Consider the following 43,973-nt stretch of genomic DNA (forward strand, 5'->3'; position numbering starts at 1 on the left):
TACCCTTAAACAAGGAACAACAGACAACAAACTTATCTTTGTTAACTATTACCTGTTTTATACAGGTTATCCAATAAAATTCAGGATCAGAAAATAATAAAGATGACCATCATATGAAAATTACCCGTAATGATTTACAGATTGACAGTCTCTACAAATAATTAGAAATTCATATAGTAAGAATTTTCCATTTTAAAATCTTTTCTTTGTATTCGTGTCAATAAATCACTTATTTTTGCACCCATATTTAATCTTAATATCGAATAGCATGAATAAAGGTGTATTTATTGTATTGTTCAGCTTACTGCTGCCCTTCGGAATCTTTGCCCAACCGAAAGGAAAAACTACCCATACCATACCGTCGGAAAAAGATATGGGAGCTTACCTGATGGTCTATTTTACGGACCCGACACATAGCCTTTTTATGGCTGTCAGCCGTGACGGTTATTCTTTTACGGCTGTTAATAACGGACAACCGGTTATCGCCGGCGATACGATAGCCGAACAGCGCGGCATACGTGATCCGCATATCTATCGCGGTCCGGACGGTGCTTTCTATATGGCCATGACCGACCTACATCTTTTTGCCAAAGAGAAAGGATACCGGACAACCGAATGGGAACGGGACGGGGAACTTTATGGCTGGGGAAACAACCGAGGACTGATACTGATGAAGTCTTTCGATCTGATAAACTGGACGCACACCTGTGTCCGTATCGACAAAGCATTTCCCGATGAATTCGGAGAGATCGGTTGTGCATGGGCTCCCGAAACGACTTACGACCCTGTGGAGAAGAAAATGATGATTTATTTCACGATCCGCAAGGAAGGAAAAGGAAAAACCAAACTTTATTATGCCTATACGGATGACGATTTTACCCGTTTGGTGACAAAACCCGCCATCCTCTTCGAATATCCCAATCCGGAAATCCAGGTATTGGATGCCGACATCACGCACTTGCCCGACGGACGTTTCTGTATGACATACGTAGCACAGGAAAAAACGGGCGGCATAAAGATGGCCATGTCCGATAAGATCAACAAAGACTACGTTTATCAGCCTCAATGGATAGACCTGGAACCGGGAGCTTGTGAAGCGCCCAACGTCTGGAAACGCATAGGAGAAGACAAATGGGTACTGATGTACGATATATTCAGTATCAAGCCTCATAATTTCGGTTTTGTCGAAACAACGGACTTCGTCACGTTTAAAGACCTCGGACATTTCAACGAAGGGGTGATGAAATGTACTAATTTCTCCTCCCCCAAACATGGAGCAGTGATACAAATCACAACAGAGGAAGCCGACCGGCTGGAACAATACTGGAAAAGCAAATATACGGCTATACCTTTGGATTCCATCCACCTGAGTGATCCATGTATCCTGGCTGACAAAAAGACTAATATGTATTATATGACCGGAACGGGAGGACGTCTGTGGAAAAGCAAGGACCTCGCTCTGTGGGAAGGTCCGTATCAGGTTACACAAACCGATCCGGACTCATGGATGGGTCCCAAGCCGGAGATCTGGGCGGCAGAGTTACACGAATACAAAGGCAAATATTATTATTTCGCAACTTTTACAAACAACGCGATCCGGATAGATTCCGTAAAAGGAAACGTAATCCCCCGCCGCGCCAGCCATATCCTGGTCAGCGATAAACCCGACGGACCTTACAAGCCGATGAAAGACCCGGTTTATCTTCCGGAAAACATGCCCACACTGGACGGCACTTTCTGGGTTGATGGCGATGGGAAACCTTATATGGTTTATTGCCACGAATGGCTACAGAATCTGAACGGGACGATCGAAAAGATCGAGTTGAAACCGGATCTAAGCGGTCCCGCCGGAAAGGGCAAAATACTGTTCCGTGCCAGCGATTCGCCCTGGAGTCGTGAAAAGATGGGAGAGAAAGTTCTGCCAAACCGGGTGACTGACGGCCCCTGGTTGTTCAGGACTGGTACGGGACGTTTAGGTATGATCTGGACAAGTTGGGTATTCCAGGATTACACACAGGGAGTAGCTTATTCGGAAAGCGGAACGTTGGACGGTCCCTGGATACAGGAGAAAGAACCTGTTACCCCGCCTAATTTCGGGCATGGCATGTTGTTTCAAACATTGGATGGAAAATGGTTGATGTCCGTCCATAGCCACAAAGATGTAAACGGGAAATACATCCGTGTCCCTCATCTTTTCGAAATCGATTTATCGGGAGATAAACTGACGGTAGGCAAACCTTATCTGCCATAACCGGAAATCAAGCTTTCCTCAAAATAAACAAAATCGGGTGCTACCTGTTGTTTTATAAAAGACGTCTTCAATTAAAACAACTTACAAAAACAGAATTTATGAAACGTGTATATTTAATGGTAGCACTCGTGATGGGAAGCGTTGCCGGATACGGTCAAACAGATGACAAAGGGTATGAAGAAGGGAAATGGGTGCTGAAAGGCATTACCGGTGTCAATATGTCGCAAACGGCAGTCAGCAACTGGTCGGCCGGTGGTGAAAACTCTTTTGCAGGCAATGCATACCTGAACGGGACGCTTACCCATAAGCGAGCGAATTGGCTATGGATCAGCAACATCGGACTGGATTACGGATTGACGAAAACGAAATCGCAAGGTGTGCAGAAAACATCCGATAAGATCGCATTCTCTACCCAGTTAGGCTATAAAGCAAGTGAGAAATGGTATTATACGGCAATGGCCGACCTCAACACCCAGTTCTATAAGGGATATAACTATCCGGACAAATCACATTACATTTCCAAATTCTTTGCTCCGGCCTATTCCAATATCTCATTCGGTATGGACTTCCGTCCGAAAAGCAACTATTCCCTTTATCTCTCCCCGATTGCTGGCAAACTGACATTTGTGGAAGACGACTACCTGTCAAATGAAGGAGCATTCGGTGTCGATCCCGGAGACCGTTTTAAAGCGGAACTCGGCGCCTTCATCAAAGCAAAAGCGGAACAAAAGATTATGGAGAACGTAAACCTGATCACAAGCGTCGATTTCTTCACCCCCTACGACAAGCAGTTCGGCAATGTAGACGTGAACTGGGATATGCTGATCAATATGAAGATTAACAAATACCTCAGCGCGACACTCAACACCACACTCAAATACGATAATAATGTGAAAACCTTTAACAAAGAAGGTGAAAAACATGGTGCAAAAGTGCAATTCAAGGAAGTATTGGGTATCGGCGTAGCTTACAATTTCTGATAAAAAGCGGGTAAATGCTTCTATTTTTTCAAAAAAACCAGCCACAATCGGTTGCAGTATCCAAAGAAAGGGCTAAATTTGCACGTTGAAAACAAAAATGATTAGAAATGATCAATAAGATTAACGCTCTGCTTAATGAAGTGGAGAACCTGAAAGCGGCTAACGCTGAAGAACTGGAAGCATTACGCATTAAATACCTCAGCAAAAAAGGTGAAATTTCTTTGTTGATGAACGATTTCCGCAACGTTGCGGCAGATCAGAAGCGTGAAGTAGGCCAGTACCTCAATAAACTGAAAGAGGCAACTCAAAATAAAATCAACGAACTGAAAGCAGGCTTTGATAATGTACAGACGGTAAACGATGACATCGACCTTACCCGTACAGCCTACCCGATCGAATTAGGGACCCGCCATCCGCTTTCACTCGTAAAGAAAGAAATCTGCGACATATTCGGACGCTTAGGATTCAGCATCGCTGAAGGACCGGAGATCGAAGACGATTGGCATGTGTTCTCTTCTCTGAACTTTGCAGAAGACCACCCGGCACGCGACATGCAGGATACTTTCTTTATCCAACATAATCCGGACGTATTACTTCGTACACATACATCTTCCGTACAGACCCGCGTAATGGAGAATCAGGAACCTCCTATCCGCATCATCTGTCCGGGACGTGTCTATCGTAACGAAGCAATCTCCTATCGCGCACACTGTTTCTTCCACCAGGTAGAAGCCTTGTATGTGGATAAGAATGTTTCTTTTGCCGACCTGAAACAGGCTTTACTGTTTTTCGCCAAGGAAATGTTCAGCGCGGATACGAAAATACGCTTACGCCCTTCTTACTTCCCGTTCACCGAACCTTCCGCCGAAATGGATATTTCTTGTAATATCTGCGGTGGCAAAGGCTGTCCGTTCTGTAAAGGAACCGGCTGGGTGGAAATCCTCGGTTGCGGTATGGTAGACCCGAATGTACTGGAAAACTGCGGTATCGACAGCAAAGTATATTCCGGCTATGCATTGGGAATGGGTATCGAACGTATAACAAACCTGAAATACCAAGTAAAAGACTTACGCATGTTCTCCGAAAACGATGTTCGTTTCCTGAGACAGTTTGAGTCAGCCAATTAAGTTGAGAACCTAAATCATTTACCATCTTCCCCGGGTCCTTAACCAACCCGGGGAAAAACACACTAAAAACGTAAATGGTATGATAAAGGTTCTACTACTTATAACAGGAGGGGCAATCGGTACTCTGTTCCGCTTCGGGGTTTCGACGTGGGTACAGCGTTCGATGCTACACTCCTTCCCTTTCGGGATACTTTCGGTCAATGTGATCGGATCTTTTTTGATCGGCTTTTGTTGGAGCATAGCCGAAACAACCAATCTCTCTGCTAACGCAAGAGTTTTTCTCTTCACCGGCCTGTTCGGCGGATTTACCACATTCTCTTCGTTTGCACTGGATACGATGTCGCTGATGAAAACCGGCGAATATAAACTGGCATTTCTGAATATACTGACCAGTAATCTGTTAGGATTGTTAGCCGTATTCCTGGGACTGCTTCTTGGTAAAAATACGATGTCACTCATTAAATAATGATATGCGAAAAGAGGAACGATATAAAGGGGTATTGAACTGGTTCAACGAGAATGTGCCGGTTGCCGAAACGGAGTTGCATTATGACAATCCGTATCAGTTGCTTATCGCCGTAATCCTATCCGCCCAATGCACGGACAAACGGGTGAATATGATCACTCCCGCCCTCTTTCAGGATTTCCCGACTCCCGAAGTAATGGCAGCCTCGACACCGGAAGTCATCTTCGAATATATCCGGAGCGTCTCCTATCCCAACAACAAGTCGAAACATCTGGTCGGCATGGCAAAGATGCTGATGTCGGATTTTGGTGGTGTCGTACCATCCGATATCGACGAACTGCAAAAGTTACCCGGCGTAGGTCGCAAGACGGCAAATGTCATAGCCTCGGTCGTCTACAACAAGCCGGCAATGGCTGTCGATACGCATGTCTTTCGCGTAGCCAACCGCATTGGCCTGACCAACAACAGCAAAACGCCGTTGGAGACAGAAAAGGAATTGGTGAAGCATATCCCGGAGGAACAGATTCCGATCGCCCACCATTGGCTGATCCTACACGGACGTTATACTTGCATCGCCCGCAAGCCTAAATGTGAGGAATGCGGACTCAAACCTTGGTGCAAATATTTCCTGGATCCCAAGAAAACGTAAGACAGAAATGAAAGCTGACAAGCGGGAAATAGTGACGTTTACAATAGCTGCTCTCGCTACGCTGGTGGCAGTCTGGTTCTTTTTAGGCAAAATGCAAAAAGAGAAGAAGGTTGTGCAAACTGATCTATATACGCTGGTGGCTCCGGCATCAGACGCAATCCTGAGTGTGAACCGTCCTGCCGCTTTCTCTAAATACATACTATCCCGGAAACCGGAATACGACGCTTTCGCTTCCCGGATACCGGAAATATACCTTTCCATTATCCAAAACAACCGGGATCTTTCCCCATTGCTACTCTCCTTCCATCCTCAAGGGGTCGTCCTATACACACAAGCAGGAAAGAATCTTATCAACCGGATAGAAAAGAATACGTTGCAAAAGGCTTTCGGCTCATTTGCCCCACAAAAACAGACCAGGAATGATATCGTATTCACCTATTATCCGGATAACGGCAACCGCTTCTTCGGTTACTACCAATACAACGGCATCTGGGTGGCAAGCTATAGCAAGAAGCTGTTGGAAGAAGTCGCCCAGATACAAAAGAACAAGCAAAACTATTTGCTCCCCGACCAGGACCGCCTGCGCCGGACATTTGACGCGAACGCTCCTTTGAACCTGATGATACAGTCGGACAGCCTCAACCTGTACGTCTCCCTGCCCGACTCGACCGAATGGCGAATCCGGAATTGGTGGCTGGGTGCCGACCTGTTCATGAACGAAAACCACCTCTGCTATTTCGGCAGCCTCCCCTATAACGCAACCGCCGACAGCCTGTACGCACCGTTAGGCGACACGCTGGCACTACGCCTCGAACAGACATTCCCCCAATTCCACATAACCAATCAAACCACACGGGAAAACAACCGGATGTTTTATACGGGATGCCTGGAGGCGCAAGATAAATAAGTTATAGTGATACATTTAGAATAGAAATGATTACCTTTGTTCCAAACCTATAAATATCAAACATGACACAACAGAACACAATCAAAATCTTTGAAGAAAGAAAGGTACGTACCTTATGGGATAGCGACAAGGAAGAATGGTATTTTTCCATTGTAGACGTAATAGCAGTATTAACAGATAGTCCTAATCCAAGAAAATATTGGAGTGTACTAAAAAATCGTCTAAAAAAAGAAGGAAGTGAGTTGACTACAAATTGTAGTCAACTGAAAATGCTATCATCAGACGGCAAATACTACAAAACCGACGTCGCCACCACCGAACAGCTATTCCGCCTGATACAATCCATTCCCTCCCCGAAGGCTGAACCTTTTAAACAATGGATGGCACAGATTGCAACAGAGCGTCTCGACCAGATGCAAGACCCGGAACTATCTATCGAGCAAGCGATGCTCGACTATAAACGGCTGGGATATTCCGATAGCTGGATCAACCAACGTTTAAAAAGCATCGAGATACGCAAGGACTTAACCGATGAATGGAAACGGCACGGTTTGCAGGAAGGCATACAGTTTGCCACACTGACCGATATCATCTACAAAACCTGGGCCGATAAAACAGCCAAGGAATACAAACAGTTTAAAGGCTTAAAGAAAGAAAATCTTCGGGACAACATGACGAACAAAGAATTGGTATTAAATATGCTTGCCGAACTCTCCACCAAAGAAATATCCGAAGCCACAACTCCGGAAACAATGAGAGATCATATGGAAGTAGCCAAACAAGGTGCTACAATAGCTCGTAACGCCCGCGTGGAACTCGAGGAAAAAACAGGGCAACCTGTTGTGACACCGCTCAACGCAAAAAACATCCTGCAACTGAAAGTAGAGAAGGAAAACGGAGAAGATATTTGAGCATCAAAGCTGCAACATCTCCTTCAACATCCTCAACGCCGTACGAGCCGCCTGACGGATATTCTCTTCCCGCTCCGTGCCGAAATGGAAGCATTCGGACACCACTTTGTCTTTCAGGGCGGCAGCAATCCAGACCGTCCCGACCGGCTTTTCAGAGGTTCCGCCACCGGGACCGGCGATACCGGAAGTGGCAACCGCACAATCACAACCCAACGTACGGATAGCCCCCAATGCCATCTGTTCGACAACCGGACGGCTGACGGCGCCATATTGCATCAGGCTCTCTTCCGAAACGCCCAGCACATGATGCTTTACCTCATTGCTGTAGGAAACCACCCCCCCGCAGAAGTAATCGGAACTACCCGCCACACGCGTAATCAGATGTGCAATATATCCACCGGTACAGCTTTCTGCCGTTCCCATCATCAAATGACGGGAACGAAGCAATTCACCTATTTCAATTTCAATATCCATCATCCCAACTTATTCAACACACGTGAGAACGGAACAGCATCCATCGGACAGAACTGCTGATCCAGGTATTTGTAATAACCTGTTATGGCAACCATCGCCGCATTATCCGTTGTAAAAGAGAACTTCGGGATATGGACCTTCCAGCCGAACCGTTTGGCATGATCGAGGAAAGCATCGCGCAAACCGGAATTGGCCGAGACGCCACCCGCAACAGCCACCTCTTTTATATTCAAATCCTTTGCCGCCTTACGCAATTTATTCATCAGGATGTCAATTACTGTTGCTTGCAGAGAGGCACAGAGATCCTGCTTGTTCTTCTCGATGAAATCAGGATCTTCCTGCAACTTATCGCGCAGGGTATAGAGAAAAGAGGTCTTCAGTCCACTAAAACTATAGTCATAACCTGGAATATGCGGTTTGCTGAATGTAAAAGCATTCGGATTGCCTTCGTTGGCAAGGCGGTTCACGACAGGACCACCGGGATAACCGAGCCCCATGACTTTCGCGCACTTGTCAAACGCCTCACCCGCCGCATCATCAATCGTCTGTCCGATCACTTCCATATCGTTATAGGCATTCACCTTAATGATTTGCGAGTTTCCTCCCGAAACCAACAGGCAAAGGAACGGGAACGAAGGAGCATGATCGTCTTCCGGCGTCTCCTTGATAAAATGAGCCAATACATGCGCCTGTAAATGGTTGATCTCGATCATCGGGATATTCAAAGAAGCGGACAGGCCTTTGGCAAAGGATGTCCCCACCAGCAACGATCCCATAAGGCCCGGACCACGGGTAAAAGCGACAGCACTCAGTTCGGATTTATCGATACCGGCACGCTTGATTGCTTCGGCAACCACCGGGATAATATTCTGTTGATGTGCGCGGGAAGCCAGCTCGGGAACTACACCGCCATAGGCTTCGTGAACAGCCTGGCTGGCAATTACATTCGACAGCATCACGCCGTCGCGTATTACAGAAGAGGAAGTATCATCGCAGGATGATTCGATTCCTAATATAGTCACACTCATATCTTCGTTTTAATTTTTGTGCAAATTAACGAAATCTCTCGGGATATTGTTGTAGTTTTGTGCTTAAATATAGTAAAGATATCAAAGGACTTAAATACATAATCATCACCCTACTCACTCTGTTCTGGATATTCTACGCAACCCCGGCCATCTTGTTGCGCATTCCTTATGTGCAGCAAAAAGTGGCAAACACGGCGACGTCAGAATTATCCGAGCGTTTAGGTGTGCCCGTCCGAATCGGGAATGTAGACATCGAATGGTTCAACCGCCTGGTGCTTGAGAATCTGTATCTGGAGGATGAAAACGGCAATGTACTACTCGAAGCCAACCATGTATCGGCCGGATTCGAGATACTCCCGTTGATGAAAGGCAAGATCGTATTTTCTACCGCCCGCCTGTTCGGCTTCACCGCCAACCTGAAAAAGGAGACACCGACAAGCAAGCTGAACCTGCAATTCGTAATCGACGCCTTCGCCAGTAAAGATACGGTTAAGAAGGATTCCAATATCGACCTGCGCTTCAATTCGATCTTGATCCGGCGCGGTAACTTCCGTTACGACGTGGAAGACGCCCCTCACACACCCGGCAAGTTCAACGCCAAGCATATCGACATAAAGAACATAAGCGCCAAGATAGCAATGAAGGCATTCAACAAAGACAGCCTCAACGCCAACATCAAGAAGATGAGTTTCGACGAAGCCTCCGGTTTCTCTTTGAACAAACTCTCGCTCAATGTGGTGGCAAACAAAGACAGCGCTATCATCAATAACTTCGAAATCAAACTGCCGGAGACGGATCTCAAGATAGACCGCGCCCATATCAATCTGGAAGAGGCGACCGACGTGAACGAACTGCTGAACCATTCGCCGGTCGTATTGAATATCGCACCTTCCCAGGTCTGCCTGAAAGACCTTTCCGCCTTCGTTCCTGCATTCCGCAATTTCTCGGAGGCAATCGAACTTTCGGCCGAAGCATCCGGCTATATCAACAACATCGACCTCAAGCGGCTGACGCTGAAGTACAGCGATAAGATGCTGTTTATCGGCAAAATGGAGATGAAAGGGATCACCCATCCGGAAGACGCCTATATCTTCGGGCAGGTAAACAAGATGTACATTACGACCGAAGGTATCTCAGGCATGGCCAATAACTTCAACGAACATCCGGTCACGCTTCCTGATGCGATTGTCAAGTTAGGAACGATTAACTTCACCGGCGAGATATCCGGTTTCTTCGATAACCTTGTGGCATTCGGCAAATTCTCGTCCGCCATCGGGTCCGTGCAGACCGACCTTATTTTCGGTAGCGACAAAGAGAACAATATAGCCGCCTACCTGAAAGGGCATCTCTCCACCTCCACCCTGTATCTGGACGAGCTTTTCCCGGAAGGCAACCCGTACGGGACAGCCAAGCTGGACCTTACACTCGACACCCGCCGCCCGAAGAACGGTTCTTTCTCGGGAAATATCAAAGCAGGTATCGACGAGTTCGAATATAAAGGGTATAAATACGAGAACATCCTCCTCTCAGGAAACTTCAAGAAGAACGGCTTCAACGGGATAATCGACATCGACGACCCGAACGGCAAGCTCTATGCCGAAGGCCTCTTCCTCCACGAAGGGAAAAACTCAAAGTTCAACTTCACCACGCATCTCGAACATTTCCGCCCGGACAGCCTCCACCTGACCGACAAGTACGAGGCACCCGATATCTCCTGCTCGCTCTACGCCGACTTCACAGGAAACAATATCGATAACCTGGAAGGTAGCATCACGCTGGACAGCCTTTCTTTCCGGACTGCCCCGGACAGTTTTTTCCTGAAACAACTGAAAGTGGAAGCCACAGGCCATTCGCTGGACCGCCATCTGACAATATCGTCCGATGTCCTGAACGGTGAAGTGACAGGAGCCTACTCCTTCACTACGATTGTTCCCAGCCTTATGAAGACACTGAAAGGATACGTGCCAGCCCTGATAAACGTAACGCAGAAGAAACAGGAGATAAAGGAAAACAACTTCTCCCTCTTGCTGACAATCGAAAACACGGAAGATATCTCAAACACCCTGAAGCTGCCTTTTACCATGCTGCACCAGGGGCGCATCACAGGACACTATAACAACCAATACAACCGCTTCCGTTTCGAAGCCTACCTGCCGAAGTTCAACATCGGCAAATCCATGTTCGAAGGCGGCTACCTGACGTGCGACAATCCCGAAGACAAGGTGAACCTCCAGCTAAAAGCGACCAACTACAACGCCAAAGGGCTGCGCAACTACCTGGATCTGAAAGTAGACGCAAAAGACAACCATGTGAATACGCTGGTCGGTTGGGCAAACAACAAGCAGCGCCTTTTCAAAGCCGACCTCTCCGCCTCTACCCTCTTCATTGAAGAAGAACAGGAGAAAGGACCGGCCACACTGCGTACCGAAATCTCGCTGAACGAAAGCCCGCTGGTCTTGAACGACTCGACCTGGCATATCGCTCCATCCACCATTTCCATAGCCGACGGCAAAATAGGGATACGGAACTTCTCCGTCACCAACGGCAACGAATACCTCCACATGGACGGTGTCGTTTCCCGGGACCCGTCCGACACCCTGCTGCTGGACCTGAAACAAGTAGAGCTAAGCTATATCTTCGACATCCTGAACATACCTGTCCTGCAATTTGCCGGAAAGGCGACAGGGACCTTCAATATCACCGACCTATACGGTAGCCGGATGCTGAACACCGACCTCGAAGTGCAGAACTTCTCGTTCAACCAGGTACCGTTGGGCCGCCTCAACCTCTTCAGCGAATGGGACGACCAGCAGAAAGGTATCCTCATGTTAGGAAGCATCTACAAGAACGACACGACCTGGACCGACGTCAGCGGCTACGTCTATCCCGTCGGCAAGAACGCCGGCCTCTCGCTCTTCTTCGGGGCAAACGATATCAATCTCGCTTTCCTGCATCCCTTTGTCGAGAATGTAGCCAAGAACATGCAGGGGCGCGGCTTCGGGAATGTCCACCTCCACGGTCCGTTCAAGGCGTTGAACGTGGAAGGAGACGCCTATGTGCTCGACGGAGGCTTAGGCATCGAATACCTGAATACCTACTATACCTTCTCCGACTCCATCCACCTGACGCAGGATGCGATCATCGGACGGGGCGTAACCGTACACGACAAGTTCGGCAACTCGGCTAAGGTGAACCTGACCGTCAACCACCAGCACTTTAAGGATGTCAGTTTCGATGTCGACGTCCAGACAAACAACATGCTCGTGTTCGACGCCCCCCAGAAACAGAATCCTCTGATATTCGGAACTGTCTTCGGAACCGGTACCGCCTCTATTAAAGGCAACGGACAGCTGATCAACTTCGACATCAATATGCGGAGCGACCCCAAGACCTCCGTTAAGCTCGACTTTATGAACAACTCTTCGGCGGCCGACTACGACTTCATCACCTTCGTCGATAAAAAGAAATTACGCGAGATAGCCCGGACCGCACCGGCCGACTCTATTAAACCCCTTATCTTCAAAGACGAAGATGACGGGGCGGAACTACGCATGAATTTCCTGCTCGACATTACCCCCGATGCCAGAATCGAACTGATCATGGACCCTGTCGGCGGTGACAAGATTGCCGGTAATTGCAGCGGAAGCCTCCAGATACAATACGGTACGAAGACGGACCTCCGCATGTACGGCAACATCGGCATCGTTGAAGGAAATTATAACTTCAGCCTCCAACAGCTCATCCACAAAGACTTTAAGATACGCGACGGCAGTATCATCAACTTCCGCGGGGACCCGTTCGAAGCGACAATGAACGTCAACGCGATTTATAACCTGACTGCCAACATACAGGACTTGGATGCCAGCTTCGCCTCCGAAAGCGCACGGCGAAACATTCCGGTCAACTGCGTGCTAAACCTCGATGGTGTGTTGCGCAACCCAACTATCTCATTTGATCTGGAACTGCCCGGCTCTAACGAAGAATTGGAACGACAGGTGAAAAGTCTCGTGGACACCGAAGACATGATGACGAAACAGATCGTCTATCTGCTTGTCCTCAACAAGTTCTATACGCCGGAGTACACGAACAACCAGTTTAAGTCGAACGACTTCAGCGCCGTTGCCTCGTCCGCCATCTCGTCCCAGATATCGAGCCTTATGAACAGTTTCACGGATAAAGTGCAACTCGGAACCAACATCCGTACCAGCCAGGACGGCATCGAAGATACGGAAGTGGAGATGCTGCTCTCCAGCCAGCTGTTGAACAACCGCTTGATCTTTAACGGAAACTTCGGCTATAAGAACAACGCGACCCAGAAGAACGCTTTCATCGGCGAGTTCGACCTCGAATACCTGTTGACGCCCAGCGGCGACATCCGCCTGAAAGCCTACAACCATGCCAACGACATGTATATGTTCCTTAAACAAGCCCTCACCACGCAAGGCGTCGGTATCATGTATAAGAAAGATTTCACTCGCTTCTCCGACATCTTCCGCCGGCGAAAAAGATTCCCGTTGATCCCGCTGCGTCCGGCAGCACCGGACAGTACAACGGTCATTCCGGAAAGAAATAAAGATTACTTTTAGCACAAGTCATTTCTCCGGGCCTCTATTGCATGTTACGGCTGTATTCTTTCCATGTCACAACTGTCTTCCTTCTATGTTACGGTTGGGGTTCTTTTGTTTCACAGCTGTGACATGAATAGCGGGTAGGTACGGAGGGGGCACACATCCCACATCGTTCACTCTATCTTCCGGGTTGTTCCTTCCTTTACGGCACTATAAACCCATGAAGTACTGCGATACCATTTTACAGGCGATCCTGACTCGTCAGGACCTTCACGCTTTATACAATGTACCGTAGAGATGCACAGCCATACATCTCTACGGTACACCGACAAATAAGGATATGTACATATTTACATTATATCCTATGCAAAGAACAATATCAACAACTGCGCCGTCAGTACCCGAAGGAACATGGTCAACGGATAGACAGTTGCATAGCCGACAGACGGAGCATCGTTTCCGGCTGTCGCATTCGAATAGGCCAATGCAGGCGGGTCGGTCGTACTACCGGCGATAAGTCCCATTAAGGTAAAATAGTTCACCTTGCAGAAGTAACGTCCGATACAGCCGATGATCATCAGCGGAACAAACGTGATGATGAAGCCGTAGCCGATCCAGGCGAAACCGCCATTGTTCACGATCGTATCGACAAAACCGTCACCGGCGCTGATCCCCACACAGGCAAGGAATAGCGTGATACCGATCTCGCGCAACATCAGGTTCGCACTCTGTGTCGTATAGGTTATCAGTTTATAGTGATAGCCGAAACGGCTGATCAGGATAGCAACAATCAACGGACCACCCGCCAGACCTAACTTAACCGGCTGCGGAATACCGGGGAAGGTGATAGGAATGCTTCCTAAGATGATACCTAATGCAATACCGACAAAAATCGTGATCAGGTTCGGTTCGTTCAAGCGTTTCATCGAGTTGCCCAAGACCTTCTCGACATTGGATATTGCCGTTTCCGTACCGACAACATTCACACGGTCGCCCACTTGCAAGGTCAGTCCCGGCTTGGCGACCAAGTCGACACCGGCACGGGTGATACGGGTGATATTGATACCGTAAAGTTTACGCAGCTTCAACTGTCCCAGGCGCTTGCCATTCAGTTCCGGCTTCGTGATCAGGATACGGCGGTTGATGAACTGGCTTTCCATGCGAATCCACTGCTTACGCTCCATGTCGATCTCCTCGCCGATAAAGGCCTTGATCGTTTCCGCATCCGCCTCAGTCGTGATCACAAAAACTTTGTCGTTCTCCTGCAAGACAGTATTTGCAGAGGCAATCTCGATTTGCTTATCGCTGTCGCGCCAGATACGCGAGATCACAAAGTCGCGGTGCTCCAAGAGGTTCGACAGTCCGGCAACAGTCTTATTGAAGATAGCCGGATTCTTGACCACCAGCGAAATAGGTTTAGCCTCATTGGTGTGGGAGGCATCTTCACTGTTCAGTTGCTCGTTCTCCTTATCGAAGCTCACGCGGAAGATATACCGGATCAGGATGATAGACAGGATGATCCCGATCACACCCAACGGGTAAGCAACAGCGTATCCCAACGCGATTGTATTGTCCGCCACCCCGTGCATATCGGAATAGGCCTGCTGGGCGGCACCCAATCCCGGCGTATTCGTTACTGCCCCGGACAAGATACCCACCATCGTCGGCATCGGAACGCCGGTCACATAATGCAGGATGATAGCTGTTGCCACGCCGAGGAATACGATTCCGCATGCCAGCATATTCAGCGTGATCCCCCCTTGTTTAAAGGAAGAGAAGAAACCCGGCCCGACCTGCATACCCACGGAATAGACGAAGAGTATCAGTCCGAACTCTTTGAAAAAGTGAATCACGTTGTGGTTGATAGTAAAACCAAAGTGCCCTAAAATGATTCCCACAAACAGCACCAGAGTAATTCCTAAAGAGACGCCGAAGACCTTGATCTTACCCAACTGTATGCCCGCAGCAATCACAAAGGAAAGTAGAAGTATGGAGTGGCCAATGCCCTCACCCCATAACAAATCGTTAATCCAATTCATAATATATACGTGTAGTTATTATCTTTATTCGCCTTAAGGACAGCAAAGGTAGATATTTACTTTGTGTTTAACAACATAAATTGTATCTTTACCCGCCAAATAATTTAAAAGATGAGAAAGAGCTATTATATCCTATTGGGCTTGCTGGCCTGCCTGTCGCCGGTCTTTGCCCAGAACGATGCAGACACGGTGACATCTGCATCGGAACAAGTACCGGCGAAGATAGTAACCATTAATACAAGTGCCGGGACGATGAAAGCAAAGTTGTATGACGACGTTCCCAACCACGTCCGCACCTTCATAGACCGGGCCAAACGGGGCGAGTTCGACGGGACACTGTTTACCCGTGTGCTCCCTGAATTTATGATACAGGGTGGCGCACCCGACTCGCGCAACGCTCCAGCCGGTGCCCGTTGCGGTTTCGGCGACCGGAACGCAGAGATCATGCCGGAGATGAGACCCCACCGTTTCAATAAACGCGGAGCACTGGCCGCTCCCCGCCAGAACGACGACATCAATCCGCAAAAGAAATCGGACATGTCCCAATTCTACATCGTACAGGGAAAGATCTATACCAACGGCGAACTGGATACGCTGGAAATGATTGCCAACCAGGACATCAAGGAGAAAGCGATGGAGAAATACTTCTACCCCGTCCGCGCCGAACTGCGTATGCAAAAAGTCAGCAACAAGCGCGAATACCAGAAGCGTCTGCGCCAGATCAATGCCCAGGTCGATTCAGTGGTGCGCTCCACCCCCGGGCACCTGCTGTTCACCAAAGAGCAACGGAAAGCCTACACGACCGTAGGTGGTTGCCATCACCTGGATGGAAACTACACCGTATATGGCGAACTCGTTGAAGGTTTCGACGTGCTCGATGCCATTGCCGGACAGCCCCGCGACGAATACGACCGCCCGAAAAAGGACGTCCGTATCATCAAAGTCACCGTAAGCAATTGACAATGGACAATGGACAATTATTTCTTCATTATTAATTCTTAATTTTTAATTTACCAACGTGCTTAAACGAGATTTCATCATGGTACAGATCGAGGAACTGGCTAAAGTCGTCCTCCAGATCATTACGAACCGCAACACGAATGCAGCCCGCCGTATTCCGGAACTGATACAAACCGTGTACACCTCCCTGAAGCTGGACCGTCTGACACTGATGACGGTTCCGCTCGAAGAACTGATCCGCCGCCTCAACAGCGATGACGGCGGTGGCATTCCCCGTCTCGAGATCGCCGTCAAAACCCTGATCGAAGAGAGCTACCTCCACCCCGGCGAAGAACAGGATATGTTGCAGCGGGCCAAGCTCCTGCTGGAATATATCCAGACGCACGACAACACATTCTCCTTGGAACGCGTCAGCCTGTTAGACGAATTGGAACAGCGTCTCAGCAAATAATTAGTTAAACCTTTAACCAAAATACCAAAGATATTTTCTACCTTTGCGCCGGAAAAGCAAAACAGCAAGACAGCAATGGTAGAGAATGAAGCAGCACACGAATTAGTACTCCAAATCTTAAAGACGCGAATGACTTTCCGCCAAACTATACAGAGAGTACTAAAGTCCAATAACGTCGACATGACATTCGAAATGCTCCAGGTGATGCACCGCCTATGGAAAAAGCCCGGAGTCAGCCAGCAATATCTGGCGGAACAGACAGCCAAAGACAAAGCCTGCCTGACCAATCTCATCAATAACCTGGAGAAGAAAGGTTGGGTGGAACGGCGTGAAGACCCGTCGGACAGGCGCAACAAACAAATCCACCTGACCGAAGCAGGGGAAGAACTTTCACACCGCGTAAAGCCGCTCCTCCATAACATCTATGATGAAGTCGGCGCACGCCTGACAACCCGCCAGATTGAATCGTTTATGAACAACTTAAAGAAACTGGATGAGATACTGGACAAGATATAGTTTATTATTGTTACTTATATTCACCAAGCCTGCTGCGGGAAATGCCCAGCAGCAGGCTTATCCTCTTTCCCTCGACGAACTGTTCAAGTTAGGAACCGAAAACAGCCTCCGCCTCCAGGCCAGCCGGATGCAGGAAGCGATTGCCGGCGAAGAAGAAAAGACGGCCCGTACCCAACAGCTGCCCGACATCAGTGTCGGAGCGACAACCGGCTACATCGGCCAATCCACCATCTTCCGGCAGGGACTGTCGAAGCCGACGCATCCCGATATGCCCGACTGGTCGCATAACTACAATGTAGAAGTGGCACAACCGCTCTACCAGGGCGGTAAGATACGCAACACCATCCGCCGCGCCTCACTCAAAAGACAGGTAGCATCCCTCAGTACGGCAGGCGACCAGGCAGACGTGAAGCTCTCCCTCCTCCGCCAATACATGGACCTCTTCGCCCTTTACAAAGAGACGGAAGTGCTGGCACGCAACATCGAGGAATCCGACCGCCGCCTAACAGACATCCGCCGTATGTGGAAAGAAGGCATCGTCACACGCAACGACGAGATACGCAGCGAACTGCAACTCACCAACGACCAGCTCGCACTCCGGGAAGCCAACGACAACATCTCCATCGTCTCCCAACAGCTCGACATCGTGCTCGGACTCGACGAAAGCCTGCTCATCCGGCCGGACACCACGCTCCTGGCTGCCAGTACCTCCCTTAGCAGTTGCGAAGCCTATATCCAACAAGCCTACTCGAATTACCCGGGCCTGCAAATCGCCCGCTACAATACACGCCTGGCAGAAAACGACATCCGCCTGTCACGGGCCGACTACCTGCCATCGCTTTCCATCCATGCCGGCAATACGCTGTCACGACCGCTCACCAGCACGATGGAAGATATGTTCGCCAACAACTGGAACGTGGCCCTCAGCCTCTCCTACAACCTCTCGTCCCTCTACCGGAACAAGCACAAGATGCAGGAAGCACGGCAATACGTCAGCCTCCGCCACAACGCCGAGGAACAGATGATGCAACAGATACGCGTCAATGTACGTACCGCCTACATCCGCCACCAGGAAGCCATCGACCGGGTGAAAGCACTGACACTCTCCGTCAGCCAAGCCGAGGAAAACTACCGGATCGTCAACAACCGCTACCTCAACCAGCTGTCCATCCTGACAGACCTGTTGGACGCCAGCAGCGTACGGCTCAACGCCGAACTACAGCTTACGACGGCACAGAGCGAAGCGGTCTATACCTATTATCAACTTATGCACGCATGTGGAAACTTATAAACCCATAACAAAATGAGCACATCTATCCATCATAAAAGAAGAAAACGGCTGATACGGATAAAGATCAGGAATATCATCGTGAACACCGTCTGCACCCTCCTCATCCTGGCAGGTATCTCGTGGACAGTCCACTACTTCTGGAAGTATGTCAACTACGAGATCACGAACGACGCAGTGGTCGACCAATACGTAATCCCCGTCAACATCCGCGTGCCGGGCTACATCAATGAAGTCCGCTTCACCGAACACCAGTTCGTACACGCCGGCGATACGCTTCTCATCCTCGACGACCGCGAATACCGCATTAAGAAGAAAGATGCCGAAGCCGCCCTGATGGATGCCCGTGCCGTCCGTGACGCACTCAGCTCCGGTATCCGCACCTCGGAAGTGAACGTCTCCGTACAAGATGCCAATATCGCCGAGACGAAAGCCCGCCTCTGGCATCTCGAACAAGACTACCGCCGCTACGCCAACCTCCTGAAGGAAGAATCCGTCTCCCGTCAGCAATATGAACAGGTAAAAGCCGACTACGAAGCCATGCAGGCACGCTACGAAGCCTTGACACACCAGAAGCAGGCCGCCCAATCCCAATATTCGGAAACAAACAAAAAGACAGGCAGCGCCGACGCCGCTATCCTCCGTAAAGAAGCGGAACTGGAAATGGCAGAACTCAATCTCAGCTACACCGTCGTCACCGCCCCATACGACGGCTACATGGGGCGCCGCACACTCGAAAAAGGACAGTTGGTCCAAGCTGGGCAGACCCTCACCTATCTGGTTCGCGAACAGGATAAATGGATAACCGCCAACTATAAGGAGACACAAATCCCCAACATCTACATCGGCCAGAAAGTGCTTATCAAGGTAGACGCCTGGCGGCAACGCACCTTCCACGGCGTCGTCACCGCCATCTCCGAAGCGACCGGCTCCAAATACTCCCTTGTGCCGACCGACAACTCCGCCGGCAACTTCGTCAAGATACAGCAACGCATCCCTGTCCGGATCGACCTGCAGGATGTTTCGCCCGAGGACATGCAACTGCTCCGGGCCGGTATGATGGTAGAAACGGAAGCCCTGTTGAAACACTAACAACAAAAGGAAGAAGATGAGCCGGCTACAAGCACTGAACGTTCCGATCCGTCCCTGGGTACCCCGGTGGCTGGGGCTTGTTACGGCTTTCGTCATACTGCTTCCTATCATGTTGATCAACGGGGCGTACACGGGCGATATCATCGAAGTGTCCGGCACATTAGGCGTGATGAGCGAAGACATCCGCATGGCCTATTACGCCACATCAGCCGGTATGGCAATCGCCTACCCCATCATTCCCAAGCTACGGCCGGTCATCACCACAAAAACCGTCCTGCTGAGCGACCTTATGCTACAAGTTGTCCTCAGCCTGATCTGCGCCAACGTGACAAAGATGGAGATTGTCATTGCCTGCAGTTTCTTTATCGGCATACTGAAAGCTTTCGTCATGCTGGAGTTCATCATCATGACACGCCCGTTCTTCAGTCCGTCGAACGTCCGCAGCGAGTTCTACGCCTACTTCTATCCGCTGGTATTCTCCGGCGGCCAGATATCGATGGCGTTGACGGCGCAGCTTGCCTACTCCTACCAGTGGCAGTATATGTATTATTTCGTGATCATCCTCTTGCTGGTGGCAATCCTGTTCGTCCTCATCTGTTTCCGCTATGCCCGCCGGCCGATCAGTTTCCCTTTCCGGGAGATCGACTGGAAGAGTATGCTGTTAGGTTCGTCCGTCCTATTGATGATTATCTATGTGGCGACTTACGGCAAAACGCTCGACTGGTTTTCGTCGGACAAGATAGTGGCTTACACCTGCATCATTCCGGTGCTCCTGTGGCTGTTCGTGTACAGGCAGAAGGTACGTAAAGTCCCTTATATACGACTTACGGTTTTGAACAGCAGCAAAGCGCTGATCGGATACCTGTTCATGGTGATTACGATGGTGCTTTCTTCTTCCAGCTCGCTGCTCACGAGTTATCTGAACTCGGTGCTCAGGGTGGACAGCGTACATGCCAATTCGCTCTACCTCTGGATGCTGCCCGGTTTCATCTGCGGAGCCATTATCTGTTTCTGGTGGTTCAGGTGGCAGCGGTGGCGCTTCAGGCGGCTGATAGCCTGGGGAATGACCTGCTTCGCCATCTACCTGGCAATCCTCTATTTCGGCATACGGCCGGACGGGACGTACGAGATGCTATACCTGCCAATGTTCTTCCGCGGAATGGGGATGCTGATCCTCTTTATCGCCTTCGGTGTCTATGTGGTGGAAGATATGGACCCGAAGCTGACGATATACAACGCCTTTTTCCTGATCACTTTCCGGTCGGCACTCGCACCTGCGCTCGCCGCCTCGTTCTTCAACAATATGATCTACCGGATGCAGTTGCAATCGATGTCCGTCCTATCCGAAACCATGCGCATGGACAACCCGCTCGCCGCCGGTCCATACAACCAGGCGCTACAAAGTGCATTGGCACAAGGCCGCCCCCTGGAAGATGCCACGCAGCTGGCCACCAATACACTCTACAATACCTTGCAGGTACAAGGACTGTTGCTGGGACTGAAAACCCTGATCGGCTACACCCTGCTCTTTACCATCATCATGGCCATAATCTCCCGCTTTATCCCGTTCCATAAGACCTTGAAAGTCGCAATTGTACGGACCGGCGAAGATATGGTATAAGCTTACAGGACTTCCAGATAGCTCCGCCCATTGCCGGCACGGTTCACACAGATACGTACGGGTATGCGCTCGGTCATTTCCTGCACATGCGAGATGACGCCGATCTTCCGTCCCTGCGTACGCAAGCTCTCCAACGCATCCATCGCCACCCGGAGCGTGTCGGCATCCAACGAGCCGAACCCTTCGTCGATAAAGAGGCTTTCCACCTTCATCCGGTTGGACGAGAGGGACGACAGCCCAAGGGCAAGCGCCAGCGAGACAAGGAACGATTCACCCCCCGAAAGGCTGTGGACGGTACGCACCTCGTCGCACATATCCCGGTCTATCACCTGGAGGGCAAGCGTTTCGGGGACGCGTTCCAGGCGGTAACGGCGTGTCAGTTCGCGCAGTTGCACATTGGCATAGCTTAGCAGGACATCCAGCGTATATCCCTGGGCGATACGGCGGAACTTGGCACCGTCGGCAGAGCCGGCCAGTTCATTCAGCTTCGCCCAGCGTTCGCTTTCGATGCGCCGAACGTTCAGTTCTTCCTGCAAGCCGGATACTTTCGCCTTATTATCGGCCTGGGTCCGCAGCCGGAAAGCCAACTCTGTTTTCTCCTGCGTTATACGGGGCAAGGTGTCTTCAAGCTGCCTGCCATCCGACGAGGCGAGATAATCTGCCGTCCATCTATCCAACGCCTCCCGGCGCCGGGCCAGGTCGGCCGAGGCTTCGGCGAGGTCTTTTGTTATCTGGTCGGCTATGCCGCGTGTCTGTTCGGCAATGCCGGACTGTTCGGTTTGGGTAGCCAGCAGTTTCTTCAGGCGTTCCTTCAGTTCTTCCATCCGCCGGGAATATTCCTGCTCGACCGCATCCGCCGGACGGCCATTCAGCAGTTTGGCACGCTCCGCCTGCAAAGCAGTAAAGACGGAGCGGTTCTTTTCATTCAACTGCAAAGCTTCCTCATATTGCTTGCCGAGAGACGGGAGGAAAGAGGCGAGCGACTCGCATTCCGCCTTCTGCGCGCTTTCCTGCCGTTCCAACAGGCGCAGTTTATCCGTATTCTCATGCCATTGGCGGGCAAAGTCGGTCAAGGTCTTCCGGAAAGTATCCGGATTCTGTTGCCAGGCTTTCTTCCAATCGCTGTTGCCGAACAGGACATCGGCAGCGGAAAGGGATTGGACCAGCTTGGCGGTTTGTTCCTTCACCGTCGCTTGTTCCTGCTCATGCCGGCTGGCGACGAGCTGTTGCTTGCTGACGATCTCCTTGCAGGCGGCTTCGCTGTCCGCCAGTTCTTTATGCAGGCGGAGCAGTTGTTGTTGAAGGCGGGCCAGTTCGCGGGTTCCGGCCGTATAAGCCTCCTTCTTTTGGGATAACGCCTGTAGTTGCAATGTCATGGCGGCGACGGGGACTATCTCCTTCCCCTCTCGAGAGGGAGCAGGGGGGGTGTCAGGAGAGGCGACGAAAGGATGATGCGTACTCCCGCAGACCGGACAAGGCTGCCCTTCCTGCAATTTAGCCCGTAGCTCCTTTATATCCCCGGAAGCCTCCAGGCGGGCCTGTTCGATCAGCAGTTGTTCCCGTTCCCGGCGCAATTGCTCGATCTGTTTATCCAGTGCCGGGACGTCAATAGCCTTCAGTCCTTCTTCCTGCTTCCGGTATTCTTCCTCTGTCTGTTGCAAAACCCGCTGCTTGCCCATGGCTGTCTTTTGCAAACCAATGAGTTGCTTGCCCAATTCCATCACCTCCTTTATAATAGAGTCAATCGAACGGCTGGCTGTCTCCATACCCAGACGGGCGGCAGCAGCCGCATCCAGATGAAGCAACAAGGCTGAAAGCTGTTCGGCAATACTTTCCTTATCCTTAAAACGTTCCCGCCAGGCGGTCAGGCGGGCAATCTCTTCCGCCCCGTGTTTCCGGCGGAGGACGGCAGCCTGGTATTTGTCTTCCGCCTCTTTCTTCCGGGCGGTGGCATCTTTTAAGCGCTGTTCCGAATCGGAGCGATCGCGGAGAGCCGTGTCCAGCTGGATATCCAGCTTACGCGCTTGCAGGATTTCCTGTTGAAGCGACTTGAACCGGGCTTCCGATGCTTGCTGTTCCTCCACCCCTTTTTCATACTCGCGGCGGGCAATGGCCAGAAGTTCCGTTGCACGTGCCAGCCTGTCGGCCGCCTCTTTTTGCTGCACCTGCCGGGCGGCAATCGATTGTTCGGCGGCGCGAACAGCCTCCTGAAGCGCCTGTTGTTCGGCTTTCGCCTTTTCCTGGTGCTGCAATTCCTTTTCCGTAGCTGCAAGGCGGAGGCGCAGGTCGCTTTCCTCCTCATCTGTCAAGAGCTCGACAGACTGTATGCGCAATTGAATCGCGTCGAAGGCTTCTTTTGCGCGGGCATTCTTTTCGAAAATCTGGCGGGAGATGGCGGAATACAACTCCGTCCCGGTCAGCTTCTCCAACAGGGATGCTTTTTCTCCCTGTTCGGCTTTCAGGAAAGTGGAGAAGTCGTTCTGCGCCAACAATACGGAACGCGTAAACTGCTCGAAGGTCAGCCCTATCAGGTCGATGATACGGGCTTGCAGCTCGGAACGCGTCCCTTGCTCCTCCTCCGCCTTATCCAGGTTATACAGGGCCAAACGGGGATTCTGCAAACGTCCGTTTTCCTTGTCACGGGCACGCGAGACGGACCAGCGCGCCCGGTAGCGGTGTCCGTTCAATGCTACAAAATCCACTTCGGCATAGCCCGAAGCCGTGCCTCGCCGCAACAGGAAACGGGGATCGCTCTGCGACAGCTGTTCATTGCTGACATCCTGCAACTTGACATTGTTTTCCTTCGCCTGATCCGTACGGGGCGTACGGGCGAACAGTGCCAGACACATGGCGTCTAACAGCGTAGATTTTCCGGCTCCCGTCGGACCGGAGATGGCAAATATACCGGCCGAAAGCAACGGCTCAGCTGTAAAATCAATTTCAAAATCACCTTCCAGCGAAGCCAGGTTGCGGCCTCGTATCGCTAATATCTTCATAAAGAAACCTCCCGTCTTACCTCATTAAACATCTGTTCCAGCTCTTCCGGCAAATCGCCTCCGAAACGATTCGTGAACGCGTGCCGGAGCATATCCAACGGATCGATCTTTTGCAGGTCCGTATAAGACAAAGGACGGAAATCTTCTTCATCCTCCCGTTTCGGATAAGAAGGGATGATGGATGTCAGGCGCACCGCCTTGTCCGCCAACGCCTCTTCCACCCGGTGCCGGAAACCCGGATCGGGCTCGGTCAGCAAGACTTGTACTTCCAGGTAAGGCCAGAGGCTGCGATCCGCCGGAGTGTCCGCCGGCGGCAAATCCGCAAGTTGCAAAAGCACTTCCGCCGGGGATGCCGGTTCCGCCGGAATCCGATGCAGACCGGTCCGCAAAGGGACAGGCACCGCTTCCCAACCCGACAGGCATCCGTTTTCGAGCGTGACGGCAACCACCTGATGACGGTAATGTTGTTCGGAGAAAGACATGGGCAACGGGCTGCCGGCATAGCGTATATTCTCGCGGCCTCCAACACGTTGCGCCTTATGGATATGCCCGAGGGCGGTATAGGCCAAACCTTCGTCGAATGCATCTGTGCTGACGGATTCCAGACCGCCCATAATGGTGCGCTCGCTCCGGTCGTCTTCAGACAGTTCGGCTCCCGTAGCGTGCAGGTGTCCCATTGCGACAAGTGCCTCTCCGGGCTGCCGCTGCGCATCGGCATATTCATAGAGTTGGCGGTACATCCGGGTAATACCTGCCACATAGGTATCTTTTCCCTCATCCGAAGCCGGATAATCTCCCTGCCGGAGATACGGCACGGCGAGGCAAAGGGCTTCCCGCTTCCCTTCTTTATTATACAGGGGTATAAGCAACGATTCAAAGTCGATCTTACACAAATCTGTCCGGGGGATAATCCCGACAATCGACGTATTCAGTTCTTCCAACAGCGGTATCGGCGCTTCTAACCGTCCCGCCGAATCATGATTCCCCGCCACGACGACAACCTGCAAATGCGGATTACGGCGGTTCGCCTCTCTCAAGAAGCGGAAAAAACGACGTTGCGCGGCTGCCGAAGGATTGGCAACATCAAAGACATCGCCGGCAATCAGCAGCACGTCAGCCTGCCGCTCCGCCAACATCCCGGTCAGCCAAGTGAGAAACGCCTCATGCTCTTCATCCCGGTCATACCCGAAGAAGGTTTGCCCTAAGTGCCAGTCGGCGGTATGTATGATTTGTAGTGACATGTTTTTCGTTATTTAGTGACTATCTACAAGATGTAAGTTCGAGCTTGAATGGAAATGCTCTTGCTTCTTTCAGCCATTCGCTACTCTCCCTTTAATAAAGTTTTTCCTTTTTCCGTCAGATAATATTTCTGTTTGGGATGTTTGGGTTGTTCAGGATAAAGCGGCTCTACCAAATTCAGTTCTATGCCTGGATAAAGGTAGTTTTTCAGGAAGTTCCTTTTATCTTTCAAGCCCATTGACTCCATAATTTCTTTAGCCGAATATGTATCACCACCGATTGCAGCCAGAACTTTTTCAACTTGTGGGATAACTGTGGGGTAACTGTGGGGTAACTGTGGGGTAGCTGTGGGGTTTTGTCCGACAGTATCCCGTACATACCGAAACACAACCTGCACAAACGAACCATCCGAATGAAACTCCGGATCAGGAAGCCCCACACGACGACATTCGCTGATCATCAACCCAATGCCACGCCCCCAGCTTTCCAACACTTTGCTTTTATAAAGGACATTGGCTATAACAGGATTTTGCGGTTCAGAATCATGCGGTCCTAACAACCTCTCCAATGTCATATCCTCCGGGAACGTGCCGCTGTTCGTCACTTCCACACGATCATCGTAGATTGCTATGCTGACGGAACTGCCCGGTTTGTGGTACAGACGGTGTGATAAACTGTTCACGCAACTCTCACGCAGAGCTTTGTAGGGAATGGCCAGTTCCTCTTCCCTGTATAGCTTTTCTACCTTCCCGGAAAGTGACAGATGCTTGAAGAAGAAAGCCATGGCCGCATCCAGCAGTTCAAAGATATTGCCGTGTACTCGCTGGTTGTCCATAAACTCGTCTTTATTCAGACCTTTGAAGCGTGCCATCCGCAACAAGCATTGCGGATAGTCCGACAAGTTTTTGCCAAACAATACCGCTGCCGCATTTTTCAGTTTACCATCATCCGATGAAAGGTTGAATTTTCCAAGGATAAGCGGAATATCTTCTATCATGGTCGTTTCCGGCAAACGTCCGCTCTCGACCCCCATACGGACTGCACCGCGGATAACATTAGAGTCAAGGTTTTCGATTTTCAAACTCTCATTGATGATAGCCTCCCATCCATATTTACCCCCCCGTTGTAACAGCAACCGGTTGTATTTTTCCTGCGGCATGATAGATGTAACACTTTCCATCCGGTGGTAGGCTCTTCCTTTATAAACGAAAGGGCGGACCGTTAGTTGCGGATCAGCGTGAAGGGCAATCACGTACCTGTTTGTGTCAGGAATAGCAGTATAAGAAATTTTGATTACGGTCAATGGCTCTATCCGCCTGATAGCTTCTACAATATCCCGTTTTGTCTTGTCGCTCAAATCTTGACCGATTATCTTTCCTTTATCTGTCACGCCGAACAACACGACTCCCCCCGTCCCATTGAGAAAGGCGCAAAGCGTTTCCATACCGCGCTCCAACTGCCCGGTGGTTTCTTTAAATTCAATTTGTTCACTTTCCTTCTGGACTATCAGATGCTTTATATCCTCAAGGTTATCTATTTTCATGCCGCATATTATTGATTTACAAAAATACTCTTTTTCTGTAGATAGACAAAGAAAGGGGAACCTCACGGCCCCCCTTTCACAAACTCACTATTAATAATCTTTGCTCATCAGAGAAAGATTACCTACCAAAAAAATTGCAGTTTATCGTACATTTACTTTTGTTACAACAGCTTCGCTACCTGTGCCGAGTTTCACCAGGTAGATACCGGAGGAAACAGGGATCTGCGTTGCGCTGCTGATTGTAGCATGGTAAACGACTATGCCGGCGATATTCACAACCCATGCCTGCATTGGTGCAACAGGCTGGATGTGGATGTATCCGTTCTTGCCGTAAACGGCAGTGTTGGCGATTGCCTCTTCCAATCCGGTAGCAAAGTCGACTGTCACCTCGCAGGTTGCAGTCTTGCCACCATCTTCGGTAGTGACTGTGACGGTAGCTTTTCCGACTTTCAGGGCAGTCACTTTACAGCTAAGACCATCGCTGCCTTTTTCGACCTTCAGGATCGTTTCGTCGCTGCTCTTCCAGGTTACATTCTGGTTGGTAGCGTCAGACGGATTGAGGGTTGCTTTGAGAGTGAACGATTCCTGACGCGGAAGCGTTTTGGTTGTCGCGTCAAGAGATACGCTTTCTACGGAAACGGTAGACGGACCAACCGGAGGTGTCGGGTCATTTGCATTGTCGGCTTTCGTGGATGCATAGGTAACAGTATAGTTATCCGTATCACCGCCGCTTACATGAAATTCTCCATCGATCAGTTGAACATCCGGATTATAGTCTGCCAGTTGAATGCCTGTTTCACCTGTTTCGATCAGAGTGAAACGGGCACGTTTGATCAGTTCGCTCCGGTTTGGAGCTTGCTTCAGGTCTGCCAGCATGGTCGATTTCAGGATTGAACCTGTAAGACCACTTCCCGCTGCGGTTAGGCTATAGTTCTTTTTGTCTGCATCATTTACCAATGTCCAACCGCTGATAGCTACTTCCGCATTAACATTTACATCCGCGAATGTAACCGTAACCGGAACTATCTCACCTTCAATTCGTCCGGTAGCCGCATAGTCAGATACGACTGTAGTCGTCTTACCGTCGTAATACTTGCTGATCGGACCGGAAATTGTCAAAGTTGCTTGTTTAATCGCTCCGGTTAATGCAGTTTCCAACTTGTAGTTATTACGTTGGCTACCTGTCAGAACTAATGCCTGAGACGGATTGATATTTCCTTTTCCAGCATCTTTCGTTTCAAAATTAAAGTTGATACCTGTTGTGTTCAACGCGATATCGTCTGTAATTGCATTGTCTGCATTATCTTTCAGCTCGACCTGCAAACCGGAAGCTAATGTTGTTCCATCGTAAACCTTTGAATATTCTCCTACGGGAACAGCCTTCACTGTCTGTGCCTGGATATCGAAATACATGAATTTGACATCAGTAGCACTGGTTGCAATAATAACAGCTCCACCGATACCGTTTGCTTTGCAAGTCAACTTGTCGTTTGCGTTATCTGTAATCGTCAGCTTTCCGGATGATTCGTAAGTGTAACCGGTTTCAGTTGTGATCTCGATTACATCTCCATAAACCTGAGCTATTGCGGTTGTATTATCCCAATTATCCATTGCCTTCGTTGAATATAAACGAGGAGCCAAAGCTTGATTAGTGGTGGCATCAGCAATCTTATTCAACGTCTGTCCGATAACAGTTTCGCCCTTTTTAATTTGCGTAAACTGGCCTGGTTCAGAAGTGCCGAAGGTTAAGTTTTCTTTACCATAACCGGCATCATCCACTAATAAAGTACCAATGTTTCCTGCGCTACCATAAACAATCGCAACCGGCGTTCCGCGTTTGATTGTCAGCGTACCCTGTTGATCGGCGGCTTTCAATGTATAGTTAGCCAGTTTAACCGTGCTGATATCCAAGCTCAACGTTCCCGTTTTTTCGGTTACGTTGTCTGTAAAGGATGTCGGCTCGGTTACCTTCAATGTACCGGAATAGATGCCCGGGATATTTGCATTTTCACCATTAACAAAGCCACTCCAGGTGAAAGTATAATCGGTGTACAGGTCGTTGTAGCTACGGACTGCATCGTTTACTTTAACTGTAAGAGCCTTAGCCTTGATTGAACCTGTCGGGGCGGATGGTTGCAGCAATGTGTAGTTGGCAGCAGCACCTTCCAGTTTTATTTCCGGTAACAGAATTGTCTGAGGTCCTGCGTTTACGCCGGCAAAGCGGGCACCAGAGACAGCAGCTACGCTAACATCATCATCACCAACCTTAGCATCATTGCTTAATGCATATATCGGTTGTGCTGTCAGAGTTGTTGTTCCGTCATACTCTTTTGTCAATTCATCTTGATTGCTCAATACCACTGAAACCGGTTTCGGTGTCACCTCGATTGTCATATAAGCATCGGCGGCAGCATAATCAGTATCAGTAGCGCGGCTCACTTTTACAGTTGCTTTACCAATGCCTTTGGTTGTCAGCTCGCCTTTTTTATTGATTGACAATACAGTGTTGTCACCCTCTACAATTGAATAATCATATGTACCTGTTGCACCGGCCTCATCACTGGTTCCTACCAAAGTTGCAGAACTACCATATGTCAGTTTAGACAAAGTGGAAGCAAAAGAAACTGTCTGCGGTTTCTTTGCGTCGATAACAACGGCGATTTCTTTACCGGTATTTTCTTTTGTACTGCCATTTTTACCAATTGTCGCTTTTGCCTGAATCGTATAAGTATCGGCTGCCTCTGCAAAAGAAGCAGTAGTGAAAGAGAATTCATTGCCTTTTAATACGGCTGTATTCGACACTGCACTTTCTGATTCTTTTTTAACAAGAAATACAACAGTAGTATCACCTTTGCTCAAACCAGTTGCCCCACCATTATCAACAATCTTTCCGATCATCGTGATCGACTTATCTTTGTTAACAACAGCACTGACTGTTTCGACAGTCGGAGTAGTAGCAGTCACTGTTAATGTGCAAGGCACGAATTTCAACTCATAATTCTTAGCTGTCAATCCGTAAGGAGTAACGGGGTAATCACCTGCCGGCGATGTTTTAGTGGCGGCACAGTTGAACTTCGGTGTTCCTTCTACGGCTGTTTCGGCTGTTTCTGAACCGACCAGAGTACCATAAGTAACATCAAATTCCGGATTTTCAGCGCCATACAGACGTGTCAGAGTATTGCTTTCTTTTTCTTTTGCTTTTGCCGTTACCGTCAATTCCTTCTTGCTGATATTGGTTGTTACAAAAGTAACCGGAGCCAAGTCATACCAAGCAGAAGAGTCTACCAAGGTGATTGCGTTATCTTCAAAAGTAACCGCCTTATTTGTTCCGACATTGGCATCTGCCATCGTTCCTTCGATAGTTCCAGACTGTGTAATCGTTAACTTACTACCTTCTTTTACACCGGAGAACTTGATCTCATCGGCTATCACATTTACCTTAACAGAATCTTCACCATCATAAACATCACCGTAAGCCTTCAAACCGCCAGTCAGAGAGATTGTGCGTTTGAGGATTTTCAGGGTCTGTTCGTATGTTTTCTCTGCGTTATTGGCAGTGCCTTCCGTAACTGTTATTTTCAATGTGACTGTACCGGGCTTCAGGATAGTCAAAAGCTTTCCGTCTGCATCAAGAGAAACAAATTCTTGGCCTTCCGTTCCATTTGTACCACTTTTAATCGAGATCGTTGCACCTGTTACATTCGTAATCAGCTTAATCGGATCAACACCGAACACAACGCTATCCGGCAAAGATACGATATGCGGATCGCTTGTATCAATCTCTGCATATGTATATTTATCACCTGAACCATCAGATGTATATTTCAACAGTTTCACAGCTTTACCCTGTTTAGCCAGTGCTTTTGCTGTTGCTTCATCATTGACTACTAAAACGTCAGAACATTGGATAGAAAGACTCTCTTTCAGAGTTCCGTCGTAGGAAGCCAAACCTTTCTGTAAATCATCTGAAGATATAGCAGTTTTTACAGTTCCATTAGCTGCGGTTGCTTTTACAGCTGCGACTGTTGCATCTTTACCGTATACAGAGCTATATACATAATCCGAACCTTTCAGACGTACATAATATTCGCCACCGACACAGTCAGTAAAGGTATTTTTTGTCGCAATTTCGTTATCGGAAGCAAAACCGCTGATTGTTGCTGTAGCGGGTTTGTCACCCAACTGACTATTATCACTGAAGTTTTCACGAATGATAATAGGTGTGGAAGTTGCGCCACCCGTTTCTGTTTTAGTAATACCTGTAAAAGTATTGCCGGTTACATTATATGATACGGCTACGCCCTCCCCGAATTTCTCTTTCGAGGTTTGCGGATAAAGAACGATTCCGTTTGTAACAAATGCCTCCCCGATATTGGCAGCTTGTGTAAACGCATTGCCCGTCAGTGTAACAGCATTGGCAAATACACTGATTGCATTCTTTTCATTGTATTTATATCCGGTAGAGCCACATTCGAAATTCAGGTCTTTGACCACTGCTTTTTCAGCTTCCACTACCAAATGGCCTTTAATCGTTGCTTTCTTTTCCGCATCAAGAGAAGTCAAAATGATCGCTTTTTTAATAATAATAGGATCCGTACAATTATATGTTCCGGTTGGTAATTCAATAACACTCCCCTCTTGTGCTTGAGTAATCACTTCATTCAATGTTTCTGCGGTTATTACATTTTTGTAGCAGACCAATCCTGATTTTTCATCATAGATTGTTCCTTTAATACTTAATACATCCATTGCTTTAGTGAAATAACTACGATGAGAATAAACGGCTTTTTCTCCCTCCTTGATCTTAATCGCAGAGTTCGTTATCGCTATGTTATTAACTTTTGGCACGGATTTATCATCTGTACCGTTCCAACCAAGCCGCATCAAAGCAGCTTCCGAAGCGTTCTCTGCATATTCATCATTCAAATCACAACCTTCAAATGACACCTTATTTCCATACGAGCGTATATCAATCAAGGTTGTTTGTTTCGCATTCAATGTTGCTTCGCGTGTCGGTCCTGCTTCTACCTTACATCCTGTAAAGTGAGCTGTTACACCATTAAACTTTTCCTGAAGGATTAAAGCCCCGTAAGCATTACTTTCACCTTGTGCAAGGACATTACTTATGAAATGTGTATTATCGGCTGTTATAGATGTATTTGTGTTCGCGATCGAACCATCTGTGGCAGATAAACTTCCGGCAGAAGTCATAATTGCTCCCCAACCCATTATTTTTCCGCCATTAATTGTTAACTTTTGATTCTCATTACGGACAGCTATTCCATAATAAAGAATGTCTATTTCAGGATTATTTAAAATAACCTCGGCCCCTTTTCCTTCCAAACGTACACCTGAAGCCCAATAACCTAAACCGGTATCCGGTTTTCCGTCAGTTCCACTGTTATTCGCCTTGTGCGTTAATTTACAATCAGAGATTGTTACTTTAGCATTTGATGAAACGCTAATAATACCATAAGGATTACCTTTAAAATCCGGATTTGGCAAACCTGTTTCCTGTATGGTTGCCCCATTTGCCCCCTGATCTTGCTTTTCAATGAATAAATCTTTAATTGTCACCTCTTCGGGCTGTGTCTCGTTATAAGCGGTTACATTGATCCAACCTTTCAGTGTTGTTTTGTCTTTTCCCTGGCCTTTAATGTGAAGAGCTTTATTAACAGTCAAATTTGCAGTATAAACTCCGGTTCCCAATGAAAGAGTTGAATTTGCCGGCATATGGGTTACTGTGTTTGCATCTAACGTATATGATTCATCGCTTGATATCAGATTTACCGTTACCGTTTCACCGCCTGTGATCGTTATATGCGGTCTGTCTGCAACATGACCAAAAGGAGAATAGAGTTGCAGTTCATCCATATTTCCAGATTCTAAAGCCATCTTATCATAATTGATGGTAATATTATTCAGAACAACCGAACCCTTTTCCACACCGGTAAACGTGATACGTCCGTTATTCAGCACCAAATTAGTCAGATGGGCTGTCCCAAGACTTTTATTAGTATCATCGGCAGGAGCGCTGAAATAGATTGATCCGGCAAAGTTTTCATTTTCCGGAGCATTGCAAACAAGGTTCTCCAAGGTTACATTATCCCCTAAGATTTCAATAACCTTATTCACCTCATGCTTGCAAACGATTGTTGCGTTCTTGATCGCTACGTTGTCTCCATGAATGGTGATCAGATTCTGGTCTACCCAGTTTCCGTTCACAGATTGAGTAGTAGAATAAATCTTTACATTTTCTTTGCTTTGTCCTTCGATAGTAACCTTGTTACGGGTGATAGCCAAGTAATTACCATCTCCGTCTGTTTTCTCATCCCGTGTGATGTTATAATCTCCGTTCTTTACGAAAATGACAATCGGATTTGTTTCATTGTTTGCATTTGCTGCCAAGACAGCCTCTTTTAATGTCTTAAACTGGTTTGTGGCCGCATCTGTCTCTACATTCGGATCGACAGTCAGCGTCGTGGTTGTTTCGGTTGTTATTGCCCAACCGATCCCTGCTATTGCCAGGAATGCCAATAGACATAATTGTATTTTTCTTTTCATGTGAAAATCTGTTTTTAATTAAGTAATCTCGATAAATGAATAGTTCTTCCCTATACTCGTTTAGGGTGTAATCAGTGTGGGTTACACGTAAACGGGTTTTTTCGCGCTTTGGTTTCTTCTTTATTTCATCGGCAATCTAAATTTGGGTCCCATCAATTCCCGGAGTGGAGGTTATACAAATAAAAAGAAGACGTGGGAACTGTTGATATATCTAATATTGAGGCTCTCGACTGCCCTTGCACCTGATATAAACAACAACCCACGCCCTTTTTACTCGTATATAGGCGTATGAGGGCATACGGGTATATAACAAGGAAAGGTACGTGAGCGTTCAGTTGTCTATTATCCAGATGCAATGAAATTGTCGAGATTTCAATATTAGGATAATATCTTTTAAACGCTTCTCGTAATCAATAAAACGCAGTGACCCGCAACGCTATGCAGGTGTACAGGGGCAAAAGTAGACCTTAATTTTCAATAAACAAAGAAAAAAGGAAAATAATGTGCCGATGAAATAATATGCCAACGGGAAAGATGGAATAATATTTTGTCGGTTCCGGGATTGATTCGGAATTTGACTCGTATTTACCGGACGCAGACGGGCGCAGATTACGCAGAGGAACGCAGACTTATTTTCTTTTAACACAATAAATGATCTGCGTTCCTCTGCGTCGTCTGCGAAATCTGCGTCCGGTAATACAAACATAGCGACGCACCGTTAAATCATCATTTACTGGTTCATTATTTCTTAGTTTTAGACCTTCTGCAAATTGAAAAATATACATTAACCCCCTGTTTCGACTGTTTTTCTATTTCGTCCGAAATCTTGATCGATTTTCGATTGACCCTTTTCACGATTTTAACCGGCTCGGCTGACAACAGCTGAAATGAGGTGCCGGACCCATTCCAAAAAGTGTACAATGTGATTGCCGAAAACCGTAAACACCGACAAAGTGATAAAGCTTAACTCCCGGAGAATCGAATATTTGCGAACGAAGGCGGACGGCGTTCCAAATATTCCAAGGTAATTTTAAGGGCTTGTTGCCGTGAGGTGCGCAGAAAATTGCCGTGAAGTAACGCTTCATCGCTCTGAAGGTTGACTTCGTGCTATATGAAGTCAACCTTCAGAGCGACAAAGTTCCGGGTCAGAGCGATAAAGTCCCTCTTCGCAGCGATAAGGTTCCGGATCATAGGAAAAAGCCCCTTTTTGACGGCTGAAAAGGGGATTAACATTTGTTTAAATTAGAGCCTCTTCTGGAACCTTAAAAACACGTTTTATACAATAAGCCCCCCCGCCGCTGGTTCTCTTTTGGGGGGCAGTACAAAATGTTTAGATCCCCTTAATAAAAGGTTGCTCTATAAATTCTTGAAAGGGGGTTCAAACCCACAGAAGAATCCGGCAAAGCCGGGAATTTGTCAACCCGTTGATTGAAATCAACGGCAAAATAGAGCCTGCAGCATGGGGGCTTATTGTATAAAACGCATTTTTCAGGGTCGAAAGACATCCGAAACAAAACAAATGTTAATCCAATTTTTTGACCTCAAAAAGGGACTTTTTCGCCTTTTTTGAACGTTTTCAACAATTATGACCGTCCTCTTTGCCACCATGACCGTGCTAATGTGTAGTGCACTCGGCACCTCGCGAAGATTAGCACGGTCGTAATGGCGATTTGGACGGTCGTAATTGAAAAGGGGCCCGTCTTTAGGGTAAAAAAGCCCCTGATTTTCCTTGAGATATTGGGGACGCCGTCCGTTTTATTTTCAAATATTCGATTCTCCGGGAGTTAAGCTTTATCACTTTGACGGCATTTATGCCTTCCGGTAATCAAAAAGAATGCATTTCAGAACGGGCTGCGCACCTCACCCCACCTATTGTCAGACAGAAAGGGATAAACAATGAAAAGAGTCAATCCAAAATCGATCAAGATTTCGGACGAAATAGAAAAACAGTCAAAACAGGGGGTTATTGTAATTATTAAGTTAGAAGACCTTGATAAAAAGATTTCCTATTTGCACCCAAAAGAGGGAACAAATTGCGATTCATCTATTCAAAGAAATTAAACCCCCAACACAATGTTTGCATCAATATCCAGCTTTCGGCTCAACTCCCGGGCAACCTTCAATGTTGGTTCACACCTTCCTGTAAGATAGTCACTAATACGAGAAGGACTAACTCCAAGCAGATCTGATAATTTAGCTTGGTTTATTCCCATCTCATACATCCAAGATAAGTATTATTCTTCAATAGCTAAATCCGAATTACTAAGATTTAAATATATAATCCCTCAATGAGTGCTTTTCTCATCCAGGTTCAACATCCGACATCGATGTCACTGAAATATAAATATTTTTTCCACACGAATTATTGTCCTATCTTTGTGCCGTCAATAAACAAGGGATTTTATGGATTGGTTACAAGAGGCTTTTTTGGAGCCTACAATGATTCAGGCTGTTATTATGATCTCGCTGGTTTCTGCAGTCGGGTTATATTTAGGCAGGATCAAGATATTCGGCATTTCGCTGGGGATAACATTCGTATTCTTTGCAGGTATCCTGGCCGGGCATTTAGGCATTGTCGTCAATAAAGACATGCTCTATTTCGCACAGAGTTTCGGGTTGATCCTCTTTGTCTATGCCTTGGGATTACAGGTAGGTCCGGGTTTCTTCTCCTCCCTGAAAAAAGGAGGTGTAGCCATGAATATGATGGGGTTAGGCGTTATCGTGCTGGGACTGGCCATGACTGTAGGGTTGCACTGGACAACCGGCGTTTCCCTCTCCAACATGGTGGGATTGTTATGTGGAGCCGTAACCAATACGCCTGCGCTGGGTGCTGCCCAACAAGCGTTGTTGCAGATAGATCCGGGCAACACAAAGGGGGTGACCGATATGGCGTTGGCCTGTGCCGTTGCTTATCCGCTCGGTGTGGTCGGCGTTATCCTTGCCATCATTATCCTGAAAGCGATGTTTGCCAATAAGGAACAGAAAGACCAGAAGGAACAGAGAGACACGACCACCTATGTGGCTGAATTTCAGGTAAGCAATCCGGCTATCTATGAAAAAAGCATCAAAGACATCATGAAGCTGACGGATAAGCATTTTGTCATTTCACGCATCTGGCGAAACGGCAAAGTAAGCATCCCGACATCGGACACATTGCTTCACGAGCATGACCATCTGCTGATTATCTCCGTCAAATCGGACGTAGAAAATATTAAAGTTCTTTTCGGTGAACAGGAGAATGTGGACTGGAACAAGGCGGATATCGACTGGAACGCAATCGACAGTCAGCTGATATCCCGTCGTATCGCCGTAACCCGCAACCGGGTAAACGGGGTTAAATTAGGGTCTCTCCGCCTCCGTAACCTGTATGGGATCAATATCACGCGCGTAAACCGTGCCGGCATCGACCTGTTGGCCTCTCCGGACCTGCGTTTGCAGATCGGCGACCGCCTGACGATTGTCGGTGAGGCGAACTCGGTAAATACGGTTGGGAAAATATTGGGTGACGAGATCAAACGGTTAAAAAACCCGAATCTGCTGGCAGTCTTTATCGGCATCACATTGGGTATGCTGTTAGGAGCTTTGCCAATCACCCTTCCGGGCATGAGTACTCCTGTCAAACTCGGCATTGCCGGCGGTCCGATTATTGTTGGTATCCTGATGGGGTCATTCGGTCCGCGCCTCCATCTGACGACTTACACGACGATGAGCGCCAACCTGATGTTACGCCAGTTGGGAATCATTATTTACCTGGCCGGATTAGGGATCGATTCGGGCGCACATTTCTTCGAAACGGTTTTCCGGGCGGAAGGTTTGTTATGGGTCGGACTGGGTTTCCTGTTGACAATCGTTCCGGTTTTGATCGTCGGTATCATGGCCTCCCGGTTCTTCAAGTTAGATTACGCGCATAATATCGGTATGCTCTGCGGCAGCATGGCAAATCCGATGGCATTGAACTATGCCAATACGACCGTCGAAGGCGACGAACCCTCCGTATCTTATGCCACCGTCTATCCTCTCTCGATGTTTATCCGTGTGATTTCGGCACAGTTGGTGTTAATGTTATTCACTTAGACCGGCTTTCGTGCACTTCAGAAGCACCTTCTCCCCATTTGCCAACGTTGTTGCAAACAGATAGACGGAACCGCCGTCAGTGATTTTTGTGCGTTTGCGCAATTCTTCTACGGAAAGGGGAAAGTTGCGCACGGTTATATTGGCTTGCGGGATGAGTTTGGAAAGGTTCTTACAGAGTTTGCCGGTAAAAGGGAAGACTTCGTCTACACGGAATATGCGGCCGGGAAAATCAGCGACCAACTGTTCCGAAGTGTACAGATGGCTGCTGATATGTAATTTCTTCACTCCCATCCGAAGGGCAATCTGCTTGAAAGCGCCTGCTTTCAGAACAGAGGCATTAGGTTCGTATAAATATCCGAAAACCTGACCGGTCGGCTGCAATCCGGCGCTGCGCTCCTCCTCCAATGTAAAAGAGAAAGATGATTCCGTTCCATCCGGGGCAAAATTAATGCAATGGATAACCGGGACGGTATTTTCGACCTCCCGTTCCACCACGAAAAGCAGTTCCTTGCATTCGTTCCTGACCGAAAGAACATGTACTGCCGTTGTCCCTGGCAACAGGTCCAACGTCATTTGTATATCCGCCATCGGGGAGAGTTTCGCAATGACACGGGGAGAGCGTTTCAATAAATCCGGCAATAATCTGGGGAGATCCGGCTCACAGTCCTGCAAGGCAAATACCCGCTTATTACTTTCTCCCCGCCGGGCCGGATCAATATAGAAAGCGTCAACCACAGGCAGTTTATCAATATAATGTGTGGTATCCGCATTTACAACTGTAATATTATCGGCTCCCAATACGGAGAAATTATGCCACGCCGCTTCGCAATAAGCAGGAAAACGCTCGATATAGGTCAGGTGATTCACCTTACGGGAAAAGAAATAGCTGTCGATACCCAACCCGCCTGTCAGGTCGCACATCGTCCAGTCTTCATCCGCCAAATGCTGTTTATAAGCCGCTGTCTGTTCGGAAGAACACTGTTCCGCAGCTATCTTGGCCGGAAAAACCAATTGCGCGTTCCCATACCACGACGGCAGTTTTTCCCGGATTTGCCTCCGGGCTGCAATCTGGTCTACCACAAAAGGCATATCTATCTCCGGATATTTAGATGCGGAAAGTAACAAGCGCGTCAAATCGTCGGCTGCATGTTCTTGTATGAATTGTATTTGAGAAATTGTCAATTCCATATCGGCCTCTAAAAAAGGATACCGACGAACAAAAAAGAAGATGCATCTCGTGAGGCGCATCCTCTTTCAAGCGGAAAGCGAGGGATTCGAACCCCCGGTACAGTTACCCGTACACCGCATTTCGAGTGCGGCCCGATCGACCACTCTGGCAGCTTTCCTTCGGTCGTCATTTGCGACTACAAATGTAGGGAAAATTTAATATCATTGTCCTTTAATGCGCGTTTTTTTCACATAGAAAAAGGGTATTCTCCTAAAAGAACACCCTTCCGCTTGTTAACGAATTTGCGAATTATTTGAAATAACGGTTATATAAACCTTCAAATCCTTTACCGTGGCGGGCTTCGTCTTTGCACATTTCATGAACTGTATCATGAATTGCATCCAGATTCAGCTGTTTTGCACGAGTGGCAATACGTTTCTTATCTTCGCAAGCGCCGCATTCTGCATCTTTACGTTTTTCCAGGTTAGTCTTTGTGTCCCAAACGACATCACCCAACAGTTCGGCAAACTTGGCAGCATGTTCTGCTTCTTCCCAAGCATAGCGTTTGAAAGCTTCAGCTACTTCAGGATAGCCTTCACGATCAGCCTGACGACTCATAGCCAGATACATCCCGACTTCCGTACATTCGCCCATAAAATGAGCGTTCAGGTCTTTAATCATTTCTTCATCACAACCTTTAGCAACACCGATCACGTGTTCATCGGCAAAAGTCAATGCACCGGTTGTTTCTACTAATTCTTTAAATTTGCTCTTCGGCTGTTTGCATTGAGGACAAAATTCAGGAGCTTCATCACCTTCATGTACATAACCGCAAACTGTGCAAATCCATTTCTTTTTCATCTTTGTAAAATTTTTATTGGTTGTATAATCGTAAAATACTTGTAACACTCGTTATTTGTTCTTTGCAAATGTATGGAAACATTCGAAAACATACCACACAAAACCTGATAAATTTATTCTATCTGTTAATTGATAAAAACTATGAAACTTATCTCCGGCGCCCAATGTTATAATTTCAAAAACTTATATATTATGGATACATCTAAGATTATCAACTTGCTGGGCAAAGAGGGCGAGTTCTTGCTGCAGCACACATGCAAAACAATCGACAAATCGCTTATACATACTCCATCCCCATCTGTCATAGACGATATATGGATCAATTCGGATAGAAACATCCAGACATTGAACAACCTCCAACGATTGTTAGGTAACGGAAGACTGGCAAATACGGGATATGTCTCCATCCTGCCGGTAGACCAGGATATCGAACATACGGCAGGCGCTTCATTCGCTCCAAACCCGATCTATTTCGATCCTGAAAATATTGTCAAACTGGCAATCGAGGGCGGTTGTAATGCCGTCGCTTCCACATTCGGGATTTTAGGCTCTGTCGCACGCAAATATGCACACAAGATACCCTTCCTGGTAAAGCTGAATCATAATGAACTGCTGACTTATCCTAATTCATACAATCAGATTATGTTCGGCACAGTTAAAGAGGCCTGGAACATGGGGGCTGCCGCTGTGGGTGCAACCATTTACTTTGGTTCGGGAGAGAGCAGAAGACAATTGATCGAAGTGTCCGAAGCCTTCGAATATGCGCATGAGTTAGGAATGGCAACTGTTTTATGGTGCTACCTGCGTAACAACGAATTTAAGAAAGATAATGTGGACTACCATGCAGCTGCCGACCTGACAGGACAGGCTAATCACCTGGGTGTCACGATCAAAGCAGACATTGTAAAGCAAAAGCTACCGGAAAACAACGGTGGATTTACAGCTATCAAATTCGGGAAGATCCACCAGAAAATGTACACGGAACTGGCCACAGAACATCCGATCGACCTTTGCCGTTACCAGGTTGCAAACAACTACATGGGACGCGTCGGCCTGATCAATTCCGGTGGAGAATCCCACGGGGCTTCCGATTTGAAAGATGCCGTCTTTACTGCCGTAGTCAACAAACGGGCCGGCGGTATGGGGCTGATCAGCGGACGTAAGGCGTTCCAGCGCCCGATGAAAGACGGGGTGGAATTGCTGCATACCATACAAGATGTATATTTGGATCCGGAAATCACAATTGCCTGATAAAAACAAAAAAAGATGTGTACTTCAAAGTGAAGTGACACATCCTTTTTTATTATTCCTCAGAAGCTCTTATTTCTTCAGCCACATATCCAACCATTCAAAGAAAGTACGCTGCCAGAGCACGCCGTTCTGCGGTTTCAATACCCAGTGGTTTTCATCCGGATAGATCAACAATTCGGCCGGCACACCGCGAAGGACAGCCGCATTAAAGGCTGCCATTCCCTGATTAGCCAGGATACGATAGTCTTTCTCGCCATGAATGCAGAGGATCGGGGTATCCCATTTGTCAACAAACAAATGCGGTGAATTGGCAAACGTGCGCTGTGCCGTAGCATTCTGCTTTTCCCAATAAGCGCCTCCCATATCCCAGTTGGCAAACCACATTTCTTCTGTTTCCAGATATTGCATTTCCATATTGAAAATACCGTCGTGAGCGATAAACACCTTGAAACGTTTGTCGTGATGACCTGCCAGCCAGTAAACGGAGAATCCTCCGAAGCTTGCTCCCACGCAGCCCAAACGGTCTTTGTCTACAAACGGTTCTTTTGCCATCTCGTCGATAGCCGTAAAATAGTCTTTCATACACTGGCCGCCATAGTCGCCACTGATCTGTTCGTTCCATTCCATGCCGAAGCCCGGAAGACCGCGACGGTTCGGAGCTACCACGATATAATCGTTGGCTGCCATAATCTGCATATTCCAGCGATAAGACCAGAACTGGCTTACCGGGCTTTGCGGACCACCCTCACAGAACAGCAAGGTCGGATATTTCTTGTTCGGATCGAAATGAGGCGGATAGATCACCCACGTAAGCATCTGCTTGCCATCGGTTGTCTTCATCCAGCGGCCTTCGACCTTGCCGATTGCCAGTTGATCGTAGATCTGCTTATTTTCGGTTGTCAACTGAGTGACTTTGTTGTTATCAGCCAAATCGATTGAATAGATTTCATCTCCCATGCTCAATGAGTGACGTTGTGCGATCAGCTTATTCTCACCCAAAAGGGCAACGCCAGCATAATCGTACATACCGGATGTAAGTGGAGTAATCTTGTTACCATCCGTCAGATCGATCTTATAGACCTGCGCTTCACCATGCCATACACCCGTGAAGTAAAGAGTCTTTGCGTCTGCACTCCAGACAAAGCCGTCTACATTGGAATCAAAATCTTTGCTGACAAAAGTCTTTTCACCTGTTTCCAGATTCATCACCATCAGACGGTTCTGATCAGATTCATACCCGTCACGTTCCATACTCTGCCAGGCAATATACTTGCCGTCAGGAGAATATTGAGGATTGGTGTCATAACCCATAATACCTTCGCTGATATTGGTAGTCTGCTTGGTCTTCAGGTCATATACATAAATATCCGAATTGGTGGACAATGCATATTCCTTACCTGTCTTCTTACGGCTCGTATAGGCAACCTTATCGGAGGTCGTATTCCACGCCAGTTGTTCAATGCCGCCAAACGGCTTCAACGGGCTTTCAAACGGTTCGCCCTCCATGATGTCGACAGGGTTACTGATTGCCTTTCCGTCGAAATCCGCGACAAAAGGATGCGGAGCGGTAGTCACCCATTCATCCCAGTGTTTATACATCAGATCCGTTACAATGATACCAGTTGCCTTATCCAAATCCGGATATTTGTCAGCTGTGCTTTTCACCGTTTTTACCTGTGAGATAAACAAGACTTTCTTTTCGTCCGGAGAGAAGGCAAAGCCTTCGATATCGCCATCGTATTTAGATAACTGTTTACGGTGGCTTCCATCCGGATCCATCTCCCAAAGCTGACTGCTACCACTTTCGTTACAAAGGAATGCTATTTTCGTTCCTCCTTTAATCCAGACAGCTTCGTTTTCCGAATAAGCTGTTTTTGTAATCTGCTTGTTATCCGTCCCGTCTGCATTCATAACAAAGACTTCACGATTACTTCTGTTTTCCGGTACACTGTAATAGGCTACAGTATATACAACCTTTTTCCCATCCGGCGAAACATTCATTCCTCCGATACGTCCCATTGCCCACAAAGCTTCCGGAGTCATCCGTCCGTCTTTAATCTGAATATCCGAACGTCCGATAATATTTTCCGCTTTTACCTTTACGTCCACGTTAACGTTTACATCTTTATTACTACAAGCTCCAAATAATAAGGATGTTGCCATAACCATTGTTCCGATAGATTTATTCATGTAGTTTATAATATATTGTGTTTTGGGTACGAAAGTACAAAATATAATTTATATCTTTGTCCTATTAATTTAAGAACTGAACAGTATGAATAAGATTTGGTTATTTGGAGCCTCCATATGTATGGTTTTAGCAATGGGGTCTTGTAAACCTAAACAGAGTGCGTATAAGGCAGCTTACGAACAAGCAAAGGAAAAAGAATCAACAGCTCCGGTAGAAGTGGTTGAAGAGGCAGAAGTGGTTGAAGAAGTAACTCCGGTGTCAAAACCGAGAACTTCCAATGTCAGCACACGTGCAGAAAGAATTAATGCCGCACAAGGTGAAGACGCTACCAGACTGAAACGTTTCAGTGTTGTCATCGGTAGTTTTAAAAACAAAACAAACGCTTATGCACTGAAAGAACGTATGCAAAATGACGGATATAACGCAGTCTTAGGAGAAAACGAACAAGGTATGCTGCGTGTTATCGTTGCCAGCTTCAATGATAAAGCAGATGCTGCTGACAGCCGCGATGCTATCAAAGCTAAATACGCTCCCAACTTCCAGGATGCATGGATTCTGGAAAGACAATATTAAGAAATAACGTAAGTATTTCCATAAAAAGAGCCGACGGTTTTCTCAAACTGTCGGCTCTTTTTTTGTATTCTCTATCCATAGCTCCACACACTCCATCCCATAAACAGAAAAAGGAGTCAGTTCAAATGAACTAACTCCTTTTCACTTCGCTTTCGCTTTTAAAACGGCGGCTATCTACTCTCCCA

General features: G+C 47.9%; 27 protein-coding genes, 1 tRNA gene and 1 pseudogene. 17 read left to right on the top strand and 12 right to left on the bottom strand.

From position 1 onward, the window contains the following. The first annotated feature begins 268 nt into the window (after positions 1–268). The 7 genes from DWW90_RS20835 (at position 269) to DWW90_RS12795 (ending at position 7,291) form a co-directional block, all read left to right on the top strand. On the top strand, positions 269–2,251 hold the full coding sequence (locus tag DWW90_RS20835) for a family 43 glycosylhydrolase (protein WP_233547744.1): 1,983 nt from the start codon (positions 269–271) through the stop codon (positions 2,249–2,251). A 98-nt stretch (positions 2,252–2,349) separates the two neighbouring features. Then, on the top strand, positions 2,350–3,231 hold the full coding sequence (locus DWW90_RS12770) for a DUF3078 domain-containing protein (protein ID WP_122345251.1): 882 nt from the start codon (positions 2,350–2,352) through the stop codon (positions 3,229–3,231). Positions 3,232–3,338: 107 nt separating this feature from the next. Then, complete coding sequence (gene pheS, locus DWW90_RS12775) at positions 3,339–4,358, top strand: phenylalanine--tRNA ligase subunit alpha (protein ID WP_115501154.1); 1,020 nt, start codon at positions 3,339–3,341, stop codon at positions 4,356–4,358. A 79-nt stretch (positions 4,359–4,437) separates the two neighbouring features. Further along, positions 4,438–4,824: a fluoride efflux transporter CrcB gene (crcB, locus tag DWW90_RS12780; RefSeq protein WP_122345252.1), complete on the top strand. Its 387-nt coding sequence runs from the start codon at positions 4,438–4,440 to the stop codon at positions 4,822–4,824. Positions 4,825–4,828: 4 nt separating this feature from the next. After that, positions 4,829–5,473 (top strand): endonuclease III, encoded by a 645-nt coding sequence (gene nth / locus DWW90_RS12785; protein ID WP_122345253.1) that lies wholly within the window; start codon positions 4,829–4,831, stop codon positions 5,471–5,473. Positions 5,474–5,480: 7 nt separating this feature from the next. Next, on the top strand, positions 5,481–6,380 hold the full coding sequence (locus tag DWW90_RS12790) for a hypothetical protein (RefSeq protein ID WP_122345254.1): 900 nt from the start codon (positions 5,481–5,483) through the stop codon (positions 6,378–6,380). A 62-nt stretch (positions 6,381–6,442) separates the two neighbouring features. Continuing rightward, positions 6,443–7,291, top strand: a complete 849-nt coding sequence (locus tag DWW90_RS12795; protein ID WP_122345255.1) for a Bro-N domain-containing protein — start codon at positions 6,443–6,445, stop codon at positions 7,289–7,291. A gap of 3 nt (positions 7,292–7,294) precedes the next feature. Here the strand turns inward: DWW90_RS12795 and DWW90_RS12800 are convergent, their stop codons facing one another. Then, a complete protein-coding gene (locus DWW90_RS12800; protein WP_122345270.1) occupies positions 7,295–7,765 on the bottom strand; it encodes a CinA family protein in 471 nt (156 codons plus the stop codon). Continuing rightward, positions 7,765–8,793, bottom strand: a complete 1,029-nt coding sequence (gene tsaD / locus DWW90_RS12805; protein ID WP_122345256.1) for a tRNA (adenosine(37)-N6)-threonylcarbamoyltransferase complex transferase subunit TsaD — start codon at positions 8,791–8,793, stop codon at positions 7,765–7,767. The genes DWW90_RS12800 and tsaD overlap by 1 nt, the downstream gene beginning before the upstream one ends. Before the next feature lie 119 nt (positions 8,794–8,912). Between tsaD and DWW90_RS12810 the strand changes: the two genes are divergently transcribed. Further along, a complete protein-coding gene (locus DWW90_RS12810) occupies positions 8,913–13,379 on the top strand; it encodes a translocation/assembly module TamB (RefSeq protein ID WP_233547747.1) in 4,467 nt (1,488 codons plus the stop codon). A gap of 344 nt (positions 13,380–13,723) precedes the next feature. Here DWW90_RS12810 and DWW90_RS12815 read toward each other — a convergent pair whose 3' ends face one another. Beyond that, positions 13,724–15,400: a putative transporter gene (locus tag DWW90_RS12815; RefSeq protein ID WP_115500864.1), complete on the bottom strand. Its 1,677-nt coding sequence runs from the start codon at positions 15,398–15,400 to the stop codon at positions 13,724–13,726. A gap of 111 nt (positions 15,401–15,511) precedes the next feature. On the opposite strand from DWW90_RS12815, the gene DWW90_RS12820 reads away from it, so the two are divergent. From DWW90_RS12820 to DWW90_RS12845, 6 genes are all read left to right on the top strand, one after another. Further along, the gene (locus DWW90_RS12820; protein WP_115500865.1) at positions 15,512–16,360 is read left to right on the top strand and encodes a peptidylprolyl isomerase; all 849 of its coding nucleotides are present in this window, start codon (positions 15,512–15,514) and stop codon (positions 16,358–16,360) included. Between the two features lie 58 nt (positions 16,361–16,418). Continuing rightward, positions 16,419–16,811: a hypothetical protein gene (locus DWW90_RS12825; RefSeq protein ID WP_122345258.1), complete on the top strand. Its 393-nt coding sequence runs from the start codon at positions 16,419–16,421 to the stop codon at positions 16,809–16,811. 75 nt (positions 16,812–16,886) lie between these two features. Continuing rightward, positions 16,887–17,327: a MarR family winged helix-turn-helix transcriptional regulator gene (locus tag DWW90_RS12830; protein WP_122345259.1), complete on the top strand. Its 441-nt coding sequence runs from the start codon at positions 16,887–16,889 to the stop codon at positions 17,325–17,327. Next, entirely contained in the window at positions 17,305–18,618 is a 1,314-nt protein-coding gene (locus DWW90_RS12835) for a TolC family protein (protein WP_122345260.1), read from the top strand. The genes DWW90_RS12830 and DWW90_RS12835 overlap by 23 nt, the downstream gene beginning before the upstream one ends. A 12-nt stretch (positions 18,619–18,630) precedes the next feature. Further along, positions 18,631–19,707 (top strand): HlyD family secretion protein, encoded by a 1,077-nt coding sequence (locus tag DWW90_RS12840; RefSeq protein WP_122345261.1) that lies wholly within the window; start codon positions 18,631–18,633, stop codon positions 19,705–19,707. Positions 19,708–19,723: 16 nt separating this feature from the next. Continuing rightward, positions 19,724–21,328 carry an MFS transporter gene (locus DWW90_RS12845; protein WP_122345262.1) on the top strand — a complete coding sequence of 535 codons (1,605 nt, stop codon included), beginning with the start codon at positions 19,724–19,726 and terminating at the stop codon, positions 21,326–21,328. 2 nt (positions 21,329–21,330) lie between these two features. Here DWW90_RS12845 and DWW90_RS12850 read toward each other — a convergent pair whose 3' ends face one another. The 5 genes and pseudogenes from DWW90_RS12850 to DWW90_RS12870 all read right to left on the bottom strand — a co-directional run. Continuing rightward, on the bottom strand, positions 21,331–24,324 hold the full coding sequence (locus DWW90_RS12850; RefSeq protein WP_122345263.1) for an AAA family ATPase: 2,994 nt from the start codon (positions 24,322–24,324) through the stop codon (positions 21,331–21,333). Next, positions 24,321–25,565, bottom strand: coding sequence for an exonuclease SbcCD subunit D (locus DWW90_RS12855; protein WP_122345264.1), 1,245 nt, complete (start codon positions 25,563–25,565; stop codon positions 24,321–24,323). The genes DWW90_RS12850 and DWW90_RS12855 overlap by 4 nt, the downstream gene beginning before the upstream one ends. Before the next feature lie 80 nt (positions 25,566–25,645). After that, the gene (locus DWW90_RS12860) at positions 25,646–27,106 is read right to left on the bottom strand and encodes an ATP-binding protein (protein WP_122345265.1); all 1,461 of its coding nucleotides are present in this window, start codon (positions 27,104–27,106) and stop codon (positions 25,646–25,648) included. Between the two features lie 141 nt (positions 27,107–27,247). Beyond that, entirely contained in the window at positions 27,248–33,670 is a 6,423-nt protein-coding gene (locus DWW90_RS12865; RefSeq protein WP_122345266.1) for a YDG domain-containing protein, read from the bottom strand. A 2,057-nt stretch (positions 33,671–35,727) separates the two neighbouring features. Then, positions 35,728–35,892 (bottom strand): annotated as a pseudogene (locus DWW90_RS12870) (helix-turn-helix domain-containing protein); the annotation flags it as partial. Positions 35,893–36,073: 181 nt separating this feature from the next. On the opposite strand from DWW90_RS12870, the gene DWW90_RS12875 reads away from it, so the two are divergent. Beyond that, positions 36,074–37,744: a putative transporter gene (locus DWW90_RS12875; RefSeq protein WP_122331672.1), complete on the top strand. Its 1,671-nt coding sequence runs from the start codon at positions 36,074–36,076 to the stop codon at positions 37,742–37,744. Here DWW90_RS12875 and DWW90_RS12880 read toward each other — a convergent pair. The 3 genes from DWW90_RS12880 to DWW90_RS12890 all read right to left on the bottom strand — a co-directional run bounded on the left by DWW90_RS12880 (position 37,733) and on the right by DWW90_RS12890 (position 39,773). Continuing rightward, on the bottom strand, positions 37,733–38,932 hold the full coding sequence (locus DWW90_RS12880; protein ID WP_122345267.1) for a class I SAM-dependent methyltransferase: 1,200 nt from the start codon (positions 38,930–38,932) through the stop codon (positions 37,733–37,735). The two genes, DWW90_RS12875 and DWW90_RS12880, sit on opposite strands and share 12 nt — an antisense overlap. Before the next feature lie 71 nt (positions 38,933–39,003). Beyond that, positions 39,004–39,090 (bottom strand) — tRNA-Ser (locus tag DWW90_RS12885). 131 nt (positions 39,091–39,221) lie between these two features. Then, entirely contained in the window at positions 39,222–39,773 is a 552-nt protein-coding gene (locus tag DWW90_RS12890) for an NADH peroxidase (RefSeq protein WP_115501409.1), read from the bottom strand. A gap of 192 nt (positions 39,774–39,965) precedes the next feature. Between DWW90_RS12890 and DWW90_RS12895 the strand changes: the two genes are divergently transcribed. After that, positions 39,966–41,024 carry a class I fructose-bisphosphate aldolase gene (locus DWW90_RS12895; RefSeq protein WP_122345271.1) on the top strand — a complete coding sequence of 353 codons (1,059 nt, stop codon included), beginning with the start codon at positions 39,966–39,968 and terminating at the stop codon, positions 41,022–41,024. 69 nt (positions 41,025–41,093) lie between these two features. Here the strand turns inward: DWW90_RS12895 and DWW90_RS12900 are convergent, their stop codons facing one another. After that, on the bottom strand, positions 41,094–43,214 hold the full coding sequence (locus tag DWW90_RS12900) for a S9 family peptidase (RefSeq protein WP_187574956.1): 2,121 nt from the start codon (positions 43,212–43,214) through the stop codon (positions 41,094–41,096). A gap of 85 nt (positions 43,215–43,299) precedes the next feature. Here DWW90_RS12900 and DWW90_RS12905 point away from each other — a divergent pair, with 85 nt between their 5' ends. After that, positions 43,300–43,788, top strand: a complete 489-nt coding sequence (locus DWW90_RS12905; protein ID WP_115501408.1) for an SPOR domain-containing protein — start codon at positions 43,300–43,302, stop codon at positions 43,786–43,788. Positions 43,789–43,973 lie beyond the last annotated feature (185 nt).

It is taken from the genome of Parabacteroides sp. AF17-28 (assembly GCF_003479205.1).
GTDB lineage: Bacteria > Bacteroidota > Bacteroidia > Bacteroidales > Tannerellaceae > Parabacteroides > Parabacteroides acidifaciens.

Bases quoted from the DNA above. Each gene is read 5' to 3' on its own strand.
- DWW90_RS12905 (WP_115501408.1), top strand. From the start codon at position 43,300: ATGAATAAGATTTGGTTATTTGGAGCCTCCATATGTATGGTTTTAGCA.
- DWW90_RS12855 (WP_122345264.1), bottom strand. From the start codon at position 25,565: ATGTCACTACAAATCATACATACCGCCGACTGGCACTTAGGGCAAACC.
- DWW90_RS12835 (WP_122345260.1), top strand. From the start codon at position 17,305: ATGAGATACTGGACAAGATATAGTTTATTATTGTTACTTATATTCACC.
- DWW90_RS12850 (WP_122345263.1), bottom strand. From the start codon at position 24,324: ATGAAGATATTAGCGATACGAGGCCGCAACCTGGCTTCGCTGGAAGGT.
- DWW90_RS12880 (WP_122345267.1), bottom strand. From the start codon at position 38,932: ATGGAATTGACAATTTCTCAAATACAATTCATACAAGAACATGCAGCC.
- DWW90_RS12860 (WP_122345265.1), bottom strand. From the start codon at position 27,106: ATGAAAATAGATAACCTTGAGGATATAAAGCATCTGATAGTCCAGAAG.
- DWW90_RS12815 (WP_115500864.1), bottom strand. From the start codon at position 15,400: ATGAATTGGATTAACGATTTGTTATGGGGTGAGGGCATTGGCCACTCC.
- DWW90_RS20835 (WP_233547744.1), top strand. From the start codon at position 269: ATGAATAAAGGTGTATTTATTGTATTGTTCAGCTTACTGCTGCCCTTC.
- DWW90_RS12840 (WP_122345261.1), top strand. From the start codon at position 18,631: ATGAGCACATCTATCCATCATAAAAGAAGAAAACGGCTGATACGGATA.
- DWW90_RS12795 (WP_122345255.1), top strand. From the start codon at position 6,443: ATGACACAACAGAACACAATCAAAATCTTTGAAGAAAGAAAGGTACGT.
- DWW90_RS12900 (WP_187574956.1), bottom strand. From the start codon at position 43,214: ATGAATAAATCTATCGGAACAATGGTTATGGCAACATCCTTATTATTT.
- DWW90_RS12865 (WP_122345266.1), bottom strand. From the start codon at position 33,670: ATGAAAAGAAAAATACAATTATGTCTATTGGCATTCCTGGCAATAGCA.
- DWW90_RS12820 (WP_115500865.1), top strand. From the start codon at position 15,512: ATGAGAAAGAGCTATTATATCCTATTGGGCTTGCTGGCCTGCCTGTCG.
- DWW90_RS12800 (WP_122345270.1), bottom strand. From the start codon at position 7,765: ATGGATATTGAAATTGAAATAGGTGAATTGCTTCGTTCCCGTCATTTG.
- DWW90_RS12770 (WP_122345251.1), top strand. From the start codon at position 2,350: ATGAAACGTGTATATTTAATGGTAGCACTCGTGATGGGAAGCGTTGCC.
- nth (WP_122345253.1), top strand. From the start codon at position 4,829: ATGCGAAAAGAGGAACGATATAAAGGGGTATTGAACTGGTTCAACGAG.
- DWW90_RS12890 (WP_115501409.1), bottom strand. From the start codon at position 39,773: ATGAAAAAGAAATGGATTTGCACAGTTTGCGGTTATGTACATGAAGGT.
- DWW90_RS12895 (WP_122345271.1), top strand. From the start codon at position 39,966: ATGGATACATCTAAGATTATCAACTTGCTGGGCAAAGAGGGCGAGTTC.
- DWW90_RS12875 (WP_122331672.1), top strand. From the start codon at position 36,074: ATGGATTGGTTACAAGAGGCTTTTTTGGAGCCTACAATGATTCAGGCT.
- DWW90_RS12790 (WP_122345254.1), top strand. From the start codon at position 5,481: ATGAAAGCTGACAAGCGGGAAATAGTGACGTTTACAATAGCTGCTCTC.
- tsaD (WP_122345256.1), bottom strand. From the start codon at position 8,793: ATGAGTGTGACTATATTAGGAATCGAATCATCCTGCGATGATACTTCC.
- crcB (WP_122345252.1), top strand. From the start codon at position 4,438: ATGATAAAGGTTCTACTACTTATAACAGGAGGGGCAATCGGTACTCTG.
- pheS (WP_115501154.1), top strand. From the start codon at position 3,339: ATGATCAATAAGATTAACGCTCTGCTTAATGAAGTGGAGAACCTGAAA.
- DWW90_RS12830 (WP_122345259.1), top strand. From the start codon at position 16,887: ATGGTAGAGAATGAAGCAGCACACGAATTAGTACTCCAAATCTTAAAG.
- DWW90_RS12845 (WP_122345262.1), top strand. From the start codon at position 19,724: ATGAGCCGGCTACAAGCACTGAACGTTCCGATCCGTCCCTGGGTACCC.